This is a genomic window from Natrinema hispanicum (assembly GCF_004217335.1).
In the GTDB taxonomy this organism is placed as follows: domain Archaea; phylum Halobacteriota; class Halobacteria; order Halobacteriales; family Natrialbaceae; genus Natrinema; species Natrinema hispanicum.
The window spans coordinates 111875-167424 of sequence record NZ_SHMP01000004.1 but is presented as its reverse complement, the minus strand read 5'-3'; the positions used below and the strand labels follow the sequence as shown (position 1 = coordinate 167424).

The following is a 55550-nucleotide window of genomic DNA, read 5'->3' as shown; positions in this document are numbered from 1 at the left end:
CCTCCCAGTGCCGATCTGGCTTCTGACCGCCGGCTACGCCCTCTTTAGCGTGTTCTTCCTCTCGGTCGGCGATGGCGGGCCGATCGCTCACGGGGCCCACCTCATCGGCCTCGTGATCGGCCTCGCCTACGGCCAGTACGTCAAGCGAAATCGCAATCTCCGGGCTCCGAGTCGCCTCGAGTTCGGCGGTGGCGGTCCCGGCGGGCCGGGCGGCCCAGGTGGCCCCGGACGCGGCCGGTTCTGACCGGTCCTCATTTCTACGCTCGCACCGCGACAGCCCGCAACTGATTTTCGCACGGCCACTCTCACCGCAAACGAATGAGTCAGCCCCGGCCAGACCTCGCGCCCGATCCCAGCCTTTCGCGTGCGGAGATGGAAACTCTCCAGCGCGAGATCGCCGATATCGCCGTCTTCGAGGACGACTTCGCGTTCGATCCCGACGCGCTCTCGAGCCCGCTCGCGGCGGCTGCCAGTGGAGACGAACAGCCGACCGTCGTCGGCGTCGACCAGTCGTTTCTTACGAACGCCGACGGCGAGCAGGATCACGCCCTGAGCGCCGTCGTCGCCACCCGCGGCGGCGAGGTAATCGAGCGCGTCCACGCCGTCACCGGCCTTGATATCCCCTACATTCCCGGTTTGCTCTCGTTTCGCGAAGGGGGGCCGATCCTCGCGGCGCTCGAAGAGTTGTCCGTCGATCCCGATCTCATCCTCTTCGATGGCAGCGGTCGCATCCACTTCCGACAGGCTGGCATTGCGACCCACATGGGCGTCGTCAGGGACGTTCCGAGTATCGGCGTCGCCAAAAGCCTGCTCTGTGGCCGCCCGCGCGAGGACACCACCGATCTCCCGGCAGGCTCTCGAGTCGCCATCGAAGCGAACGACCGCGTCGACGCCCCCGATGGAACGCTCATCGGCTACGCTGTCCAGACTCGCCAGTACGACTCGCCGAATCAGCATATCAACCCGCTGTACGTCAGCTCTGGCCACCGAGTCGGCCCCGAGACGGCTGCCAACGTTGTCCTCGAGCTAGCCACGTCGTACAAACTCCCCGAGCCAGTGAGACTCGCGGACAAGTATGCTGACGAAGCCAAACGGGAATTCAACCAGTAGGCAGACCCGCGTTCCACCGACGACAGCTCCCTGACCAACCGCTGCGGCGGGTGGGACTGAAAGGGGCTGATCGGGAGCTTTCGGGGTAGTTGCTGTCGCCGAACAGGCAGTCGACCCATACTGACCGTATCCGAATCCGGAACTAACGACTAGCGCGACAAACCGTCGATACTTAGGTATCGTCTCTCGAACCGGTCACGTATGGCTACCGCTGAGGACGTCGAGGAGACAGCCGATGACGGGCCGGATGGTACCGTCGTCGAGGACGACCGCGAGCACGCGACGGGCGAGACCGACCGCTACACGCGCAAGAAATCGGTGCTGATCACCGGCTGCTCGTCCGGTATCGGCCGCGCGACCGCTCGAGCCTTCCTCGCCAAGGACTGGCAGGTCTTCGCGACGGCACGGGACGTCGACGATATCGAGGAGCTCGCGGAGGCTGGCTGTGAAACCATCGCGCTGGACGTTACCGACCCCGAGCAGGTCGCGACGGCCGTCGAGGAGACCGTCGACATCGCCGGCTCGATCGATTGCGTCGTCAACAACGCTGGCTACGCCCAGATGGGGCCGCTCGAGGACGTCGCCACGGTCGACCTCCACCGGCAGTTCGACGTCAACGTCTATGGCCCCCACCGGCTTACGCGGGCCGCCCTGCCGCATATGCGTGCCCAGGGCGAGGGTCGGATCATCAACGTCTCGAGTGTCATCGGGCGGATCTCGCTTCCCGGCGCGGGTGCCTACGCCGGCTCGAAACACGCCCTCGAGGCGATGAGCGACGCCTTACGCGGGGAAGCCGAAGAGTTCGGGATCGACGTCGTCGTGGTCGAACCCGGCCCGGTCGAGACGAACTTCTCCGACCGCGTCGACGACGAACTCCCCGAAGACGAGCGAACGCCGGCCTACGAATCGCTGTACGAACTCTACGACGAGGCACAGCTGATCGGCGGGGGAAGCGGCGGTCCATTCAGGGCAGCTCCCGACGACGTCGCCGCGGCGATCCTCAAGGCCGCGACCAGCCCCGAGCCGCCGGCCCGGTACCCAGTCGGCCCGATCGCCCAGTACGGGATCTACGCACGCTATCTGCCCGACCGGCTGCGCGATGCGGTCTACGGGCTCCTGCGGAAACTCGCATAAGCTCCGTTCTCACTGGAGTCGGCGACACGCTACTCGTCTCGATCGTATCGCTCTGCCGCCGACTCAAAGCCCAGTTCCGACTGCTCGCGGCTGCGGCGCTCCTCGAGAGTTGCGATCGCCTTGGGGTCGAGCGCGGCGTCGTCGGTGATCCGTGCCCACGAATCGTGGACCTTGGCGTGACACCACCGGCAGAGATACACCGTAATCTCGTGAGAGAGGGTGTCGCCATCGCGCGCGTACGACAGGTGGTGTTCCTCGAGCAGCGGCCGCTCGTCGTCGTGTGCCAGCCGTTTCTCTTCGAGGCCACAGCGGACGCATTCGCGGTCGCGATTGCGCGAGCGGAAATGCGGACAGTCGGCCCACGACCACTCGGATTCAGGGTCGACGACAGGACATGCGTACTCCGCCTCGGCGCGCTCGCGGGCGAATTCGGGGTCGTGCTCGTAGTGATCGAAGGCGTACCGGCAGTTACCGTCCCCGGTGAGGTAGTCACAGACGCCCGCAAACTCATAGGGATCGTCGACGCCGACCGAGGTTCCCTGCGGCGTTTTCTCCATCGTCGGCAGAGCTACGGCTCGAGGGGTGTTGAATCGCCCGGCACACGCGCTCGTGGCGTCGTTCCACACGGTGGGCGTTGTCGATGGGATTTTGCCAGCGGACTGCGTCGACATCGATCATGCTACCGATCGACGACACCGAGACGCTCCTGTCGGCCGACGACGTGATCGACGTCATCGACGCGATCGGGGATCGCGACCGACTCGAGGTCGCATACACGGTGTACGACCATCCGGCAGAGGGCGTCACCGTCCCCGAGCTTGCAGCCGAGCTCGGTGGGACGGAAGCCGAAATTCAAGACCGAATCGATGCACTCGTCGACGGCGGCGTCGTCGCCGAACGAATGGCGTGTCTGGTCGACTGTTCGATCGACGGCCCCCAGTACGAACTGACGCAGTTCGGTCGCCTGCTCTTCGAAGAGGGTGTCCTGTCGTTGTTCGATGCCGCCTCGGCCGTCAGCGAACTATAAGCACGCGTCGGGACTTTTTTCTCGTCGCCATGCAGACTCGAGGCCGTGCGACTCGTCCATGAATCAAGCGGCGACGGGCCGGCCGTTGACGATCCGTCAGCCAATGGGGCCGACCGAACCGTTCTGGCGACGGCGGTCGACGTCGCGGACTCGCTTGTCAGCCAGACCCGCGGACTGATGTTCCGTCGCTCCGTGCCCGCCGACTACGCGCTCGTCTTTCGGTTCGACTCGGCGAGGGTTCGTGACCTCCACATGCTGTTCGTCTTTTTCCCGATCGACGCCGTCTGGGTCGTCGACGGCGTCGTCCAGCGCGTCGAGCGGCTCCGGCCGTGGCTCGGATTCGCCCGCGATCGCGCGGATCTGATCGTCGAACTCCCGGCTGGGGCCGCAGCCGACATCGAACCCGGCGATCGGCTGACCCTCGAGGGCAACGACGAGCACTAACAGCCCACAGGTGCGGACGCGCCGGCGCTGCGCGACCGGCGGATTTAAGTCGGCAAGATCCGTTAGCCTGCAGTACAATGGCACGCCATACGCCATCTGACGAGGATAGAGGAAGTCGGGGCAACCCGGCTGGGCGTGAAATTCTCCGACGAACGTAATCGCAGTCCTTCAAACTCACCACTCTTGCCTGTAAGTCATTCACCCGAACAGACGATCGCATCGGACCGTACAGTACGCCTTCTCGACACGACGCTTCGCGACGGCGAGCAAGCGCCGGGCGTCTCGCTGTCGCCGGACGAAAAAGTCGACATCGCTCGAGCCCTCGAGCGAGCCGGCGTCTCGACCATCGAGGCCGGCAGCGCCTGTACCGGCGCGGGTGAACGACAGGCCATCTCGCGGGTAACCGACCTCGACCTCGACGCTCGGATCACCAGCTTCTGTCGCGGACTCAAAGGCGACATCGACCTCGCACTCGAATGTGGCGTCGACGGCGTCCACATCGTCGTTCCCGCAAGCGACCGCCACGTCGAGGACAAGGTCGGCACCTCCCGCGAAGACAACCTCGAGAAAACCGCCGAACTCGTCGATTACGCGAAAGACAACGATCTCTGGGTCGAGGTCATCGGCGAAGACGGCTCGCGGGCCGACCTCGACTACCTCGAGGACCTCGCGGAAGCGTCGCTCGACGCGGGCGCGGACCGGTTCTGTTTCGCCGACACCGTCGGCCACACCGGACCGGAACACACCTACGAAGCCGTTGCCCGACTCGCTGAACTGGGCCCGGTCAGTGCCCACACCCACGACGACCTCGGACTGGGCGTGGCCAACGCGCTCGCGGCGATCTCGGCGGGTGCCGATCTCGTCCACTGTACGGTCAACGGGCTCGGCGAACGCGCCGGCAACGTCGCCTTAGAGGAGGTCGCGATCGCCTTAGCGCACGTCTACGACGTCGAGACTGCCGACCTCGAGGAGCTATACGATCTCGCACAGGTCGTCTCGCGGGCGACCGGCGTCCAACTGCCGCCGAACAAGGCTGTCATCGGCGAGAACGCCTTTACCCACGAAAGCGGCATCCACACCGACGGCACGCTCAAAGACGACAAGATGTACGAGCCCTACCCGCCCGAAACGGTCGGGCGCGAACGCCGGCTCGCACTGGGCAAACACACTGGCCGCGCGGGCGTCAAAGCCACGCTCGAGGAACACGACGTCGATGCTGACGACGACGAAATCGCCGAAATCGCCACGCGCGTCACCGAACTCGGCGACCGCGGCCGCCGCGTGACCGACGCCGATCTGCTGGCGATCGCCGAGGACGTCACCGGCGAGGACCGCGACCGCGTCGTCGACCTCCTCGATCTCACCGCCACCAGCGGCGGTGCCGTCCCGACCGCCAGCATCCGACTCGAGGTCGACGGCGAGGAACGCGTCGCCAGCGGAACCGGTTCTGGCCCCGTCGACGCCGCCGTCTCGGCCGTCCGCGAGGCGCTGGGCTCGATGGCCGACGCCGAACTCGAGTCCTACCACGTCGACGCGGTCACGGGTGGCACCGATGCCGTCGTTACCGTCGAAGTGACGATGGTCCGTAACGACCGCTCGGTGACCGTCGCCCGCAGCGAGGCAGACATCACGCGCGCGAGCGTCACAGCGATGGTCGACGCGCTCGATCGGTTGCTCGCGGCCGATCAGCAACCGCTCGCACCGGCTGACGACTGACATCACCGGTCGCCGAGCGGAATACTTCGTGTGCTACGATTCGAGACGACGGCATACCTGGCGTCTGCTGAACAGCTCTGCGCTCATTCCTGTCGGAAGGGGTCACTGACGACGTTCCACGGATCGAGCAAGTACACGCTCGCGAGAAACAGCGCGAGTACGACGACGAACAGGCGAGCAGCCCCACTCACCGACGACGGAATCCCGAGGTCGAGCGTCGTGGCCATCACGACCGCAACCGCGATCCAGAGGCCCGCGACGATCAGTCGTTTTTGACTGTCCATAGTCGTTCGTTCGACTCGAGTCGCTTGAATACGTGTGGTTTCGAACATCGAACAGATCGGTCCCGGCACGTCGACTCGAGGGAGCGGACAGAGGCGGATCGAGATTCGAGACGGCTTTAGTTGAGAGATTTCTCGTGTGAGGCTGGGATCACGTCACCGTGGTATGGCAGAGCCTATCGCTTGCGTTCGCGAGAGTTGCAGATAGAAAACAGCTTGCCGACCGTTTACGGCCACGCAATTGTCAGTAGATCGATTATAACAAATCGGCAAATTCGTGACTGTTCGCTCGAGATGGAAGACGACCAACAACACGATCCATCGGCACGGACGACACGTCGCTCGTACGTCAAACTGCTCGGTGCGCTCGGGCTCGGCGGCGCGACGACTGGGACCGCTGCACTGAGTTCGCAGGCCGGCACCGCTGGGGCACAACCCAGAAGTGAAGCGGGCAGGATAACTGTCAGCGACTCGGGAACGACGATCGACGATGCCGTCTCCCAGTTGGACTTCGGAGACGCGCTCTCAGTAGTCGAGGCCGGCGACGACGCCGTCCGGGTTCAGGCTGATTCGAATCCGAGTATCGTCGACGTACGCGACGATCTCGGGGTCGAACCTGCGGAAGACGATCTGTGGGCGGCGATCGAAGATCACTACTTTTCGTTCGCACCGACGGAACGGAATCACTGCTACACGATCCCCGCCGGGACGTGGAACGTCGCGACGGACAACGTCCACTTCGACGCCCACGAATTCCTCGGTATCGTCGGTGACCCGTTCGCCGTCCTCAAAGTCACCGAACAGGACGTCGATCGCATGATGACCGTCGGTTCGCTGGATGCCTCGCTCCCACATGCCCAGCGGACCGTCATGCGTGACCTTCAGATCGACATTCGTGGCAACTACGATACCGGGATCGCCCGCTGGTACACCTACCGGTACGGCCATATGGAGAACATCTCGATGCGTGGCAGACGTGACAAGTTCAACAGCCAGTACGGCGGCGACCGCCACACGATTTTGGTCGACGGCGTTCGATCATCCACGACCAACGTTATCAACAGCTGTTATCTCAACAATGGCGATACGACGTCCGACCGATCAACGCACGTCGGCCACGCGATCCCGTTCAGTTCGGACATCTACAACCAGGGGACGAACTACTGGAAAGGATGTCAGGTGTCGGACTACATCGATAACGGGATTTACGTCTCGGGTGACGACGGCCGAAACACCATCACCGGCTGTCACGTCCGCAACTGTGCCGGCGCGGGCATTCGAATCGGCCCCAACGACTACGTGCAGGACTGTCAGATCACGATGACCGAACAGCCCGGCTATCCGTGGTCCGGCCTCTGGCTCGAGAACGGCGGCGGACAGCTGGTTTCCCAGTTGCTGATAAAAAACACCGTCGAGAAAACCACCGAAATCATCCGTCTGACACAAGATGGGCCAGCCCGGCTCACCGATATCCACATCACCGACGAGGGAACCGACGGCCGGGCGATTCGGGTCGACGACAACGACGACGCACCGACCATATTCGACGCGTGTACGATCACTGATCGCTCGAGTCCGTCGACGTCCGATTACGCCGTTTACGTCAGTTCGTCGAACGTCACGTTCAACGACTGCGAGTTCGATATCGAGACACAATCCGCCACGGACCGACACGGCGTCTTCGTCACGAACGGCGGCGATGGAATCGACCGGCTTACGCTCGATACGTGTACGATCGATCCTGACGGTGCGAGCCTCCGGTTCGCCGAGAGCGGGGCGGACCATACCGTCGAGTGCTCGTTCTTCGAGGGGCTCGTCATGAGCGACCCCGAAACGACACTCTCGAGGGTGCTCTGGGTCGGCAATCGCCACCGCGGTGAGACGATTTTCCGCGGCGAACGGTCGCAGTGGCAAGGTGACTTTAACTTCGGATTCGAGATCTAATCCAGTGTCAGTGGTGGCAACGAGTTGTCGAGACGGTTACGACGAGTCGATTACGCCGAGGCCGACAGTCTCGTCTTCGAGGACGTTCTGGCGCTTACTCACCATACCGACATCTTCGTAGGAGGTCGGGCCGGGGACCTGGTGGGCTTCGGGTCCTGGTTCCTGCCCGAGGTAGGTGACGTTCGGGTTCGTCCCGAAATCTTCGAGCAGTTCGAACTCGTTGCCCGAGGGCGGGATGTACTCCTCGAGTCGCTGCTGGGCGACGTCTTCCCGATTGTTCACCACTATGTCTGGGCTATCCTCGCCCGACCCCGCAGGCGGTCTCTGGAACTGGTCGACTGTGAGTCCGAGTTCGCGAAGGACTTCCTCACTCTGGAGGGCGAGTCCGTGGTCCTCGAGGATCGAGACGACCTCGAGGATCGTCGCTTCCTGATCCACGAGCGTATCGCCCGGCGGTGCCTCCTGATCGTACTCGACGTTCGTGAGCTGGACCGCCGTCGCAAGCATGATCGACTGCTCGTCGAGGTCATCAACGGCTCCGGTGACCGCATCCAGATCGGTGCCGACGCCCTCGAGCATCGACGGGAGGTCGTCGGGCGAGGGCAGCATCGTACTCAGGCGGATGAGGACTCGCGATCGGGCCGGGTTCTCTTGGTACCGCGACGGGTCGCTGTTCGGGTTGTTCTTATCACCGAACTGGATAACGCTCGGCGGGCAGGCCACTTCGCAGGCCGTCGTTCCGACGTTGCTTTCGCCGAAGTTGCCGTCCTGACGAGGTGGGTCGAAAACGCACTTCGACATGACGCCGCGGGGGGCCCGACTGCTGACACGCCGGTCGCGATAGTCATAGACCATGTCTGAACTGAGCTCCTCTTCATCGACGTTCGGCTCCTCCCACTGGAAGTAGTTGACGCCGTACGGACAGGCGACCTGACAGTACCGACAGCCGATACAGACGTCGTAATCGGTCAGCACCAGTCCGCCTCTGTCTCGAGTGTGTCGTGCTGTCGTCGGGCACACCTTCTCACAGGGTGCATCGGTACAGTGTTGACACGGGCGGACGAGGAAGTTGAACTCGCGGTGGCTCTCGAAGTTGTCGGGATCGGGCGACTCGACGTTGCCGTCCTCGAACGCGAGGACGTACATCCAGTTGGCACCCAGATCCCAGCTGTGCTCTGCGTTGCAGGCAGTCACACAGGAGAGACAGCCATCGCAGTACTCGAGGTCAATCGTCATCCCCCACTGCGTCGCGTCCTCATCGGGATGGACCTCGCCGGGGTCTTCGACTGCCTCCTGTTCGGGCTCTTGTTGATCGACCGCTCCCCAGCCGAGGCTGGCGAAGCCGACGCCAGCACCCGCCTTCTTGAGCATCTCACGACGGGACTCCGTGCCGGCACCGAGCTTCGAGAGCATCGCGCCAAACCCACCCTCATCGTCCTCGTCGTCCGGGCTGGCGATCGGCCGCTCGTCCTCGCCGAACTCCTCCATCACGTCGTCGTGATACCGCTCGTGGAACTCCTCTTCTGAGAGCTCCCCCTGCGTGACCCGCATCGCATCTTTCCCCATCTGCATCCCGAGTTCGGTGTCGTACTCGGTGTCGTCGAGGAGGTCCTCGAGTTCGTCCTGCCACGACTCGCCGAGCGGATGAAACGGCTCATCGGTCGTGTCGGACCCCTCACCCGCTGTCGGGTCGTCGGAACTCATCGTTTCCTCCCCGTCGAAGCTGGCGACTCGCGTGGCATTCCCGCTGGTCGCTGTCGGTTCCACCCTGCAGGTACTGACCGGGAAGATACTGGCGTCGGATACATGGATTCCTCGTGACAAGCAATCTACGTCAAGGACTAACATAGTGACCGGCCTTGCGAATGATGGGGGACCGCCCGGGTTCCTGCGATTGGCTATTGTCACTTCCCCATCAGTTCTCGCTCGAGACTGGTGTCCACTCGTCATAATGAAAAAGCAGGTGGCAGGCGGAGCGGTCGGCGCAAGCTGGCTCGCAGCACGGATCGGTCAGCTTGCGGTTCGCCATCTCGACCTCGGTGAGCGCGAGGGACGAAAAACTCGACGCTCGTTACGAGCGCGCCCGCGATCGCTGTTCTCACCGCGACGTCCGACGAGCTCGAGGACTCGACACCCATGCACCTGTTTCGCCTTGGATACGCCAAACCGGACACAATGCGAACGCCGCGGCGGTCGCTCGAGGACGTGATTACCTGACAGAGACACACGCCGCTACGTGTCGCTCGCCGTTTTGTGTCGCTGAGAAGCGCCGAGAGGGAGATTTGAACCACGGTCGTTCGCGTTGCTTCACTCCCTGATTCAAATCTCTGATTGTCGTTTCCAGCGACCGAACGACTCGCGACGCCACGCGTCGCTCGTCGGTTGTGGTCGCTGTAAAACGCCGAGAGGGAGATTTGAACTCCCGAGTCCGTGAGGACAGCAGATTTCGAATCTGCCGCCTTGGCCGGGCTAGGCTATCTCGGCTCACTCACTTCTACTCGAGAGACGTTTTTACCCGTTTCGATTTTCTCGCTCTCTGTGACTGCGTGCCGTTCGTCGGTCGGTGGCGACCCCGGTCGACCAGCCATCCGCAACGTAGACCGTGTGTCGGCCGGTCTGCGGCCCGATTACCCCGTGTTTTTCATGCCGGCCGCGATACCCTTGACCGTCAGCCGGAGCGTCCGTTCTTCGATGTCCGTCCGGTCGGTTCGGCCGAGCAAGTAGACCTGCAGCATGTTCAGCGGGTCGACGTACGGGTTTCGCCGCTCTAAGTTCTCGCCGAGCCAGTCGCGAGTGTGGAGTTGGTCACGCTGGCCGATCTCGGTGATCAGGTCGGCCGCCCGCTCGTACTCGTCGCTCACGCGTGGGAAGAACCGTTCGCGCAGGTCCGGCTCAGCCAGGTCGGCGTAGCGGTCGGCGATCTCGAGTTCAGTACGAGACAACGAGAGCGCAGCGTTGTCGAGCGTCGTCCGGAAGAACGGCCACTTCTCGTACATCGTCTGTAAGGTATTCATCGACCCGCCGTTCTCGAGATACGCCTCGACACCGGTCGCGAGGGCGTACCAGCCCGGCAGGATACACCGCGACTGGGTCCACGAGAACACCCACGGGATCGCTCGCAAGTCTTCGACGGTGCGCTCGCCCGACCGGGAGGCTGGCCGCGACCCGAGATCGAGGTCTTCGATAACGGTGATCGGCGTCGCCTGCTCGAAGTACTGGACGAAGCCGTCGCTCTCTAAGAGGTCGCGGTACTCCCGACGCGCGGCGTCGGCCATCGTCTCCATGGCCGCGACCCACTCCTCGTGGACCTCCTCTTCGGGCTGATCTAGCGCCTGCTTGCGCGCCCGGAGCTGGGCGTTGAGCATCTGCCCGATGTTTCGCTCGGCGATGCGCGGATTGGCGTATTTCTCGGCGATGGCTTCACCCTGTTCGGTGAACTTGACCTGCCCCGTGACCGTCGAGTTCGGCAGCGCCAGCAGCGCTTCGTTCATCGGCCCGCCGCCACGCGAGATCGAGCCACCGCGGCCGTGGAACAGCCGCATCGTCACGTCGTGGTCGTCACAGATTTCTCCGAGCCGGCGCTGGTTCTTGTACAGCGACCAGTTCGCCGCCAGAAAGCCGTTTTCCTTGTTCGAGTCGGAGTACCCCAGCATGATCTCTTGGGTCCGCCCGCGGGCCTCCAGCGCCTGGGCGTAGGCTTCGTTTTCGAACAGCGTGCCCATGATCCGCCGGGCCCCCGAGAGGGCGTACTCGGTCTCGAGCAGCGGAACGATGTCGATCCCTGCGTGTTCGGGCAGGGAAATAACGCCGGCCTGATCGGCCAAGAACAACACCTCGAGGACGTGGCTTGGCTCCTCGGTCATCGAGATACAGTAGGTGTCGATGGCGTGGACCCCGTACTCGGTCTGCCAGTCGGCGAGACTGTCGAAGAGTTCGAGGACGCGCGCCGAGTCGTCCGAGAGATCGGTGGTCTCGCTCAGATCGATCACCGGCTCGTCCTGTAAGACGGCGTCGGTCAGCAACTCGACGCGTTCGTCCTCCGAGAGAGTACGGTAGTCGATGCCCTCATGCTCGAGGGCCTCAGCGATGGCGTCGGTGTGTTTCTGCTGGTGGTCGCGTAAGTCGAGACTCGCAAGCGAGAAGCCAAAGGTGGCGACCTGCCGCCGGATCGGATCGACGTGTGCGTCGACGATACTGTCAGCGTCGTTGGCGCGCAGGCTCTCGGCGATAACGCTGAGATCGGCACCGAGTTCGTCGGCGTCGTCGTAGCCACCCGGCCGCACGTCGCCGACGCGGCGGAGCCGCTCGCGCATGAGTTTGAGTTTCTGCCGGTAGGGCTCGTCGGGGTAGCGCTGCTCGGCCGTGCGAGCGCTGCCGGGCAGGCGCTCACGGTCGCGCTCGAGTGAGGCCTGAAACGCGGAGCCAGCGTCGATCCGGCTGCCGTCCTGGCTCAAGACACCGGAGAGGCGCTTGAGTTGATCGCGGTAGCGATCGAGGATCACCGAGCGCTGGCGCTCGAGTGTGTTCGCTGTGACCTCTGGGGTGACGTAGGGGTTGCCGTCGCGGTCGCTGCCCGCCCACGAGCGGAACTCGAAGAGCTTCGGAATCTCGAGGTCGCCGGGCACTTCCGCGTCGATTGTCTCGTCGAGTTCGTCGTAGACGTTGCCCACGACGTCGAACAGCGTGTTCTCTAAGTACCACTGGACGTTGCGCGCCTCGTCTTCGGGCTCGGGCTGGCGGTTGCGCACCTGTGGCGTCTGCCAGAGACTCGTCACCTCGGCGTCGATATCTTGCCAGAGTTGGCGTTCCTCCTTGTCGGTCAACAGTCGCTCGTCGAGTGTCTCGAGCGACGTCGAAATCTCCCGCAGTTTCGACTTGACGGTCTTTCGTCGAGCCTCGGTCGGATGAGCGGTGAAGGTTGGCTCGATCAAAACGTCGTTGAGAATCTGTCGGACGGTCTCGACGTCTTCTTCGCCGAGTTCTTTGGCTGCAGCCTCGAGGCTGTCCTCGAGTGTGCCCTCCTGGGAGTCCGTGCGGATGGTCCGGACCCGCTCGCGTTCTTCGGCGAGGTTGATCAACTCGAAGTAGGTCGCGAACGCACGGGCGACGGTCCGCTGTCGGTGTGGCGACAGTCCCTCGAGTTCCGTGACGAGCGGTTCACGTGACTCGAGGTCACCGGAACGGTAATCGATTGCGGCCCGCCGACACGACTCGACCGTCTCGAAGGCCCCCCGAGAGGTCTGGCCCTCGAGGACATCGCCGAGTAATGCACCGAGTTCGCGGACGTCCTGTCTGACGCCCCTGTTATGGAGTTGCATACCGTGTGGATGTGCGTGCCACATTAAAAAGCCCTCGCAGCGACACCGCGCTCACGTACATCGTTTTTCCTGATAGTTACTGGCGGTGCAACGACCCGACCTGGCGGTGGTGACGATGTGCCCAGTCCTCGAGCGATTCGGTATCCGGACCACAACCTACAAAGGTTTATTTACAACAGGTGTAAATCGTTCTGAGGGGCGGTGTGGGGCATCCCTCCCTGCAGCATTCAATTTCAAACAGGTGACAGGAACAGACTTGGATTATATCAGTCGTAAATCGCTCGCACGGAAGTCGACGGCATTCGAACCACGACGCTACTGATCCGTATACTGCGCACAGACCCGCCGAATCCCCTCCTCGAAGTCGATCTGGGGCTCCCAGCCAGTTTCCTCACGGATTTTCGAGGCGTCGGCGCAGGTATCGTGGACGTACACCGACTCGGGAATCGGGTTCTCGACGTATTCCGGCTCGATATCGGTGCCAAGCTCGTCGTTTAGCATCTCGACGACAGTGTTGAAGTCGTAGGCCTCGCCGGTTCCCAGGTTATAGATGCCATCGAGCTCGTTCGTTGCGGCCAACTCGAGGCCGCGGACGATGTCGGAGACGTGCGTGAAATCGCGCGTCTGGGTGCCGTCGCCGTACAACACCGGCGGCTCCCCGTTGGCGATGTCGTCGGCGAACTGCGCGATCACGTTGGCGTACTCGCCTTTGTGTTCTTCAGCACCGCCGTAGCCCTGATACACCGAGAAAAAGCGCATCCCAGCTATCGACATGTCGTAGTGGTTCGAAAAGTACTCGCCGTAGCGCTCCCGGGCGAGTTTCGACGCCTCGTAGCCGGTGTTGACGCTGACGGCCATGTCCTCCGGCGACGGCTCGGTTCGACTGCCGTAGATCGACGATGTCGAGGCGTAGACGACGGTCTCACACCCATCCTGTCGGGCCTGCTCGACCACGTTGACGAAGCCTTCGACGTTGACTCTGGCACCTGTCGTCGGGTCATCCTCATGCATCGCGTACGACGACAGCGCCGCGAGATGGAACACGACGTCGACATCGGTTGGCAAGTCGTCCTCGAGAACGCTCGCGTCGACGAACTCGACATCGTCGTCGAGGTTTTCGGGCGTCCCCAGATAGCAGTCGTCGACGACGGTGACGTCGTTGTCCTCGGCGAGGTGGTTCGCCAGATTCGATCCGATAAAGCCCGCCCCACCGGTAACGAGGACGGCGTGTCCCTCGAGTGTCATACCGAAACGACCACGCCGGCATCGCATAGATGTTTGGAAGTCCGGCAGCGACAGGCGGGCTCGGCCCACAGGTTCTTGGCGATACGTCCCGGATGACGCGCCAATGCGCTACTACGAGGACATCGAGATCGGCGAGACCGAAACGTTCGGCGAGTATCACGTGACGAAAGACGAGATTCTCGCGTTCGCCGAGCAATACGATCCTCAACCGTTTCACACCGACGAGGCGGCCGCCGAGGACTCGGCGTTCGGCCAGCTGGTCGCGTCGGGCTGGCACACCGCGTCGATCTGTATGCGGCTCCTCGTCGACGGTCCGATGCAGGATCGAGCCGGCATGGGTGCCCGTGGCGTCGACGAACTCCGGTGGCACCAGCCCGTGACGCCGGGCGATACGCTCTCGATTCGAACCGAAGTCCTCGAGAAATGCGTCTCCGAGAGCGACCCCACTCGTGGGTACGTCGATACCAAACTCGAGGGGATCAACCAAAACGGCGAGGTCGTCATCTCCTGGATCGGCCTCGAGATGGTCGCGCGCCGAAATTCGGGAGCCGAGTAGAGAAGTCGGTCGCAGAGCAGTGAGTGAACGTCAGCGTGCCGCTGCTTGCAACAGAGCTGCCGCCGGTAATGCGGTCTGCTGTTACTGTGACCCGGCGCACCCGCATGGCAGGTCGTGGGTGCGCCGGCGCTGACTGACAGGGGTTCGTATGACTACTGTTCCGGAGCCATCGCCGGCGCGCTCTGTTCGTGCTCGAGCGTCTCAAGGTAGTCCTCGACGTCGAGGGCCGCCATGCTGCCGGTTCCGGCAGCGGTGATCGCCTGGCGGTAGCGTGAGTCGGCCACGTCGCCGGCGGCGAAGACGCCGTCGACTGCCGTGTGGGTCGTCGCGCGACCCTCGTCGTCCGATTCGGTCTGGATGTATCCATCCGAATCGCGTTCGACGCCGGAGCCCTCGAGGAACCCGGTGTTCGGCGTGTGGCCGATCCCGTAGAAGACGCCGCCGACGTCGACGGTTTCTCGGTCGACGTCGACCCCGTTGTCGGCTTTTTCTTTGGGGTGGCCGTCGGGATGCGAGATCAGCGTCGCGCCAGTGAGGCCCTCCTCTTTGGAGCCGTGGAGGGCCTCGAGTTCCGTGTTCCAGCGGAACTCGATATCCTCGTGCTCGCGGGCGCGGTCGGCCATGATCTCGGACGCGCGGAGTTCGTCGCGCCGGTGGACGATCGTCACGCTCTCGGCGAACTTCGCGAGGAAGAGCGCCTCTTCCATCGCGCTGTCGCCGCCGCCGATCACGAGGACGTCGTCGCCGCGGTGGAACGCGCCGTCACAGGTGGCACACGTCGAAAGGCCATAGCCCATGAGTTCGTCCTCGTTTTCCGCGCCGACCCAGCGGGCGCTCGCACCGCTGGCGACGATCAGCGCGCGCGTGCGGAGGACGTCACCGTTCGAGAGTTCGAGTTCGAACGGGCGCTCCTCGAGCGTCGCGCGCTCGACGGTGCCGTGGGTAAACTCAGCACCGAAGCGTTTGGCCTGCTCTTTGCCGTTCTGGATCAGCTCCATGCCGCCGATCCCGTCGGGGAAGCCCAGGTAGTTCTCGACGTCGGTCGTCAGCGTCAGCTGGCCGCCCGGCTCGGGGCCTTCGAGGACCAGCGGCTCGAGGTCGGCTCGCGCGGCGTAGACGGCCGCCGAAAGGCCGGACACGCCGGAGCCGACGACGATCACGTCGTGGACGGTGTCAGTCATGGCCTCGCTCATTCGGTATAGCCTTCGATCATGCTACGGAGTCGCTCGGCCGGCAAGACGCCGGTTTGCTGTTCGACCTGCTCGCCGTCCGAAAAGAGGACGAGTGTCGGGACACCGCGGACGCCGAACGAGCCGGCGAGTTGCTGGTGTTGGTCGACGTCGACCTTCGCGATTACGGCGTCTGTCTCGCTGGCCAGTCCTTCGAGGACGGGCTCGAGCATCTTACAGGGCCCACACCAGTCGGCGTAGAAATCGACGAGCACGACGTCGTAGCCGGTAGTGACCTCCTCGAAGTGGTCTTCGCTTTCGACGTGGAGTGGTTCGTCGAGTGACTGTCCGGAGCCGCTAGGTGCATCAGTTGCCATCACGACTTTCTATGACCCGGTTACGTTTAAAGGTTTTGTATGTATTGCGCAATACCACCATATCGAGGGTGCGTTAATACGGTGCTACTGTATCATAGTGGCCGGAGACGGCCGATACAGCTGCTACTGAGCGATTTCAGATGACGAGACCCAGGTCAATTGTGTATGGGATGGCAACAAGCGAGCGGAGCGGTGGTCGGATCGAAACCGGGTCAGTTACCGTTCGTTGATGGCGGAACAGACATCCGTGCGAAGTAGCTCCCTCGCGTTCCAACGTCGATTTCGAATCGGAACCCCTGTTGCTCGGCACGTTCCCGAAGCGTCTCACGCGTGACGAAGTGGGGATCAGGAAGCGACTCCCCGACGACGAGCCGGCCGCCGGGTTTCAACACCCGCTCGAGTTCGGCGAGTGCCCGCTCCTTGTCGGGAATTTCGCCGAGGACGAGAACCAGATAAGCGGCGTCGAAGCTGTCGTCCGGATACGGCAGTGCCCGACCGTCGCCGTGGACCGGCGCAACGTTGTCGTCGCCGCGCTCGCGCAGTCGCGCCCGGAGGTCCGCGACCATCGGCCGCTGGACGTCGACGGCGTGGACCATTCCAGCCGGTCTGACCGCCGCGGCGACCGTGCCCGTGTAGTAGCCGGTCCCCGCCCCGAACTCGAGGATTCGCTCGCCGGGCCGTGGCTCGAGGACCTCGCACAGCCTCGAGCGAGAGATGATCGGCCGGGGGAGATCGATCCAGACGCGCTGGGAGTACGGACACGGCGACGGGTTTCGCCGCCAACGGAGCGCGTACGCGACGCCAGCGAGGGCGGCGAGGACGCCAGCGAGGGCGGCGAGGACGCCCGCGAGGGCGAGCGATCGGATCGTTCGACGTGTGACCATCGCGCGGCCGTTTGTCACGCCCGGACAAAGGCTTGGTGTCATACGGTCTGCTGTAGCAATGTACCGGTGCAACCGCAGTGCGGGTCGCGGTTACACCAGAAATGATTTACAGTAGTCTGTATCAGGGGGCCGTTCCCAGTGCCGACAGTATTGATCAAAGACCGAAATATAATGGGGCTGTTCAGATTCGACGTCGTGAGTGCGATGCGCGTATCGGTATCGACAGTTACGCCGTATCGCGCGTTGCGCTGTGCCGTGTCCCACCCTCGCTCGTCGGTGATGCGATCGACCGCCAGAGCGAGACCACGAACAGCGCCCAGGCGACGGCGATCAGCGCGAACCCCGCGAGCGTCGCGCTCGCTGTGAGTCCGCCGCGGAACGGAATTGGCGTCAGCCAGAGTACGAGCATGCCGAGGTTCACGCTCCCCACCTGAATCCAGGACGGGTGGGGGTGCTCGGCAGCGACCGTCGTCACCGCTTGGATGATGTCGTGATCCGCAACGGGTCGTGCGAACGCCGCCGCCACGACAGGGAGAAATGCCATCGCGAGCTGGAGCATCCAGCCGAAGATCAGGCCGTTGATGGCCGCAGTTTCGATCGCACTGGCGGGGACGAGATCGGGAACAAGCAAGACGAACGGTGCCCATGGAACAGGGAAGGCGAGCCATAGATACGCTCCGAGAACGAGCGCGATGCGCCGGGAGTGGCTGCGGTCACTGCTGCGGTACGTGCCGACGACGTTCGCCAGCAGCGCGCCCGTCCCGACGACGTAGCTGCCGAGTCCGAGGACCGTCACCTCGTGGCGTGCGAGCCACGGGCCAGCGACGAGGCCGACGACGCCGATCGTCAGCCCCCAGAACGTGACCGAGACGAGTCGGGGATACCGAAGCTCCGCCTCGAGCAGTGCCGGCAGGAGCGTCAACAGGGCCCCGGCGACGATCAGCGCCAGAAAACCCCAGACATTCGCGTGAACGTGGGCCTCGAGCGAGCCGAAATAGCCGCCGGGCCCGTGGATTCCGAGTAGCATCCCGAACGCCGCGAGAATCCCAACGACGAGAAACCACGGTGCGAGTCGGTAGTAGCGGCTGAGTCCGCGGTTCATCGCCCATCCACTCGTCCGAACGACGGTCGAGAGCAGGAGTCCGAGCGCACCGAGGACGATCGTCCCACCGGTGACTGCGACGACCGTCGCACCGGTCGCCATCCCGAGGAGGAGCAACGGATAGCCGGCGTTCAACGCGAGCCACTGCAGCCACCGGCGGCTGGTGGCCGGTCGTCGCGCCGACGCGTCGGTCGCGGTCACCAGCGACGGCAACACGCCGAAGACGGCCTGGGTCAGTCCGCCGATCGTCGCGAGATGGATCAGCACCCATCGAAGGCGTGGCAGCGATTCGACGAGCCCGGACTCGGCGGCGAGGGTCCCCACAATGGCGGCCAAGCCGACCGTCAGGTACAGTCCGGCCATGATGATAAACGGATTCGTGCGCGTTTGCATCTGTTTCTCTCCGTGATCGTAGCTACGCGATACAGGAATCTGTTGAGCCGAACACACGAAGAGTACCCGAACGAATCTGGCAAGACCGAACATATTAGGGGTCAATGGAACGGTACTGTCCCACGGATTCACGCACGTGCCTCGAGCAAAGTTCGCCATCTCGATCCCCGACGCGACATGGATCAACGACGTGTCCCAGTCCCATCCGGAGACGACGTTCGAGGTCGTCTCGGCACTAGCCGGTGAACGGACGGGAATCGCGCTCATCGAGTTACAGACGGCGGATCCGCTCCCGGTGATCACGGACATGGCCGATCGGGCGGATATCGTCGACTTCGATCTCCTCTGGAAAGGTGAGTCGGACGCGTTGCTCCACGTCGAAACGACTAGTCCTTCGATCCTCCAGCCGGTCTTGAAGTCCGGCATCCCCATCGAGATGCCGTTTACCGTCCGAAACGGCGAGGCAACGTGGACGGTAACCGCAGCGTCGTCCCGGTTTTCCGAGTTCGGTCAATTGCTCGACGAGCTCGGCATCGAGTACACCCTCGAGTACGTTCACGAGATCGGCCACACCCGCGCCGACGACGTCTTGACCGACCGACAACGCGAAGTCCTACTGGCGGCGCTCGAGCGCGGCTACTACGCGACGCCGCGTGAAGCGACGCTTACCGACGTCGCGAACGATCTCGACATCTCGAAAGCGGCGTGTAGCGAACTCCTCCACCGTGCGGAGGGGAGCGTTATCAGGTGGTTTGCTGACGAACACACCGGCGACGCTCGAGCGCGACTGGCGTCGGACGCTAACAGGCGGTGAGCGGGGAGACACGGCTCACTCGCTTTGGATCCGCTCGATCGCCTCGTCGAACCGGGCTTTCGGTTGGGCACCGACGAGGGTTTCGAGCGAGTCGGCGTCGCGATCGACGATGGCGAACGTTGGCGTCGCCGAAACCCCGAGCGAGCGCGCGTGCTCGGCGTCGGCATCGACCTGCGTTTCGAACGTCGATCGCCGCTCGTCGAGACACGTCTCGAGCGCGTCGGCGTCGACACCATCGACCGAGCGCGTGTACTCGAGGAGGTTCTCGGTCGCGGCCCATCCCGAGTTCTTCTCGCCTTGTTCCTCGAAGACCGCCGTGTGCCAGTTCCAGTACGCCGACGGCTCGGCGTCGCGGACCTGGTCCCACACGCACTTGCCGGCGACCGCGGCGGTCATCGAGTCGTCGCCGAAGTACGGCAGCGAGATGAACACGATGCGAACCGTGCCGGGATCGACGTACTCGCGAACGAGGTCGGGAAGCGTCTCTCGTTCGAACTTCCCGCAGAACGGACACTGGAAGTCCGTCCAGTAGTACATCTGGATGGGGGCCTCGGGCGAGCCCATGATCGGCTTGCCAGCGAGGTCGACGCCGAGCGCCGACGTCTCGTCGCTCGAGTGAAACGACGAGACCTGCTCTTGCGTCGCGGTGTCACCGGACCGAGTGAGAAAGTAAGCGCCGCCACCGAGGACGCCAACGAGACCGGTCACGAGAGCGCGACGGGACGGCTGATCGAGCGACATGGTTTGTACTCGCGTCGATTCTCATCGTCGAACCGTAATGGAACCGGCGATTTGCTGAGCCAGCAAATCAGGCGTCGTCCGCGGCTACGATCGGAGCCGTGGCTACGACGGCCGGGAGATGGTGGCCGATTCGGTCCGCCGGAGGCCGTCGACCAGCAGTTTGCTCGGCCCACCATCGAGCCCGTCCGCGACGATGTTGATCCCGGTGACGTTCGAAAGGTCCGGCTCTTCATCGGATTGTACTGGTAGCGACAGTCCATCCGAAGTCTCGATGGCGAGCCAGCTCGTGGGGCCGGTAGCCGTCGGCGAGACGTGCCGTCGTCCGAATCGCGTTCGAACTCCATTACCGACAGTGTCTCGTCAGTCCCGTCCGTATTGTGTGGCGGAACGAGGACAGAATTTGCTGAGTCAGCAAATCGGAGTGGGACATTTCAATCACCCCTGCATCGGTTTATTTAGATGTTCACGCGCGACTCGATCAGGGGATACCTGACGAACCTCTCCGAAGCGGTCTCGTACCCATTCGAGACGTGGCGGGGGACGATCGGGCTGGTGTTCGTGACACTCGCAACTTACGTGCTACTGATCCTGAGTACGATGCCCGAGTTCTCGCTCCAGATGCTCGGTGACGGCCTCCACTGGTTCGAGTACGTCGTCGTCTCGCTTACGGAGACGGTGTACCGGACCGACGGCTGGACCGGGCTCGGGGTCATCGTCCTCTATGCCCTGCTCTCGGGCGTCGCAATCGTCAACGCCGTCGCGCAACTGCGGCTCGTCGGCCTCTCGAGTCTCACCGACCTCACCGGCGTGTTGCCGGGACTCCTCGCGTCGGGCTGTGCGAGTTGCGGCGCTGGCCTGCTCGGCTTTCTCGGGTTCGCCGGCGGATTGGCAGCGCTCCCGTACGACGGCGCATTGCTCCGCGTCGGCGGGCTCGCGCTGTTGCTGTTCTTCCTGGGCCGGGCGGGCCATCCCAAACGCTGTGCGTTCACGACGGAGGCGACGCAATGACGGGACGCCGATTCGGCCGCTCGATCCGCTCGGATCGGCGAGCGATCGGCTGGGGAATCGCAGCCGGGATCGGCGTCTTCGCGCTGTTCGGACTCGTCACCGGCCTCATCCCGAACCCGCTGTACGTCCGGATGGTCCCGCGGACGCCGGTCGATTACCTGTTCCTGACGCTGACCGCGCTACTGGCGGGTGTCTACACCGCACAGCGGGTGGCGACCGACGTTCCCCAGGCCGGACTCGAGGGCGAAGACGGGGACACGAGCAGCGAGGATCGGTGGGCGATGGGCGGGCTGGTCGGTGGCTTTCTGGCCGTCGGCTGTCCGATCTGTAACGTCTTCTTGCTCGCGCTGTTCAGTTCGTCCACACTCATGACCTATTTCGATCCGCTTCGGCCGTTGCTCGGCGTCATCTCCGTGGCGCTGCTGGCGGGACTGATCTACACCCGCTACAAACGCACGTGTCCGACCTGCGCCACGTGATCGAGGCGTTCAGACGGGCTACTGTCCCGATTTCCGGCGCACCCACGGGACGAGTCGCGGGTGCGCCGGAACTGACTCACCGGAGTCCGTCTCACTCGGATTCCGTCCAGTCGCCAGCCTCGGTCTCGCGAAACTCCTCTTTTGTCTTGCGGGAGAGGTCACCGCGAGAGGCGTGGCCGAGAACCGTGTTCAACTCGAGTGGTTTCATACTACTGGACAGCAGTCACGGCGACGCCGGTCGCAGACGTGCGGCCACACCGTGAGGACGGTCGCGAATTCGTGACCGGCTTGACGTCGTTGTGTCCGGCAGTCCCAAGACAGCCGTGGCGATTTGCTGAACCAGCAAATCGTGGCCTATTTGGCACAGAACGTCGGGGTATATCGTGTGCAGCACGGCGGCTCCCCGAACTCGTCGGAGATATTCCGGATCCTCGCGGACGAATACGCGCGGAAGATACTCGTCGCGGCCGACCAGGGTCCCATGACTGCGAAGGCTCTGAGCGAGGAGTGTGATGCTTCTCTTACGACGGTCTATCGACGCGTCTCGACGCTTCAAGACCTCGAGCTCCTCGAAGAACGAAACACAGTCGACTCGAATGGAGCCCACCGAAGCGAGTTCGAAACGGCACTCGAGGGGCTTCACGTCGATCTCACCGATGGCGAACTGTCGCTGACGCTCGAGACGCGCGACGACCTCGCTGACAATTTTACGTCGCTCTGGGACGATCTTCGGGGTGACGACTGATGGAAGCCTCGTTCGTCGTCGCCAAACTGATCACGCTCGTGTTGAGCCTCGTCGTCGCGTATCTGGCGTATCACGGCTACCGGCGAAACGGCCAAACGCCGATGCTATACGTCTCCGCAGGCTTCGTATTTATCGGTGCCGGGGCGATCTGTGAGGGGCTGATCTACCTCGTGTTTCGGACGACGATCGTGTCTGCCGCCCTCGTACAGGCGGCCATCGTCTCGAGCGGAATGTTGCTCATTCTCGCGTCGCTGACGAAGTAGGGGGATCGAGACTAGAAGAACAGCGCCGGCACGGTGTTTCGGAAGATATTGAGCGCGATGACGAACAGGAGCCCGACGACGAACCAGTTGAACCGCTGCTCGTCGATCTCGAGCCGTCGGAGATACGTCCCAGCCAGCAGGCCAACGATGGTGACGACCGCGATCACCGAGCCGAGCCAGAGGCGATAGGTCGTCAGGAGGTCGGTAAACAGGGCCATCTGGACGATCCGGACGGTGAATATCGTTCCAAGCACCATCGAGAGGCCGCCGATATATCGTTCGGTGTCTCGCTCGAAGGTATGGAAGTACGCCGGCAGCAGCGGGCCGAGATTCGCGATCGCAAGCAGAAAGCCCTCGAGGAAACCAGCACTGCCGAGCGCGATCGGGTGGTGGGCCTCCTCGACGGTGACGAAGTTCTGGACGACCTGGAAGACGACGTAGCCGAGGATGACGAGGCCGATGACGAAGGGAACGATCGGCCCGGCGCTGAACGCTGCAAGCGCTGCGACCCCGATGACGCTCCCGACGACGGCAAGCGTCAGTAGCGGCCACTCCTCGCGGACGAACGCTCGTCCCGTATCGGTTTCACCGATCTGGAACATGTTGAGCATCCACGGCGGAATCGCGAGGACGACGACGGCGAACGTCGGGTCGATCACCGATGCGAAGATCGGCGTCGTGATCAGCGAGTAGCCAAAGCCGATCATGCCCTTGACGACGCCGGCAACGATCGCAACCGCGACGAACAGGGCAAGCAATTCGACCGAGAGATCGGACTGAACGCCTTTTCCAATGTGCTCGAGGCCCGGGAAGAAGACGATCGACGCGACGATGACGGCGAGCGTCGCGGCGACCATCATCACCTCGCGATACCGAAACTCGGAGACGTTCGTGAGGAACTGTTCGACGTCGCTGGTAGGTTCTGGTGTGCTCATAGCGAGGATGGCGAAGACGATGCAGTCGCCTTGCAACTCGATACACGCGGCACCCGTATCCCCCTAACCGAGTCGGCGAGATCTACGGCGTTCCGAGTCGGCGAAGGCACACCGAAATAGCCGCTCACAGCCGATCAAACGCAGTTACGCGCGGTTCAGCGGAAACAGGCCGTCACAGCTCGAGGATATATTTTCCGCTAGTGGTCGAAACAGATAGAAAAGACGAGAAGACGGTTCGAGAAAGACCTGCAAGTGGCCCCACGCCAGCACCGCAGTATCGAACCCGGATACGAGTCTCGGTGCGACGCTTCGTCGCCGCCGAATGCGGTACTCGATCGGACCCCTGACCGCAAGACTAGCTTTCGATCGGGGTCGCGTCGGCTTGTGCCTGCTCGTATTTATCCTCGAACTCCTGGATGAGCTGGCCCATCTTGGCGTACCAATCGTTTAACATCCGCTGCATGCTGTCGGCGAGCTTCGACGGATCGGTCGGGAAGTACACGTGGTAGTACCCGCCCTGATCGTAGTTGACCTGGTCTTTCTGGATGAATCCCGTCTGCAGCAGCCGCTGGACGGCCCGGTAGGCGGTCGAGCGCTCGCGGTCGACGGCGTCGGCGATTTCATCGACGGTCATCGGCTCATCGGCAGCGACGAGCGCCCGGAAGCACTCCTTATCGAGTTGCTTGAGGCCGTGGAAGCACTCGAGGAGCCCTTCACACTGCATGTCTTGCTGAAGTTGTTCGGACATCGAATCCGGCATTGGAATCACTTCTATATAGAGACCGAGCGGTTAAAAGACTTGTGTAGAAATCGTACAATCCTGTGTTCGCCTAGTCAGCAGTCGGCGGCGACGCGCTCGCGTTCTCGCGGAGCATGGTGACGCCGCTGTAGACGACGGCACCACTGACGAGCAGCGCGGCCCCGAGGATGATCACCAGGCTCACCACGTCGAACACCGGCATCTCGAGGACGCCGCCGATCTCTCGCACTGCGACTGCGATCGCGCCGAGCAACAGCATGACCCCGAAGTAGACCTTGATATCGTCTTCGTTGACGAGGTTGGTCGCGGCTGCGCCGACGCGGGCACCGAGTGCGCTGCCAGCCAGCAGGGGAACGACGATGCCGAGTTCGACGGCACCGGACTGGGCGTAGAGGAAGCTCCCGATCCCGCCCGAGAAGACGATCTCGAACAGGTCGGTCCCGACTGCGACCGGAACGGGCACGCCGATCAGGTAGAACAGCGCGGGCATACGGATGAAGCCGCCACCGACGCCGAGGAAGCCCGACAGCACCCCCGTCGCGAACGCCACAGCCAGCACCATCCACAGCGACACTTTGAACCCACCGCGGATCGAGATCATCGGTGGCACGTTGTAGGACTGAATCTTCTGGGCGATCTCGGGAATTTCCTCATCCTCGAGATCGGCGTCCTCGTCGACGTCGTGGTCGATGCCGCCACCGCTGCCTTTCATCGCTTCGTAGGTGACGAAGACACCGATCCCACCCAGCAACAGCACGTACGCGACGCTGACCACGGAGCCGGCCAGCCCGATGTGCTGGAGGTACTCGAGGCCGATCTTCCCGACCTCGATGCCGGCGGTCGTCCCGGCGATCATCAAGATACCGAGTTTGTAGTCGACCTGCCCGAGATCACGGTGTTTCAGCGTCGCGATCACGGAGGTCCCGAAGACGAACGCAAGACCGGACCCGACCGCGACGTTCGCGTCGTAGCCCATCACCAGCAGTGCGGGCGTCACGAGGAACGATCCGCCCATCCCGAAGAATCCGAACAGGATCCCGATGAGCAGACCGAACCCGACGAACAGTACGATCAGTGCCAGGCTCATTCCAAGTATCTCCATTGTTAGTTATTCTTAATGCGATTGACGACTGGTTCTCCGAATAGCTGTTCTGCTGCGCCGTAGCCGATATACAGGATGATGGCCTCGAGGAGCACAGCCCCGATGAGCATACCAGCGTCTACCGACGCGGTTAGGCTTCCCCCACCGATCATCGCGTCTCACCACCCATCGTGTGCAGTTGTGTGCGGGTCATGGCTTGCTCTACAATAGACCCTAATCGGATGGCGGTATTAACAGTTTTGGATATGCTGTACAATATTACTGCAACGGATCACACGACTATCCAACCGAAATATATGCGTAAGTTATATCGATATAGCTGTTCAAAGCTCATCGCTGAACGACCGCGATTAAACGCCTCAATCGATCGCGCGCGGATTTTATCGCGCTAGAGAAATACAGTTCCCGGGGACAATCAGTGGAGATCACCCGCTGGTATCGAACCGAATCGTGCCGACTGATGTTCATTGGTTCTGAACTATACAAACAATATTATACAGCGATCGCATCCGTTCGAGACATGCGAGCACTCTACACGACTGATCTCTCGGCAGCCAGTGAAGCGGCGATCGAGAACGAAACCTGCCTCGAGTGTCTCGAGCGAATCGGCATCGAGACGATCCATCTCGTGACTGTCGTCCCCTCGAACGTCCATGCAGGGATGCCAGGTATGGACCTCGAAGGCCGTCGCCAGCGCGCACTCAATCGGTATCAGTCGGTGATGGAAAACGCCGGGTTCGATGTCGAAACTCACGTCGTCCGTGGGACGCCCCATCGTCGCATCAACGGGATCGCCGGCGCTGTCGGAGCCGATCTGACGATCGCCGGCTCGCGTGGCAAGAGCCCGCTCGAGAACCGCGTCATTGGATCGACAACGCGGAACCTCGCGCGGACGACCGTGGTGCCACTACTCATTACACGTATCGAGCGCGAGACTGACGAGCCCGAACTCCGTCGTGAACACCTCTTTCGGCGTATGCTCTATGCGACTGATTTCTCCAAAAACGCCGAACGAGCGTTCGAGGCGTTCTCATCGCTGCGGTATGCGGCCGAGTCGGCGACACTGGTCCACGTCGAATCACCGAAAGATACCGGCGTGACAGCGGACGAAGCCGACGAGCCAGCTGCACGACTGGACGAGCTTGCAGCTCAACTCGAGGAGTGGGACATCGAGACGGAGATCAACGTTCGGCAGGGTGATCCAGCCGACGAGATCATCGCGGCCGAAGACGAGTTCGACGCGACGACGATCCTGCTCGGCTCGCGTGGCCGGAGCCGGCTTCGGCGGCTGTTACTCGGGAGCGTCTCCGAGTCAGTCATCGCGCGTGCTGCAGGGAACGTTTACCTCGTGCCGCCGCCTCGATCGGCGTAACAGGAGCTATATTGGCAACTGAACGATTGACGTACCGACAGAGGGTGTGCGGTTCTCGCTCGCGGTGCGCTTCGAAACGCATCCGTCGTGCGATCTGGTGTGGAGTGACTGTTAGTGGTTTCTAGAGTTGGACGAATCCGTGACTCGGAGTTGACCGCGAAAGCCGCGATACGGACAGGCCAAACACGGATTAGTTCGTTTTAGATAGATAATATCTATAAACACAAGTTACAACATACCAACAAATGGATCGGCGCACATTTATTTCGACAATCAGTGTCGCCTCGGTCTCACTTGCAGGGTGTCTGACGAGCAAGGAACAGCCAGTCGGGACACTGCTTGTCTCCAACGATCACTCATTTCCGCATCTGGTGAGACTCGACATTGCAGTATATATCGATGGCCAGGAACGCGAACATGAAATCGTTAGTCGCGTTCCAATCGATCCAGGGTCGGAAACGGTCTACGAAGGCGTGTTCGACCCTCAGAAGGGGTATCTTGTAACTGTGAAACTCCCCGGATCAGAGACAGCAGAGGTACCCTATGGACGCGACGGTATCGCTATCGAAGAGAATAATTTTTTCGTCAGAATCGGAGAAGCAGGCCATCTCAATGCCGGAGTCTCGTCGCGGTAAGTTCGCAGTGACACGCCCGAATCGGGTTTTGTATTCGACGAATAGACAACAGGCAGTGCGCCCGGCTACGCCATCGGGACCACGAGGACCACACCGTAGCCGAGCACGAACGCAAGCGCAAACGAGGCGATCCACGCACCGATCGTCATCGAGATCTTCCGCGGGCTGATCGCATCTCTGCCGCCGACCGCCGCGCCGCTGCCGATGATCGCACTGACGACGATCTCGTTGAACGAGACTGGGACGCCAAGCAGGATCGCGACCTGCGCGATGAGAAACGACGGGACGAGCGCCGCGATCGAGCGACGCGGCCCCAGCGACGAGTAGTCCTGTGCGAGCGACTTGATCATGCGCGGCGCACCAGTCCACGAGCCGACGAGGATGCCAGCACCGCCACCGACGAGGATGGCCATCGTCGAGACCCCCTCGAGGTCATCGAGCAAGGGCAACAACGGCCCGACTGCGAGCCCGACCTGGCTGCCGCCGGCCGAGAACGCGACGAGCGAGCCGAGTGTCAACAGCACCCGCCTGAGCCCGCCGGTCATGTCCCGCCGGACGTCCCAGTAGACGAGCCCTGCAACCGCGAGCGCTACCGCAAGCGAGACGCCGATCGCGGCACTGACGCTCTCGAGTCCAACGAACTCCTGGACGGTGCTGGAAACGGTGCCGGTCGAGCCAGCGGGGCCGAGAAACGAAAATTCGACGTTCGCGAGGACGCCACCGACGAGGCCCGCGAGCACGGCGATGCTGAACCGTTCAGGCACGTCGGATCGCGGGAGCACGCTCGCGATCCCGTACGCAATGGAGCCGCCGACGAATGGCGTCAGCACCCAGACGGCACCGATCTGTTGATATTTCGCCCAGACCGGCGTCCCACCGAGTGCGAGCCCGACGCCGATCACGGAGCCAGTCACGGTAAATGCCGTCGCGATCGGATAGCCAGTTCGAATACCGATCGCCATGAGGCCAGCACCGATCAGTAAGACGGCGATGACCCCGGCGGCTGGGAGACTCACACCGCCGATGAGTCCGCGACCGATCGCCTCCGAGACGTTTGCACCTTGTGTGACAGCGCCGGCGAAGCCGAAGATTCCGACGACGAACGCGGCCCGCATCGTCGAAATCGTGTTGGCACCGACGGCGGGTGCAAACGGCGTCGCGCCGCTCGAGCCAGCGCCGATGACCCACGCCATAAACAGACTCGCGAACCCGGCAGTGACGAACAGCAAAACGAGAGTGGGGTCCATTAGCGGATCGAAAAGGGCGGCTTAGTCCGCACCTGCAGTCACGGAATCGGCACTGGCGGTCTGGCTTCGCCACCGACCCTGCAGGTACGCGCCGAGGAACATCCCGGCGAGCGCCCAGAGGATGGTGACGTTGCCGATGCCGAGGCTGGCGTAGGCGGCACCCGGACAGATGCCCGAGAGCCCCCAGCCGACGCCGAAGATCGACCCGCCGATCAGGACGTTGCGATCGAACGATTTCAGCCGGCGTTCGAACTGGTCGCCGGTCAGCGGTGCCCGACCGAGCAGTCGCGGAGCGAGGAAGAACGTCACCCCGGTAACGATCGCAGCACCGAACATCACGAACACCAGCCCGAAGTCATCGAACTGGAGGAAGTTCAGCACCACTTCGGGACGGGCCATGTGGCTGAAGCCGAGTCCGAAGCCAAAGATCAGGCCGCCGACCAGCACGAGCGGCATGAAGAGGGGATGGCGGTCCGCCATTACGGACTCACCCCCAGTGCGGCGACGAGCTGTGCAGTCAGGATTGCGACGATCATGAACGTGATTACACCTGTAATTGACGTTTTCGATGCGGAACCGACGCCACAGACACCGTGTCCGGACGTACAGCCCTTCCCGATACGTGTCCCAATACCGACGAAGATGCCGCCGACGAGCAGCCGCCACGGCTGGACGTCAGTCGACCAGAGCGTCAGACCGCCAACCTCGTACAGTTGGCCGGTCGTCCCGGGTTGATAGAGCGAGGTCGTAATCATCCCGGACTGGACGGTCGCCGAGAACACCAGCGCACCCATAATGATGCCGAACGTGAACACGAGCCGCCAGTCACGGGACGAGACGTACCGCTGGAAGCGGGACTGTCCGGAGACGTACGACAGCGTCGACTCGAGGAACGTACTCGCACCGGCGGGGATGCCGGTCCCGAGATAAATCACGACCGTGCCGAGACCGACGAGGAGTCCGCCGATGGCGTACCGACTGATCCCGTTCGGGAACAGTTCGGCGGCCAACTGGAGAGGGACTGGATCAGCTACCATATGAATTATTAGTCACCCGCAAGCGATTCCTGGCTGGCAGCACAGTTGTTCGGGCCGAGCTCGAGTTCGAATGCTTCGTCGTCGTCGGCCTCCTGCTGGCCGAGGTTGGTGGGAATGATGTCCTCGTAGTTGGCCGGTCGCGGTGGCATATCCGAGAGGATGAGCTCGACGAACTCATCTTTGTCCATCGTGAGCGCGTCCATCTCCGCTGTGAGCTGGCCGATCGGAGCGGTGTAGGTGCCGTCGGCAGCGGGTTCGGCGGCGTCGCTGAAGTGTGCGCCACCGATGAGGGTGTCGTCAGGCAGCGAGAGGACACGCTCCTGCAGGCTCTCGTAGAGTTGGGCTGCGGCCTCGGGTGCGCCGTCGTCGCCCTCTTCTAAGTCGGGACGGGCGACGCTCTCGATGAAGAGGCCGTCGCCAGTCGCCAGCAGCGAGTCGTCGACGAGGTACGAGGTCATCCCGGAGGTGTGGCCGGGCGTGTACACCGTCTCGATCGTCGCGTCGCCGACCTCGAACTCGTCGCCGTCCTCGGCGAGGGTCATCTCGTCGGCGTAGGTAACGCCACGGTCGACCGAGGCCTCGGGGATGACACCCTCGACGCCGACAGCATCGAGTGCGCGCACACCCGAGATGTGGTCGGCGTGGATGTGCGTATCGATCGCGTACTGCAGGTCGACGCCGAGCTCGTCGGCGTCGGTGAGATAGCGATCCGTAAAGGCTCGCAGTGGGTCGATGACCGCGGCCTCGTCATCGTCGACGACGAGATAGCCCAGACAGCCCGAGGAGGGACGCTGGTACTGATAAAGGGTACCTGCGCCGTCGTAGTCGGACACTTCGACGCGCTCGTAGATGCGTGCCCAGCCGTTCATCCCATCCTCGAGCTGGTTTGCGTCGTAGCCACGATCTTTGAGCATGCCCGCGACGAACTCGCTCGAGCCACCCTTTGCACAGAGGACCGTCACTTCGCGGTCGTCGGGGATCTTGGCGAGTACGTCCTCGTCGATCTCGTTCTCGAGGAACTCAAAGTAGGGGATGTTGATCGACTCGACGCTGTCCCCGTCGATGTGCCACTCCTCGTACTCCGAGTGGGCGCGCACGTCGAGGAGCGTCACCTCCTCGCCTGCGTCGATACGACTTTTCAATGTCTCCGGAGTCACCGCCGCAACATCGGCATCCGGAGTCGGGAAATCGTCGGCGTTCATATCGTGTACTCACAGGTATCGGTCGATAGCATATAAGAGTTTGCATAGTAGTTCCCCGTTCGCACAATATTGGATGGTTTTCGACTGGAGGCTGCTGGCAGACGCCGGTTAGAGGGGCACTACAGGAGATATTTGTGTCATTTCAGGCCAGCAGTTGTTTGCAAGGGGTGCAAGAACCGGCAATCTTTTAACCCTCGACCCAATATTGCAGAGTAACTCCAATACAAATCACGGAGTACCCCACCATGAGTGAAGCATTCGATATCACGGAGACGCTCGACGTCAAAGGTGAATCGTGTCCAATGCCGGTCGTCAAAACGAAGTCCGCCATCGACGACCTCGCCGAGGGCGAGGTCCTCGAGGTAGTCGCCACGGACTCGGGCAGTATGAGCGACCTCAAAGGCTGGGCAGCCGGGACGGACGGCGTCGAACTCTTAGAGCAGGTCGAGGACGGCGACGTCTACAAACACTACGTCGAGAAGACGGCATAGCATGAGTACGGATACACCCTCGGCGGGAGCTGACAGCGAGCCGATGAGCGAGGAAGCCCTTCAGGAGCGGATCGAAGAACTCGAGGAGCAAGTCGCGTCCCTCGAGACCGAGGTCGGCGACGGCCAGAAGAAGATGACGATCGTCGCAACCCAGGGGACGTTCGACATGGCGTACCCGCCGCTGATCCTCGCGAGCACTGCGGCCGCATTCGGCTGGGACGTGGTCGTCTTCCACACGTTCTGGGGACTCGACATCCTCCACAAGGAGAAGTCCTCGGACCTCAAGCTCAGTGCGGTCGGCAACCCCAACATGCCGATGCCAAACGCCCTCGCTGCCCTCCCCGGCATGGATCGGATGGCAACGCGGATGATGGAAAAGCGGATCGACGAGAACGGCACTGCAACCATCGAGGAACTGATCGAACTGTCCCTCGATCAAGGCGTCGACCTGCAGGCTTGTCAGATGACCATCGAGCTGATGGAGTACGACGAGGACGACTTCTACGACGGCGTCACCACCGGCGTCGGCGCAGCGACCGCCCTCCAGCACATGGCCGAATCGGACATCCAGCTGTTGGTCTAGCCCCAAAACGACTCCCGACCACTGTGTTTACTCGCTCTCAATGACCCTCCACACGACTCAACGTTCGTCGCCGGTCGTACCGCGCATCATCGAACGGATCGCCGAAGCGGACGGTGTCGACCCAACCTCGATGACACCACCGTTGGCCGATGTCGTCGATCCCGACGCGTTGAACGAACTGATCGACCACGGCTCGGACGACGCCGACCGGACGTTCGAAGTGCGCTTTCACTACTGCGGTCACGAAGTCGTCGTCACCGACGACGGTGACGTCGCCCTCGAGTGATCACCAGTCTTCGTCCAACGCCTCGAGCAGCCGATCGACTTCTGTTGTCGTGTTAACCGCGTGAACGGACGCCCGGATCGCGTCCGGAGACGGCAGTTCCCGAACGATGATGCCCTCCGCAGCCAGCCGTTCGACTGTCGCTGTCGGATCCGCAACGTCGATCGTCACCAGCCCTGACTCCGGCGTCGACGGGCTATAGAGCCGATCGTCGGGAACGCCGTCGGCGAGCCGACTCGCGAGGCGACGCACCCGGGCTTCAATGGTGTCGATCCCGACCTCGGAGATCACGCCGATCGCCTCTTTGAGCGCGACGTGAGGTGCCGGGTTCGCCGACCCGACCTCGAGCCGTCGCGCACCGGCCGCGTACTCGTAGGGATCGGCGTTTGCATCTTCGACGCTTCGATAGCCGACAGCACGGGGCTCGAGGTCCGTGGCGACGGCGCGGTCGACGTAGAGAAAGCCCCCACCCCAGAGTCCGAGCAGCCATTTGTGGCCGGCAGCGGCGACGGCGTCGGCCCCCCATTCGCCGACGTCCATCGGCAGCTGTCCGGGGACCTGGACCGCGTCGACGAGCGCGAGCGCGCCGGCGTCGTGGGCGATGTCGACCAGCTCTGTGACAGGGAGTTGCGTCCCGTGGGTCCACGTAAGCGCGCTGAAACAGGCGAGTCTGGCGTCCGCGACGGCCTCGGCGAACTGCTCGAGGTCGATCCGCCCGGCCTCGGTTTCGACGACGCGAACCTCGACGCCCTCCCGCTCGAGGCGCTGCCACGGGAGGATGCCCGCGGGATGCTCGAGGTCGGTGCGGACGACGACGTCGCCGGGCTGCCAGTTGATCGCGTTGGCGAACGCGTTGATCCCGCCGGTCGTGCTCTCCGTGAGCGCGATCTCGTCGGGCTCGGCACCGGTAAACGACGCGACCGTCTCTCGCGTGCGGTCGAACGCCTCGAAGGCGGTCTCGTACGGATCGTCCGCGATCGGTGCGTCGTATTCGTGTGTCCGGACGAACTCGTCGGCAGCGTTGACGACGTATTTCGGGCTTGGGCCGTGTGCGCCGTAGTTGAGGTAGATGCCGTCCTGCAGGGCAGGGACGTCGGTCCGGAGTTCGGTCGGGGTCATCATTACGTTCTCAGACATGGGTCGTCCTCCGTCGTAACTGCAAGCCCGTCGGACAACGGGACACTGCACTGCTCGACGGTGATCCGTTCGATTCCATTGCGAACACCTACGCAATCAGCGGACAATAATCTTGGGCTATTTGTGAAATACTGGGGACGACAGCTGACGGCTTGCATCGACCCGATCGGCCCCGGGCCGACGCCGGTTACGGTGCCTTACACGTATCGACGCCCAGCAGCTGGTAGAGCAGACAGAATCTGGTCACCCCGGTCCCAAAGAAGACGAGTCCGACCAGCGTCGCGATCACGCCTACGATCGTTCCGGCATGGAGGATATGCACAATCGACGCAATGCCGATGGCAATGAGAACCGCACCACCGACGAGCCGTACGAGACGGTCCACCGAGCCGACATTGTTTTCCATAGTCACTGCTATGAACAGCCTGAATTTAAACGTTTCTCGGATTCCGATCCCCTCAGAACGCTGCCGACAACGGCTGTCGGTCCGCGACGGCGCTATGCGGTCGGCCGTCGTTACTCGAGCTTGCCGGAGAGCACTTTCGCCGCGGTCAGAACCGGATCCCAGACGGGACTGAACGGCGGTGCATACGCCAGGTCCGCGTTCTGGAGTTCGGTGACGGTCATCCCGGCGTGAAGCGCCGTCGCGACCGTATCGATCCGTTTTGCGCCCTCGCGGCCGACGACGCTGCCACCGAGTAGCCTGCCGCTCTCGCGGTCGGCAAGCAGCGTGACGGAGAGTTCCTCACCCTCCGGGTAGTAGTGGGCGCGTGTTGCCGCTGAAATCGTGACCGAGACCGGATCGAAGCCGGCCTCTTCGGCTCGCTCCTCGTCAGTCAGCCCCGCCCGGGCGGCCCCGAGTTCGAACGCTTTGACGATGGCCGTGCCCGCGATCTCACCGGTCGGCGTGGGATCGCCGGTGATCGTCTGGCCGATCGCTCGACCCGCACGGTTTGCGGTCAGGGCAAGCGGGACGTGGTCCGGCTCGCCGGTCACGACGTGGCGTGCCTCGGCACAGTCTCCCGCCGCGAAGACGTTCTCGTAGTTCGTGCGACCGTACTCGTCGGTCGCGACCGCGCCGGTCGGTCCGAGTTCGATGCCGGCTGCCTCGGCGAGGTCGACGTTCGGTGCGACGCCGACACCGACGATCACGACGTCGGCGGGGACGGTCTCCTCCTCGAGTGCGACGCTTTCGACACGCTCGTCACCGTCAAAGCCCGACACCGCCGTCTCGAGGTGGAGGTTGACACCCTGCTCGCGCAGATGGTCTTCGACGATTTCGGCGACGGGTTCGCCGAACGGCTGAAGGACGTGGGGCAGCATCTCGTAGAGATCGACGTCGAGGCCGTGTTCCGACAGCGCCTCGGCCATCTCGATCCCGATGTAGCCGCCGCCGACGATCGCGGCCGTCTCGAGGTCGCGCTCGGTGACGTAGTCCTCGATGGCGTCGGCTTCGTCCATGTTGTGGATGGTGAAGACGCCCTCGAGGTCGAGCCCCTCGAAGGGCGGTTTGATCGCGTTCGCGCCGGTCGCGACGAGAAGGTCATCGTAGGGCTGGTCGTAGGTCTCCGCGCCGCTGTCGACCGTTACCGTCTGGGCGTCGGGATCGATGTCGACGACCTCGTGGCCGGTTCGCAGGTCGACGTCCCGTTCGTCGCGGAACTCGTCGGCCGTGATCGTGACGAGGTCGTCTAGGTCGTCGACGTCTCCTTTGACGTAGTAGGGCATCCCGCAGGCGGCATACGAGACCCAGTCGCCTTTCTCGAAGACGATTACCTCCAGCTCCGGGTTCTCGCGTTTCGCCTTGCTCGCAGCGCTCATTCCTGCTGCGTCACCGCCGATGACGACGAACGTATCTGCCATGGGTAAGCGTGGGCTGGCAGCGCCTAAACCATTTCTGGACATTCCCAATAGTGTACACTGCAACGTGACCGCCGCCGACGATTTAGAAGCCCATCCAGTTACCGTCCAGCGGTCTCACACGCCACATACCCGCAGCTATCGACACATGGTCGAACAAAGTGAGCGTCAACTAGGTCCCCGAATCGTCTTCTCCGACCCCACGGCTGTCGAGACCGAGCGGTCTCGAGTCGGGGCACCCCCCCCCCCTCGTTAGCTCGAGACCGGGTGCTCGGCCGACTCCATGAGTTCCTCGACGTTTGCCGACTCGGCAGTGAGCAGCTTCGGATAGGTACCGAGTAAGACGAGCAGGTCTCCCTCGTGGTCGAACGACGTCAGCTTGAGCTCGATCTCGATCATCTCGCCCTCGAGGTCGGTTGTCCCGACGAACAGGTCGACGGTGCGGCCGTCGCCGAGGATCTCGAGGCCGAACGATTCCTCGTGTGTGACACCGGAGAGCTCGCCGTGATCGCTGGGGAGCTGCCCCAGGAATCGCTCGAGGAGTTCCGTGTTCGATAACTCGCCAAGCGGATTGAGCGATTGCCCCGCGACTTGCATGCCAGGGATCGAGACGCCGACGAAGGCGGCCCCCTCACGCGTCTGGCCAGCGTAGTCGACGGCTTTCGTATAGGTCGACTGCCAGATCGTTGCCCGGGCCTCACGTTCGACGCCGCCAGGGAGTTCGACCGTCCGCTCGATCGTCTCGTCGCTGACGTCGCTCTCCTGGTAGCCGGCCGTCGCCACCGCGTCGTCGGTTGGGGCAACACGGCCGGCATCGAACTCGAGTGGTCCGTTACCGAGTACGACGTCGAGACAGCCAGCCGTCAGTGCAAGCGTCCCCGTCGCGCCTGCAGCGAGTACCGCTCGTCGAGAGAAGGTCATTATCCGTGTGATTCGCTACGACTGGCATATCCCTTGTGGTGTGTTCTATCATATAGATGGACAGTTAAAACTCGTCTCCAACCGAGAGCCATCGGCGGAAAATGTCATCATGACAATAATATTTCGAGTCCCACGCCAGCGAGCGCTGATCGACCCAACGTTGACGAGACATCAAGAGTTATCGGGGTCGAACACCCCCGTTTAGCCATGACTGACTTCGCAGCTCGAGTCGAGCAGGTGTCAATCAGTGGCATCCGGAAGGTGTTCGAGGCCGCTGGCGAGGACGCGATCAACCTCGGTCTCGGCCAGCCGGACTTCCCGACACCACCCCACGCTCGCCGCGGGGCGATCGAGGCCATCGAATCCGGGCGGGCAGACGCCTACACCTCCAACAAGGGCACACAGCAGCTTCGGGAGGCGATCGCGGCGAAGTACGACCGCGACTACGGCCTCGAGATCGACCCTGACGACGTGATCGCGACCGCGGGCGGCAGCGAAGCGCTCCATATCACGCTGCAGGCCCACGTCGATCCCGGCGAGGAAGTCATCTTTCCCGATCCCGGCTTCGTCTCGTATGACGCCTTGACCCGGATCGCAGACGGCACGCCGAAGCCGGTCGGGTTGCGTGAGGACCTGACGCTCGATCCTGCGACGGTCGAAGAAGCGATTACCGACGAGACGGCAGCCTTCGTCATCAACAGCCCCGCGAACCCAACGGGGGCCGTCCAGAGCGAAGCGGACATGCGCGAGTTCGCCCGCATCGCCGACGAACACGACGTACTCTGTATCTCCGACGAGGTCTACGAACACATCGTCTTCAATGGCGAGCACCACTCGCCGCTGCAGTTCGCCGAGACGGACAACGTCGTTGCCCTCAGCGCCTGCTCGAAGACCTACTCGATGACCGGCTGGCGGCTCGGCTGGGTCGTCGCTTCGAACCGGCGCATCGAACGGATGCTCCGCGTCCACCAGTACGGTCAGGCCTGTGCCTCCGCGCCGGCCCAGTACGCCGCCGAAGCCGCCCTGACGGGGCCCCAAGAGCCAGTCGAGGAGATGGTCGAGACCTTCGAACAGCGCCGCGACCTCGTCCTGGACGGCCTCACCGACGCCGGCCTCGAGGTTCCCACCCCCGAGGGGGCCTTCTACGCGATGCCGAAGGTACCCGAGGGCTGGTGTGAGGAAGTGCTCGATCGGGGCGTCGTCGTCGTCCCCGGCGATGCTTTCGGCGAGAACGGCGCAGGCTATGCGCGACTCTCCTATGCGACCGGGACCGAGGAACTGAAAGCGGCCCTCGAGATTATCAACGACGCGACTCGAGCAGTTCGATAGCTCGGACTGCCGTCTCGTGTACCATTATACGCACCCGTGACGTCAGCCGAGATATGCGCGCTGTCCGTCTTCACGAACACGGCGATGCGGATGTACTGCAGGTAGATGAGATCGATCGGCCCGAGCCGGCCGCGGACGAACTCGTCGTCGAGGTCGCCGCCGCGGGCGTCAATCCCGTCGACACCTACTTCCGGGACGGGTCGTACGAGCCGGTCGACGTCCCCTTCACACCCGGTGTCGACGTCTCTGGCGTCGTCACCGCAGTCGGGGACGCTGTCGACGACTTCGCCGAAGGCGACCGTGTCTACGGGACCGGTATCGGAAACGGCGGGTATCAGGGGTCCTACGCCGAGTACGCGGCGATCCCGACCGATCGCGTCGTCCACCTCCCCGACGGCGCAGACCTGACTGAAGCCGGCGGGGCGGGCGTCGTCGCCGTCACCGCCTGGCGCGCGCTGATCGACCACGCCGGCCTCGAGCCTGCCGAGTACTGTCTGATCCACGGGGGCTCAGGCGGTGTCGGCCACGCGGCCGTCCAAATCGGGGCCGCCGTGAGCGCGCGCGTGATCACGACGGCCGCCGAAGAGTACCATGACGCGCTCGCCGACCACGGAGCCGAAACGGTCATAGACTACAGCCGCGACGATCTGGCCGATGCCGTCCTCGCGGCCTCCGACGGCGGCGTCGACGCCGTGCTCGACCATCGGCTCGACGACTATCTGCAGTTCGACGCGGACGTGGCCGCGACGGGTGCCCGCGTCGTCGGTATCGGCGAGAACAGTCCGGATCCCGGCTTTACGAACGACGGGGCCGCCCGCTCGAAGGACGTTTCCTACCAGTTCATGAGTATGTTCAACACGCCGGACCTGCGTGTCCCGCTACGCGGCGTTGCTCACCTCATGGAGACGGGCGCGCTCTCGATCGACGTGGCACGGACCTACGACCTCGAGGAGGCCGCCGATGCACAACACGCTGTCATGGACGAGAGTTTCCTCGGTAAACTGGTGATCGAACCGTAAGCCGTCGTTACCGCGACACGGACCCGGCTACTCGACGTTACCCAGTCCGCGGATGGCGTCGTCCCGCTCGAGCAGCGTCCGACCGCGCTCGCGGAGCGTGACCGTCTCGGTTTCGGACTCGTAGTCGATCACGTCCGCGGCAGCCAACTTCGGAATGTGGATGTGGTGCAAGGAGATGCGGGCGGTCCGTCGCTCCCGTGCGGAGACATCACCGTGATCCGAAATCGCGTTCGGCTCCGTCGCCGCGTCCTGGGTCGCGATTTCGACGGCGAGTTCCGTGAGCGTGGCCGAACCGTCTTTGTCCTCGAGATATTGCAACACCGTGCGCCGGTAGCGATGTGCTAACAGCTTCATCGCCGTGTCGACGCCGTCGGACGCCGACTCGCCGAACGCAGTGAGGGTCTCGGGAGAACGGAGGAGTGGAATCATACCACCGGTAGGTATTGGACAGTACTTATACTGCCGGGCAAAGCACTTCGGGCATCGATCGCACTTGCGTCAGCGTCGATGGCGACAAATCGAGGCACGGAGCCATGTCCTCACGGACCGCAATTCGACGGTCAGTACGACAGTTTGATACGGTCTACTGTCAGTCAGTGCCGGTGCAACCGCGACCGCAGGGTGCGCCGAAACACAGTGACAGTCGACCGGCAGATCGGCTACGCGAGGTCGGCGACGGCTTCCATCGTCGTCCGCTTGTCCTCCTCGGACAGCCCGTCGACGAACCCGACGCGGACGGCGTCGACGCCGTCGATCTCGGCGTAGTCCGCGACCCATTCGCGGACCTCTTCGGGAGTGCCCGCGGGAGCCAGTTCGTCGAGGACGTCGTCGGGGAGTGCGGCGGCCATCGCATCGGTATCCCGCTCGTCCCACGCAGCCCGGATCTCCTCGACGACATCCGGATAGCCCTGCTCGGCGACGGAGTTCCCGTAGTAGGGACCGTAGGCTCCGAGCATGAACGCGATCGTGCTGCGAGCCTTTTCGCGTGCTTTCTCGCGGTCTTCGGACGCCATCCCGCGGACGATGGGGGCGACTCGCAGGTCTGAAAGTTCCTTGTCCGCTAAGTCGGCACCGCGTTCGAGATCCGCGAGTCGATCGCGAAGCCCGTCTTTCGTGAACATTTGCGGTGCCCAGCCGTCGCCGAAGCGGCCGGCCATCTCGGTGGCTTTTGGGCCGAGCGTGCCGAGGTCGATCGGTGGCGGGTTCTCGTGGGGGCCGCGCTCGTAATTCAGGCCTGGAATCTCGAAGACATCGCCCTCGTAGGCAGGCGTGCCCTCGTCGTAGACCCCGCGCATGATCTCGATCACTTCGCGGGTCCGACGCAGCGGCCGGTCGAACTCCTTGCCGTGCCAGCGCTCGGTGATCGCCGGCGAACTCGGACCGATCCCGAACCGGAACCGGCCGTCGGCGGCGTCTTGCATCGTCAGCGCGGTCTGGGCAAGCATCGCCGGCGACCGCCCGTACGGCGAGATCACGTCGTTCGAGATGCCCAGTTCGTCGGTACGGTCGGCCGCCAGCGTCAGCGGCGGGATGATGTTCCAGCCGGTCGTCTCGCCAACCGTGATCCGATCGAATCCCAGCGCTTCGGCCTGAACGGCTCGCTCGGCGACTCCCTGTGGCTGGTCGTAGTCGCCGAGTTGCACCAGTAGATCGAGGGCGGCGTTCACGGCACTCCCCTCCACGGCAGCGCTCGAGTCACAGCTCGCAGTCTCATCACCCCACACCCCGTAACGAACTCACATAAAACGGTCGCGTTTCCGTCTCGAGCGACCTGAAGCCGACCCCCGAAACTCGAACACGATATGGGAGTCGATCCCGGCAGATCGGTGGCAGGGGTCGAACGCAGTATTTATTGCGAGACCGCGACTCTATCGCAGATACGACGATCGGTTACTGGTGAGTGATTCGCGGTGCGATAAGAGAGCTAATATATGGCACGAAGGCTTTACGTCGACGTTCGATCCAGTTGCAGCCTCGTCGGAACGGTGTTGAAGTACCTCTCGCTGACGCTGCTGTTTCCGACTGTCGTCGCGCTGTACTACCGGGAGTCCCCGCTTCCCTTCCTCGTCGCGCTGGTCGTCGCCATCGCCGTCGGCGCTGGCCTCGAGCGCCTCGAGCCCGATCCGACTCTCGAGCACCGCGAGGCCTTTTTGTTGGTCGCGCTGACGTGGTTCGTCGTTCCGCTGGTCGGGATGATCCCGTATCTCGTCGCTGGCACGGGAACGATCGCAGATCCCGTCAATGCGCTGTTCGAGAGTATGAGCGGCTTTACGACGACGGGCGCGACGGCCATGGGGAGTATCTCCGTCGAAACCCACTCGCGGTCGATCATGATGTGGCGACAGCTCACGCAGTGGCTCGGCGGAATGGGTATTCTCGTGCTCATGGTTGCGATCCTCTCGGAGCTTTCCGTCGGTGGGACCCAGATCATCCGCGAGGAAGCGCCGGGGATCGAAGTCGAGAAACTGACGCCGCGGATCAGAGAAACCGCGCGGGCGCTGTGGTTGATTTACGCCTGGTTTACGCTCGCTGCCGTGGTCGTCTACTACGGGCTGCACCTCGTGGGAGTGGCCCCGAACATGACCTTCTACAACGCTGTCGCACACGCGCTTACGTCGCTGCCGACCGGCGGCTTCTCGCCGGAGGGACGCAGCGCCGAGGCGTTCGCACCGAGCGTTCAGTGGGCGATCATGGTCTTCATGGTCGTCGCCGGGACGAACTTCGCGCTCTACTGGTACGCCTGGCGTGGCCGCCTCGAGCGACTGACCGGCAACGCCGAGTTCCGATCCTACCTGCTGTCGATGGGGATCGTCGGCGGCCTCCTCTCGGCGCTGCTCTTTCTCGGCGCTGGTCTCGCGACGGTTCCCGAAGGCGTCGCCACGATTCCGGGGAGCCTCGAGCGGTCGCTGCGCCACGGCCTCTTCCAGACGCTCGCGATCGTGACGACGACCGGCTACGCCAGCATGGACTTCAACACCTGGAGCGAGTCGACACAGTTGATCCTCATCTTCGCGATGTTTCTGGGCGGCTCGGCGGGGTCGGCTGCCGGCTCAATCAAAATCGTTCGCTGGTACGTCGTCCAAAAATCCATGCGGCGCGAACTCTTCCGTGTCGTCCACCCGAAGGCGGTGCAGCCGGTGCGAATGGGCGGTACCGGCGATATCATCGACGAGGAGACGATCCACAGCATCTTCGTCTTCATGGCACTGTTCCTGACGCTGTTCGTCGTTTCGAGCGTCCTGTTGTTCCTCGATTCCTATCGCACGCCCGACCTCTCGCTGTCGGCACTCGAGGCGACGAGCGCCGTGATCGCGACGCTGGGGAACGTCGGACCGGGCGTCGGCGTTGTCGGGCCGATGAACAGCTACGAGCCCTTCTCCAACGCCGCGAAACTCTACATGGTCTTCCTGATGTGGATCGGCCGGCTCGAGATCCTCTCCGTGCTGGTCATCCTGACGCCGGCATACTGGCGCTCGTAGTCAGACGAACCCCTGTCAGTCAGTGCCGGTGGAACCGCGACCCGTCCCACGGGTGCACCGGGAAATCGGTACCGCAGACTGGGAGAGTGTCATAGAATAGTTCGTACACTCTCCCTGAGACTACCCAACAACGGTAAGTACAGTGAACATACATACCGAAAAGAGTAGTTATCCATCCAGTTTTTGGTAGGAATGATATGCGAGATATAAGGATGAGGTCAGCACGGTACCAGACTTCGTGTGCAGAAAATATTTGAAAATTAACTGGAAACAGAAACTATGGTCTCCGAAAACTACTCGCCTGGGCCGGTTCTCCAAACTCTCGAATCCATCGCTGCTCGCACTGACAAATGGTGGTATTTACCGACACTGTCTGGCGTCAGTGCTTTGTTTTTGTCAGGTGCCACTTTTTTTACTAATACTCCAGAATGGGCGTTGGAGACATTTGTCGTCTTGTTTGTTTTGCCTACAACTGTTCTCGCTGTTCCTGCTGTCGTTTTCGACATACTCAATAAATACAAAGACGTTCCACCACCGGGATTATTCCTTTATCCGCCTGCTTTCATGATCGCTCTCTTCATTGGTACCTCCCCACTCATTACTATCGTCGTAGTTTATTTCTTTATCTGGGTATGGCCTAATCGAAACAACACTTCATAAACCTCGCAACTGACAAATAAAGAACTAGTTTCCGACTTCTAACTTGTGGTGAATCCGAACCCTGTATTTAGTACAAGTATTGAAAATCCTCTTACAACTGGCAGACTATTCGGCGGTCAGTCTGCAGGTGTAGTGAATGGATAGTTCACCCCGATTGGGTCGAAATAAATACCGCGATAGTCGTTCTATGACACACTCCAGACTGCATCAATCGTGGACCAACACGTCGAGTACGTCCGGCCCGTCGTGGGCTAACGCGTTCTCGAGTGCACCCTCGATCTCGTCAGGCGTCTCGACGCGGTCGGCGCGTGCGCCGTGGCTCTCGGCGTTTGCCACGAGGTCAACCGCTGGTTCGAAGTCCATGCCGACGAACTCGTAGTCGTCCTCGGTGCCACCCATGAGCTTGAGCGTGTTGTCCTTGAGGATGCGGTAGTTGCGGTTATCCGAGATGACGACCGTCAGATCGAGGTCGTAGCGGGCGGCGCTGTAGATCGAGTGGGGATAATACTGGTAGGAGCCGTCGCCGATAAAGCCGACCACGTTACGGGGATCGTCCCGTTGTGCTTCCGCGACGGCAGCGCCGACCGTCGCCGGGAGCCCGTAGCCGAGCCCACCGCCTTTGTTCGAGATGTACTGTTCGGGCTCGAGGTCCCACCGGTTGAGCATAACGTACTTCGAGGTGACGCCCTCGTCGACGACGGCGGCGTCGCCCGCGACGCGTTCCAGAGCGTCGACTAGTTGTGCCTTCGAAGCGCGCGGGTCGTCGCCGTCACCCTCGCCGAAGCCAGCCATCTTGGCCTCGGCCAGCTCCGTGACATCGGCGACCATCTCGAGTCGCTCGGCCACGACAGCATCCGAGAGTCGTCCCTCGACACGCTCGGCGAGGTCCTGCAGGACGAGTCCGGGGTCGCCGACCACGGCCGCATCGGCGGGCTGGTTCTTGCCGACCTGCCAGGCGTCGTCGCTAACGTGGATGCAGGTCGTGTCGGGGTCGACCAGCACCTTTTCGTGGCGCGTGAGCGTCGTGTTCGTCGAGACGCCGGCAAAGCAGATCGTATCGGTGTCGAGCAATGTCGCGGTGTGGTCCTCGCTGGTCGGCAGATACGAGACCCACTGCTCGTGGGCAGTCGGGAAGTCGGCCTCACACGAGAGGATCTCGCCGTGGACGCGCGCTCCCGTCGCCTCAGCGAGATCGACCGCCGCGGCGACGGCGTCGGCACCCGACCGGGCAACGCCATCGCCGACGACCAGCACCGGCTCGTCAGCGTCAGTGAGCAGGTCGGCGGCGCGCTCGAGCTGTACCGGATCGCCCCGACCGGCGTTCGGAATCGGGCCGAGTCGTTCGGGCTCGGCGTCGGTGTCGGCCATCGTCACGTCCAGTGGCAATGCGAGGAAGACCGGCCCTGTCGGCGGCGTCATCGCCACCCGGAACGCCCGCCGGAGCATCGTCGGGAGCGCCGCGACGTCGAGGACTTCGTCTGACCACTTGCAGAACTGCCGAGCCATGTCGGCCAATCGGCCCGAGAGGATCGGCTCCTCGTGGCGGAAGTCGGTGCTGTGGTTGCCCGCGGTTACCACCAGCGGCGCACCGGCGACCTTGGCCGCATAGAGGTTGCCCAGCCCGTGGGCCAGCCCAGGCGCGATGTGGAGGTTCGCCACGCCGACGGGCGTGACCGACTCGTCGTGATGGGCGTGGTATCGCCGCCGCTGGGCATAGCCGCCGGCCATCCCCACCGCGATGTCCTCGTGAAGGCCAAGCCGGTACTCGAGGTCGCTCTCGGCGATCGCGTTCACGATCGGGAGTTCAGTCGTTCCCGGGTTGCCGAAGACGTAGTCGACGCCGTAGGACTCGAGGGCATCGGTGACGAGGTCTGCGCCCGTGTAGCCGTCCGTCATGCCGTTCCGTGGCACGGCAGTTCACATCAAGCTATGCGTTTCGGCTGATCGGTTCCAGTACGTGCGGGCCCGGCCTGGGTATTATACGACAGTTCGTTGTCGCTCGAGTATGGCCATCGCGAGGGACGGGACGGGGATGGGCACGACGGCTCGAGCGCTCTGGTCGCAGGTACATCCCGTCTTCATGACGCCGCCGCTGGCCGCGTCACTATTTGGAGCGATCCTCGCCGGCACCGTCGCGCCGCTTCTCGCAGCGGTCCACGTCGTCGCGATGTTTGCAGCGGTCTACACGGCCCACGTCAAGGACGGCTACGTCGACTTCTACGTTCGAGGCGAGGACGACGAGCATCCGTTGACCGAACGGGGCTGTCAGCTCGCACTCGGACTGTCGACGGCGACGGTCGCGCTGTGTTGTATCGCCCTCGCCGTGCTCGTCGACGCCGTCGCGGTCGCGCTCGTCGCTCCGACGTGGGTGATCGCCTACCACCACGCGCCACAACTGGATACGAACCCCGTGACGGCGACGACCGGCTACCCGCTCGGGATCGCCCTCTCGCTGCTCGGCGGGTACTACGTGCAGGCGACGACGATTTCGCCTGTCGCGCTCGCGTTCGCCGTCGTCTTCCTCGTCCTTCTTTCGGGCATCAAGGTGATCGACGACGCGCAGGACTATGCCTACGATCGTTCGATCCAGAAACGAACCGTCGCGGTCGCGGTCGGCCCCGATCGTGCCTACGACGTCGCCTACGGGCTGATGGCCGTGGCTCTGGTGGCCGTCATCGGGCTCGCCATCGGACGGCTCTTTCCCGTTACAGCGTTGCTCGCGGCGCTTGCGTTCGCAGCCGTTGCGGTCATCGCGCGACAGGCCGGCCCCGAACTCGCGACCATGCTACTCATTCGGGGATCGTACGTCTTTCTCGCCGTGCTCGTCGCGGCGGTCCAGTTCGAGCCCCTCGCTGGGTTCGTTTGAGACGGCCGGGTAGACCGCCGTCCCAGCACTGTCGTCTCTCGCTCGAGGCGCGTCTCACGATCGCGGCTCACGCCTCGCAGTTCGAACAGTCGGCGCGCCAGCGAACGACCACCCCGATGAGGCCGAGGGTAACGATCGAGACTGCCAGCTGGACGATCCCGCTACTCAGACCACCGACGGCGGCCCCACCAGCAACGGCGGTCCCGCCGGCGACAGCGACGGTTCCGGAACCGACACAGCAGAAACTCGCCAGCGTCGCAAGCCCCCAGAGTGACCCTCGAGAGGCGGCGTCCGAGTCCATGGTCGGCGTTCTGTCGAGTGAAAAGAAATGTGTTGTGGTGATTTGCTGACGCAGCGACTACGGAGGGCAGGGTCGGGGATCGGCGGACAGCCCCGCTCGATCAGGTATACTTCCCAACGAGGCTGCGAAGCTGGGCTTCCTGTTGCATGCCGACGAGCTGTTCGGCAGGCTGGCCGTCCGAAAACAGCACGAGCGTCGGGACACCACGGACGCCGTACTCCGCGGCGAGTTGCTGGTTGGCGTCGATATCGACCTTCGCGACGGCTGCATCGGTCTCGGCGGCGATCGTCTCGACGACCGGCTCGAGCATCTGACACGGACCACACCAGTCGGCATAGAAGTCGACGAGGACGACGTCGTGTTCCGCGACAGTGTCGTCGAGCTCGGCCGCGCCGTGGATCGAAATCGGCTCCGTCGGACTCCCCTGTGTCGAGTCCGCGGGCTCCTCGCCTGCCGCGCGGTCGCGAAGCTCCTCGAGTTTTCGTTGCCGAATCTCCTCGAGCGTCTGATCGTCGGTCATATCCGCCGGTACGGGATACATCGTCTTAGTTGTTTTGTATGATAGGCCCAATACAGCGCACGTTGCTGCTCGCCGTCGACAAGCGGCAGCCATCATCGATCCGAAGCGGGCCGGCGATGACCGAGAGTGTGATCGATTTACTCGTCGCGTTGGACCGGCGCGCGCCCATCGTCAGGGGCCGAATCGAAGGTATCCTCGAACTCCTGGATCAGAATGCCCATGCGGGCGTACCAGTCGTTGAGGAGTCGTTGCATGTCGGCTGCGAGCGCGTCCGACTCCCGCACCTGATAGACGTAGTAGTAGCCGCCGCTCTCGTAGTTCCGCTGTTCTTTGGTTACGAAACCAGTGTCGAGCAGCCGAGAAATTGACCGATAGGCGGTCGACCGATCACGACCGATGCCGTCAGCGACGTCGTCGACCGTCAGCGGCTCGTCCGCAGTTACCAGCAGCCTGAACACTGTTCGATCGAGCTCTTTGAGCCCGTGAGCACACTCGAGGAGGTCGATGCACTGCAGTTCGCTGTCTAAGTATTCGCTCACCGAATCGGTCATCGTAGTCGACAGTACGACCTAGTCACCAATAAGGTTGTTCATAGAGGCCACAATACTGCACTCATCTTATCGACATGAGACGCCAGTGGCAGTGACACCCACCTGAGCGAGACTATCAGTAGAAGATAGTCTGTCGGCGTTCGATTCCGTTGCAACCGTGTGCTCTCGTTTCGAAGCGAGCGAGCGTCGGTGTCGAAAAGATTTTTCTTGGACACCCCAATATCTCACACGAATGGGACATCATACGTTTGACTCCTCGCGAGCCGACAAGCTAGAGCAGGCCGACCGGCGGTATCGATTCCTCTCGGCCGAAGAGCTGCTGTGGGCGCTCGAGCCTGCCGCGACCGACACCGTCGCCGACCTCGGCAGCGGTACCGGATTCTACACCGACGTTGTCGCCCCACACGCGGGCGACGTGTACGCGGTCGACCTCCAAGAAGAGATGCACGACTACTATCGGGATAAAGGCACTCCCGAGAACGTCGATCTCGTCACGACCGGCGTGGGCGAGTTGCCCTTCGAGACTGACTCCATCGACGCCGCGTTCTCGACGATGACCTACCACGAGTTCGCAAGTGACGACTCCCTCGAGGAGATCCGCCGCGTCCTCACGCCGGGCGGCCGCCTCGTCATCCTCGACTGGGCTGGGACCGGCACCGGCGAGCACGGGCCGCCAGTCGACGAACGCTACACTGCCGACGACGCTACAACGGCACTTCGCGAACACGGCTTTGCCATCGAGCACGAGGCCGTCCGACCGGAAACGTTCCTGTTGGTCGCGACCCTCGAGTAAGCCCGGACATCAACCGATCGCCAGTCCGGCTACGCGATCGAACGTTCTTCATCTGCCGCAGCCGTCAGGTAGTCCGTCCCCCAGTCGGCCATCGCTTCGATTACGTATCGAGACCACTCTCGAGAACCGGTGACGCTACTGCTACGTGCTGTTTGCTGTGTGTGCCACTGACAACGGTATCGTGGATTCGTCTCGTGGGATTGACTACAACTATTGCACAGTGAATTGGCCGATAAGTAGACATATGAATCAACTGTGGGCACTTCTATCAGCTATTGGTGCTGTCGGCAAAACGATGCTCAATACAGGGCGTACAGTCACCACACCAAAATCGCGGGGCAGAATGGAAGGGTAGTGATCAGGATACCACAAGAGTGAGTGAAACCGATCACGTCTTGTGGCACAGAGTCGCTCTCTACTGTCAGAGAATTAGTTATGGAAATACGACCCTTCACTGCGAGTGATGCTGCTGCCGTCTCTGAAGTGCATCGACGTGCATTCGACGGACGGCTCGACGAGTCACGCATTGTGCAGCGATTACACGATGCTGACAAGGCTGTGGTCTCGCTTGTAGCAGTCGCAGACAACCAAATTGTGGGCCACATCCTGTTTTCTCCGACGACCGTAGCCGATCAGGGAGAGAACGTCGAACTGGTTGGGCTCGCACCGGTCGGTGTCCGACCGGAAAATCAAAACGAGGGCGTCGGCTCATCACTGATTCAGCACGGGGTAGAGAAGTGTCGTGAGGCCGGTGCCGATGCGGTGGTCGTGTTAGGCGATCCCGAGTACTATTCTCGCTTTGGCTTTGAACGGGCAAGCGAGTATGGACTCGGTAATGAGTATGGTGCTGACGAAGGGTTCATGGTCAAACCGTTACACGAAGGAGCGGTAGCCAACGTGGATGGAATCGTCACATATCAACCAGAATTTCAACAGGAAGAGCAGTAGCCTACAGTTTGGTGTGAGAACTGGTTTCTGATACCAGCCGCCACAGGCGGTTACCAGCCGGTAACCCGGTGACGAACGCGTTGGCTTGTGTTTATAATCACCCACTGGTAACGGGGTGACAGAAGGTAATCCGATGTCTACTGATCCATCCACATCCCACGACTACGAGGTTGCGGTCGTCGGCGGCGGCCCGGCCGGCCTGACGAGCGCGCTGTATACGACGCGACTCGGACATGAAACTGCCGTCTTCGACCGCGGTGGCGGCCGTGCCGCGATGATGCAAGAGACCCACAACGTCATCGGCGTCCCCGAATCGGTATCGGGCAACGAGTTCCTCCAGACCGCCGTCGAGCAGATCGAATCCTACGGCGCGGACTACCGGACGGAGTTCGTTACCGAAATCGACCGCCGCGATGACGGCACGTTCGAACTCGAGACGGGCGACGAAACCGTCACCGCTGAGGCCGTCGTGCTTGCGACCGGCTTTTCGGACGGCCGGCCCGACCCGCCGTTGCCCCGGACCGGTCGCGGCCTCCACTACTGTCTGCACTGCGATGCGTACATGTTCGTCGACGAGCCGGTGTACGTGATGGGCCACGACGACAGCGCTGCCATCGTCGCGATGATCATGCTCAACTACACCGACGATGTCGACATCCTGTTGCGCGGCGACGAGCCCACCTGGAGCGAGGAGCGGGCCACCCAACTCGAGGGCCATCCCATCGATATCATCGAGGCGGAGATCACTGGGATCCAAAACGGCGACGATGGCTGGCTCGAGGCGATCGAGTTCGAGGACGGCTCCGTTCGCGAGTACAAAGGCGGCTTCGCGATGTACGGCTCGGAGTACCACAACGAGCTGGCGACGTCGCTGGGCGCAGAGTTGAACGACGACGGCACGGTCGCCGTCGACGATCATGGCCGGACGTCGATCGATGGCCTGTATGCCGTCGGCGATCTGACGCCGGGGCACAACCAGGTCCCCGTCGCGATGGGACAGGGGGCACAGGCTGGCATCGCGATCCACATGAGCCTGCGTGAGTTCCCGAAATCGATCGCAGAACTCGAGGCCGAGGGCGCAGTCGAGCCCCAAGACGTTCCCGGAATCGCGCCCGAACTGCGCCAGCAGGCCAACGAACACTCGTCGGCCGAAGGCGACTGAGACGGGCTGTTATTGCGCTCGCGAACTGCGATCCGCTCAGCCGGTGCGCCGGTAGCCGCTAGCCGTTTTTCAGGTTCCGAGTGCGCTTCCGAGTAGCGTTGCCTGTCGGATTCGCGACGCCAACGCGAGGAACCACGTCTCTTTAGGAAGTTGACGCGTAACGGTGATCCAGTGGTGCATGAGAGTATGAGACACGGGACACATGACCGGAGCGAAGAGGCCACGTTGGACCACTACATCACCGCAGAGGAACATCTGCCCGACGAGGAGTGTACGGAGACGACGCTGCAGATCACCGATGCCGAAACCAAGCGAATCTTCGAGGCACGCGTCCGAATCGCTCGCGAGCCCGACGAGCTGACCGATCCACAGCGGCTGACGGTCGTTACTGGGCCACACGAGACTGTCAGCAAGGAGTGGTACGTCGAACTCATAGACGAGATCGATGCAGCAGGGATCAACGAGGACCTCCTGCGGCGACTCGCACGCGAGCAGGAAACGACCTCGAACATCGTCAATACCCGCTCCGACGACCTCAAGGTGGTGCTTACCTACCTCGTCGAAGCGGGCCAGTACGAGTCGACTGCCGAGGCGCTTCGCGAACTCGCCTTCGAGCGCCTCGCGGAGGACCGCCCCGCGCTGCTGGAGGCATACGACGCCGTCCGCACCGAGTTCGAGGCCGACCCACTCCGACGTGCGCTGATGGACCAGGAATAGTCATGGCAGCCGATTCGTTTCGCGACTATCTCCAGTTACTCGCCGACGACGACGCGCTCGTCTCGTTCGACGAGCCGGTATCGTGGGATCTCGAGGCGAGCGCGATCACGATGCTCGCCAACCGGACCGACGGCGAGGTACCGCTGTTCGGGTCGGTTGGGGCGACCGACGTCGACGCAGCGCTCGTCGGCGATCCATACCGCGGCCCACGGAGTCGACCGTGGGATCACCTCGCGCAGGCGTTCGGGCTGTCGGCCGGCCTGTCCGGGGCCGCATATTACGACGCAATTATCGACCGTCTTCGCTCGCCCTGCGAGCCCCGACTCCTCGAGCCCGAGCGCGCACCCTGCAAAGACGTCGTTCACACCGGCGCTGACGTCGACCTCCTGTCGTTTCCCTGGCCGTACGTGCATCGAAGCGACGGCGGGCGGTACTCGAATCTCCACACCATCGTCGCGCCGGACCCGGAGACGGAGTGGGGACGATGGTCGAGTCACCGGATGATGATCCACGACGATGCGCTCGCCAGCCTGCTGTTTCTGGCGGGCGAGCAAGTTCCGAATCGCTATTACTACGAGTACGAACCGCGCGGTGAGCCGATGCCGGTAGCGGCTGTCGTCGGAGCAGAGCCGGCCGTCCAGTGCAGTACCGAAATGTGGATTCCGACGGGCCGGAGCGAAGCCGCCTTCGCCGGCGGGCTGAAAGCCAGCCCTGTCGACCTCGTCCCGTGTGAGACGAACGACCTGTCCGTCCCGGCGACGGCGGAACTGGTTATCGAGGGCCACGTCCTCCCGAACGAACGCCTCGACGAGGGTCCCTTCGGCGACTATTTCGGCTACATGAACGGCCCGCGGCGGTCGATGCCCGTCTTCGCCGTCGACGCGATCACCCACCGAGCCAAGCCCCGAGTGCCGTTTTGTGTCGAAGGGACCGGCGTCGGCTACGGCCAGAACTCGAGCAGCACGCTCCAGACCGCCGCTGCCGGTCCCGATGCGACGCTTGGCCTGCAGGCAGCTGGCTTCGACGTCGACGCCGCTGTCCCGTGGCGGTTTACCTCCCGGACCGTCTGGGTGATCGCGACGGAACGGTCGTACCCCGGCATCCTCCACGAACTGGCGAACTTCGTCTTTACCACCTGGGGGATGCTGCATATCGATTTCTTCGTGTTCGTCGATTCGACGGTCGACGCACACGACCCACGGGCCGTCCTGACGGCGATCGCGCTGAACGCCGATCCGGACACGGACTTTCACCAGTTCGGCGTCGAGCGCATGCCGAAAGTCCCGCTTAACATCTACCAGACCCCCGACGAGAAAGGCAGCGCCGACGTCGGCACCTCGAGAGCCAAGACCGCGAAAGCCTACATCGACGCGACAAGTGATCGACCGCCGGAAGACGACGCCGAAACGGAGTCACTGCGCGCACGCGCACAGCAACTGCTCGTCGACGCGGGCGTCTCGCCGGAGCCGTTCGATCTCCTCGAGCAGCGCCAGTATGGAGGTGGTGACTGACTATGATCCCGTTCGCGCAGTACCTCCGTGGTCTGGACGGCGACGACGACCTGCTGACGCTCGCGGCCGACGAACTTGCCGACGTTCCACCCGACGTCGTCGCGGCCGAGGCGCTCCGTGCGAGCGGGCCGGCAATCCGATACAACCGGGTCGACGGCGTCGACCTCGCGAGTGGTTCGTTCAGCGGTCCCGACCGGATGCAGCGGCGGGATGCACAGCCGTGGTCGCGGCTGGCGCTTGGGCTTGGCTTGGAGTCCGACGGGTCGTTCGTCTCCGTGCTCGAGACGATCACGGGCCTCGGACCGGCCGGCGAGACGGACGGCCCGACGTACGACACGCAAGCGGCGTCGCGCACCGTCGACAGCGTGCAGGCGCTGGGCCTCCCACAGGGTGCTGACGACGTCTGGCCCGTGCTGACGCTGGGTATGGCGTCGATAGCGACGGCCGATGGCACGTACTGGGCACCGATCCACGGCTCCATCGTTGGCGACGAAACGCTCAGAGTGCGGACACCTGCCGCGCTGGCTGCCCTGCTCGACGGTAACGAGACGATCTCGATCGCCCTCGGCGTGCCACCTGCTGCTATTATGACCGCTTATCTCCTCGCCGTGACCGACCACGTCGCGGTACCGATCCAGGCTTGCGGTGTCGCCGACGACGTGCCGCTCGTCCCCACGAACGGCGGTCTCGTGCCGAGTGCGACTGAGGTCGTGATCGAGACGACGGTCGCCGACCACCAGCCCGACTTCCAGTCGGACCGGCGTGAAGCGTGGGAGTACTGTCTCGAGAGCACGCCGCTTGCACTGTCCGTCGAGCGGGTGATCGCGACCGACGAGCCGGTCGTGCCGTTTTCGCCCGTCGGCCGACCGCTGGCAGACGATCTGCAGTTGACGGGCGTGACGACGGCGGCGACGCTGTACCACCGCGTCAACAACTATTGGGGGATCTCGCCCGTCGAGTGGGTTCTCTTACCGGCCGAAGCCGAACTCGGGTTCTGTGTCGTCGCCACCGACGTCCTCTATGCCGGCTTCGAGTGGCAACTCGCGAACATCCTCTTTACGTTCTCGTCGCTGTTCGATACGGTCATTATCGTCGACGAAGACGTCGCACCGACGGATCTCGGCCGCGTCCTCGGTGACATCTGGGTGAAAGCCCATCCCTCGCGGGACTGGATCTTCAGCGACGCATCCGCGCCAGCGGCCCAACGGCCCCGGTACCGACAGGACGGACAGACCGGCTCCCGGTTGTACGTCAATGCGGCCTGGGATCCGCGCTGGGAGGACTCCTATATCGCGCCACGGGTTACGTTCGAAACGTCGTTTCCGCCGGCCGTTCGTGAGGCCGCACGGACAGCGTGGCGGACACGCTATGATGGCGACGCTGCTGGAGGCGACCATGACGAGCAGTGACTGACAGCACCACCCACACAAAACGAGTTAAACATGTCTGCTATTCAATAGTACGTAAACAGTAGTGTTTACGCAGGACAGTAGTCTGATGAAGCGAATCTATTCTGCGAACACATACAGTATTCGTCTGTTTTTGCTGCAGAATTTACCGGTGGCATTATATAGGGGAACGATATCCGGGTTGGTGTATGGTGTCCAGCCACAACCTCTCGGACTACGAGACTGAACGGGAGCAGTTCTCGTGGGACGATATCTATGCGGAGGCAGATTGGGATGCACCGGCGGAACTGAACATCGGGCACGAGGTCGCTGACCGGCATGCGACCGAGCGTGAGTCGGTCGCACTCTATCAGGTCGATACCGACGGCGAGCTGACGAAGCTAACGTTCTGGGAGTTAGCCGACCGCTCGAGTCAGTTTGCGAACGTCCTCGAGCAGTTGGGCGTCGAGCAGGGCGACCGCGTATTCTCGTATATGCCACGGATTCCGGAACACTATGTGGCGCTGGTCGGGACGCTCAAACGGGGTGCTGTCTGGGGAAGCGTTAACGAACGCTTCGGGCCGGACGGCATCTCTTACCGTCTCGACGACTGCGACGCGAAGGTTCTCGTGACGACAAGCGACAACCGCGAGACGGTTGCGAAGGCACTCGAGGACGCACCGACGGTCGAACACGTCATCACCGTCGATCGCGGCGGCGGCGCACCCGCCGACGACGTCGTGTTTAATACGGCACTCGACGGGGCGAGCACCGAGTACGACGCTGCCGCCACCGGCGGCGAAGACGACGCGTTGCTCTACTACACGTCGGGGACGACCGGGCTGGCGAAAGGCGTCCTCCACAAACAGCGCTGGGTCGCCGGCGTCGCGGCGACCCAGAAGTACGCCGTCGACCTCCAGCCCGGCGACCTTTACTGGAGTACGGGCGACCTGGGCTGGCTGACGGGCGCGATCAACACCCTCGGGGCCTGGTTCTGGGGGGCCTCGCTGTTCACCTACGAAGGCGAGTTCGACCCGGAGACGTGGGCCGAGTTGCTCGACGACTACCCGATCACCGTGTTGTTCTCGGTGCCGACAGCCTACCGGATGCTCCGCGAGAACGAGGACGTGCTCGCGGACGTCGACCTCGATCTGCGTCACGCGCTCTCGATCGGCGAGCCGCTGTCGGCAGGTGTCGTCGAGTGGGGCGAGGACGAACTCGGCGTCACCATCCTCGACACGTACGGCCAGACGGAGACGGGCAACATGATCATCAACAACTACCCGACGATGGAACTCCGACCCGGCTCGATGGGCAAGCCACTGCCGGGCATCGAGGCCGACATCGTCGACCCCGAGACGGGCGAAGTGCTCGAGCCCGGCGAGACCGGCGAGATCGCCGAACGCGGGGACTATCCCTGCTTCTTCGCCGAGTACTGGAACAAACCCGAAAAGACCGCCTCGTGTTTCATCGATGGCCCCGACGGCGAGTGGTACCTCTCGGGTGACCTCGCACACAAAGACGAGGACGGCTACTTCTGGTTCGAAGGGCGGGCCGACGACGTCATCCTCTCGTCGGGCTACCGCATCGGCCCCTTCGAGGTCGAGAGTTCGCTGGGTGAACACGACGCCGTCGCCGAGGCCGCCGTCGTGCCCAAACCACACACGGAGCGGGGCAACATCGTGAAAGCCTACATCGTGCCAAGCGAGAGCACGACGCCCTCCGAGGACCTCAAGGAGAACATCAAGACCCACGTCAAAGAGGAGCTATCGGCCCACGAGTACCCCCGCGAACTCGAGTTCCGCGACGACCTGCCGAAGACAGTCACCGGAAAGATCCGCCGAACTGAGCTGCAAGACGAGGCGGAAGACGAAGCCGAGGCGGCGACGTAACCTGCCGCTTCGGAGGACGAATTATTAGAGACGACCCCACATACGACATACTATAGCATGAATTTCGAGTCTACCCAAGAACGGTCGATGATCCGATCG

At 62.9% G+C, this 55550-nt stretch carries 59 protein-coding genes and 1 tRNA gene (2 of these 60 running past the window's edge); 31 read left to right on the top strand and 29 right to left on the bottom strand.

Translation table 11 applies throughout. The features are described from left to right. The 3 genes from BDK88_RS07870 to BDK88_RS07860 form a co-directional block, all read left to right on the top strand. A protein-coding gene (locus tag BDK88_RS07870; RefSeq protein WP_130499965.1) for a rhomboid family intramembrane serine protease crosses the window boundary here: on the top strand, window positions 1–244 show its 3' end. The gene continues 683 nt to the left of window position 1, outside the view; the window shows 244 of its 927 coding nt (coding positions 684–927); its start codon lies off the left edge, out of view; the stop codon is at window positions 242–244. A gap of 74 nt (window positions 245–318) precedes the next feature. Further along, the gene (locus tag BDK88_RS07865) at window positions 319–1110 is read left to right on the top strand and encodes an endonuclease V (RefSeq protein ID WP_130499964.1); all 792 of its coding nucleotides are present in this window, start codon (window positions 319–321) and stop codon (window positions 1108–1110) included. A 201-nt stretch (window positions 1111–1311) separates the two neighbouring features. Further along, a complete protein-coding gene (locus BDK88_RS07860) occupies window positions 1312–2244 on the top strand; it encodes an SDR family oxidoreductase (RefSeq protein ID WP_130499963.1) in 933 nt (310 codons plus the stop codon). A 29-nt stretch (window positions 2245–2273) separates the two neighbouring features. On the opposite strand, the gene BDK88_RS07855 is transcribed toward BDK88_RS07860, so the two are convergent. Then, complete coding sequence (locus tag BDK88_RS07855) at window positions 2274–2801, bottom strand: DUF7097 family protein (RefSeq protein ID WP_130499962.1); 528 nt, start codon at window positions 2799–2801, stop codon at window positions 2274–2276. A 119-nt stretch (window positions 2802–2920) separates the two neighbouring features. Here BDK88_RS07855 and BDK88_RS07850 point away from each other — a divergent pair, with 119 nt between their 5' ends. From BDK88_RS07850 to BDK88_RS07840, 3 genes are all read left to right on the top strand, one after another. Then, the gene (locus BDK88_RS07850) at window positions 2921–3271 is read left to right on the top strand and encodes a helix-turn-helix domain-containing protein (protein ID WP_130499961.1); all 351 of its coding nucleotides are present in this window, start codon (window positions 2921–2923) and stop codon (window positions 3269–3271) included. Window positions 3272–3316: 45 nt separating this feature from the next. Continuing rightward, on the top strand, window positions 3317–3715 hold the full coding sequence (locus BDK88_RS07845; RefSeq protein WP_130499960.1) for a DUF192 domain-containing protein: 399 nt from the start codon (window positions 3317–3319) through the stop codon (window positions 3713–3715). A 183-nt stretch (window positions 3716–3898) separates the two neighbouring features. Then, window positions 3899–5431, top strand: a complete 1533-nt coding sequence (locus BDK88_RS07840; RefSeq protein WP_130499959.1) for a (R)-citramalate synthase — start codon at window positions 3899–3901, stop codon at window positions 5429–5431. 83 nt (window positions 5432–5514) lie between these two features. Here BDK88_RS07840 and BDK88_RS07835 read toward each other — a convergent pair whose 3' ends face one another. Further along, a complete protein-coding gene (locus BDK88_RS07835; RefSeq protein WP_049911732.1) occupies window positions 5515–5715 on the bottom strand; it encodes a hypothetical protein in 201 nt (66 codons plus the stop codon). A 291-nt stretch (window positions 5716–6006) separates the two neighbouring features. Between BDK88_RS07835 and BDK88_RS07830 the strand changes: the two genes are divergently transcribed. Continuing rightward, complete coding sequence (locus BDK88_RS07830) at window positions 6007–7656, top strand: right-handed parallel beta-helix repeat-containing protein (RefSeq protein WP_130499958.1); 1650 nt, start codon at window positions 6007–6009, stop codon at window positions 7654–7656. Between the two features lie 36 nt (window positions 7657–7692). Here the strand turns inward: BDK88_RS07830 and BDK88_RS07825 are convergent, their stop codons facing one another. From BDK88_RS07825 to BDK88_RS07810, 4 genes are all read right to left on the bottom strand, one after another. Then, window positions 7693–9360: a 4Fe-4S ferredoxin N-terminal domain-containing protein gene (locus BDK88_RS07825; RefSeq protein WP_130499957.1), complete on the bottom strand. Its 1668-nt coding sequence runs from the start codon at window positions 9358–9360 to the stop codon at window positions 7693–7695. 695 nt (window positions 9361–10055) lie between these two features. Beyond that, window positions 10056–10140 (bottom strand) — tRNA-Ser (locus tag BDK88_RS07820). A 143-nt stretch (window positions 10141–10283) separates the two neighbouring features. Next, window positions 10284–12974 carry a phosphoenolpyruvate carboxylase gene (ppc, locus tag BDK88_RS07815; RefSeq protein WP_130499956.1) on the bottom strand — a complete coding sequence of 897 codons (2691 nt, stop codon included), beginning with the start codon at window positions 12972–12974 and terminating at the stop codon, window positions 10284–10286. A gap of 315 nt (window positions 12975–13289) precedes the next feature. Beyond that, on the bottom strand, window positions 13290–14219 hold the full coding sequence (locus tag BDK88_RS07810; protein WP_130499955.1) for an NAD-dependent epimerase/dehydratase family protein: 930 nt from the start codon (window positions 14217–14219) through the stop codon (window positions 13290–13292). A gap of 103 nt (window positions 14220–14322) precedes the next feature. Here BDK88_RS07810 and BDK88_RS07805 point away from each other — a divergent pair, with 103 nt between their 5' ends. Further along, window positions 14323–14775 (top strand): MaoC family dehydratase, encoded by a 453-nt coding sequence (locus BDK88_RS07805; protein WP_130499954.1) that lies wholly within the window; start codon window positions 14323–14325, stop codon window positions 14773–14775. 152 nt (window positions 14776–14927) lie between these two features. On the opposite strand, the gene BDK88_RS07800 is transcribed toward BDK88_RS07805, so the two are convergent. The 4 genes from BDK88_RS07800 to BDK88_RS07785 all read right to left on the bottom strand — a co-directional run bounded on the left by BDK88_RS07800 (window position 14928) and on the right by BDK88_RS07785 (window position 18700). Beyond that, window positions 14928–15956 (bottom strand): NAD(P)/FAD-dependent oxidoreductase, encoded by a 1029-nt coding sequence (locus BDK88_RS07800; RefSeq protein WP_394342662.1) that lies wholly within the window; start codon window positions 15954–15956, stop codon window positions 14928–14930. A gap of 8 nt (window positions 15957–15964) precedes the next feature. After that, window positions 15965–16321 (bottom strand): thioredoxin, encoded by a 357-nt coding sequence (gene trxA, locus BDK88_RS07795; RefSeq protein WP_130499952.1) that lies wholly within the window; start codon window positions 16319–16321, stop codon window positions 15965–15967. 212 nt (window positions 16322–16533) lie between these two features. After that, window positions 16534–17205 carry a class I SAM-dependent methyltransferase gene (locus BDK88_RS07790; RefSeq protein WP_130500599.1) on the bottom strand — a complete coding sequence of 224 codons (672 nt, stop codon included), beginning with the start codon at window positions 17203–17205 and terminating at the stop codon, window positions 16534–16536. Window positions 17206–17431: 226 nt separating this feature from the next. Next, entirely contained in the window at window positions 17432–18700 is a 1269-nt protein-coding gene (locus BDK88_RS07785) for a hypothetical protein (protein WP_130499951.1), read from the bottom strand. 136 nt (window positions 18701–18836) lie between these two features. On the opposite strand from BDK88_RS07785, the gene BDK88_RS07780 reads away from it, so the two are divergent. Continuing rightward, the gene (locus BDK88_RS07780) at window positions 18837–19514 is read left to right on the top strand and encodes a helix-turn-helix domain-containing protein (RefSeq protein ID WP_130499950.1); all 678 of its coding nucleotides are present in this window, start codon (window positions 18837–18839) and stop codon (window positions 19512–19514) included. Between the two features lie 15 nt (window positions 19515–19529). On the opposite strand, the gene BDK88_RS07775 is transcribed toward BDK88_RS07780, so the two are convergent. Beyond that, a complete protein-coding gene (locus tag BDK88_RS07775; RefSeq protein ID WP_130499949.1) occupies window positions 19530–20255 on the bottom strand; it encodes a DsbA family protein in 726 nt (241 codons plus the stop codon). A 459-nt stretch (window positions 20256–20714) separates the two neighbouring features. On the opposite strand from BDK88_RS07775, the gene BDK88_RS07770 reads away from it, so the two are divergent. From BDK88_RS07770 to BDK88_RS07755, 4 genes are all read left to right on the top strand, one after another. After that, complete coding sequence (locus BDK88_RS07770) at window positions 20715–21263, top strand: hypothetical protein (protein WP_130499948.1); 549 nt, start codon at window positions 20715–20717, stop codon at window positions 21261–21263. Beyond that, window positions 21260–21742 carry a hypothetical protein gene (locus tag BDK88_RS07765; protein WP_130499947.1) on the top strand — a complete coding sequence of 161 codons (483 nt, stop codon included), beginning with the start codon at window positions 21260–21262 and terminating at the stop codon, window positions 21740–21742. The genes BDK88_RS07770 and BDK88_RS07765 overlap by 4 nt, the downstream gene beginning before the upstream one ends. Before the next feature lie 385 nt (window positions 21743–22127). Then, on the top strand, window positions 22128–22487 hold the full coding sequence (locus BDK88_RS07760) for a winged helix-turn-helix domain-containing protein (protein ID WP_130499946.1): 360 nt from the start codon (window positions 22128–22130) through the stop codon (window positions 22485–22487). After that, window positions 22487–22750, top strand: a complete 264-nt coding sequence (locus BDK88_RS07755; protein WP_130499945.1) for a DUF7521 family protein — start codon at window positions 22487–22489, stop codon at window positions 22748–22750. Before BDK88_RS07760 ends, BDK88_RS07755 begins: the two co-directional genes overlap by 1 nt. Window positions 22751–22761: 11 nt before the next feature. Here BDK88_RS07755 and BDK88_RS07750 read toward each other — a convergent pair whose 3' ends face one another. The 4 genes from BDK88_RS07750 to BDK88_RS22515 form a co-directional block, all read right to left on the bottom strand. Continuing rightward, entirely contained in the window at window positions 22762–23685 is a 924-nt protein-coding gene (locus BDK88_RS07750; RefSeq protein ID WP_130499944.1) for a sulfite exporter TauE/SafE family protein, read from the bottom strand. 355 nt (window positions 23686–24040) lie between these two features. Continuing rightward, window positions 24041–24445, bottom strand: a complete 405-nt coding sequence (locus BDK88_RS07745; protein WP_008012552.1) for a helix-turn-helix domain-containing protein — start codon at window positions 24443–24445, stop codon at window positions 24041–24043. A gap of 70 nt (window positions 24446–24515) precedes the next feature. After that, complete coding sequence (locus BDK88_RS07740) at window positions 24516–25547, bottom strand: sulfite exporter TauE/SafE family protein (protein ID WP_130499943.1); 1032 nt, start codon at window positions 25545–25547, stop codon at window positions 24516–24518. 2 nt (window positions 25548–25549) lie between these two features. Next, window positions 25550–25699: a DUF7512 family protein gene (locus BDK88_RS22515; RefSeq protein WP_175542145.1), complete on the bottom strand. Its 150-nt coding sequence runs from the start codon at window positions 25697–25699 to the stop codon at window positions 25550–25552. Between the two features lie 368 nt (window positions 25700–26067). Between BDK88_RS22515 and BDK88_RS07735 the strand changes: the two genes are divergently transcribed. Further along, complete coding sequence (locus BDK88_RS07735; RefSeq protein ID WP_130499942.1) at window positions 26068–26919, top strand: universal stress protein; 852 nt, start codon at window positions 26068–26070, stop codon at window positions 26917–26919. Window positions 26920–27164: 245 nt separating this feature from the next. After that, window positions 27165–27554 (top strand): hypothetical protein, encoded by a 390-nt coding sequence (locus BDK88_RS07730; protein ID WP_130499941.1) that lies wholly within the window; start codon window positions 27165–27167, stop codon window positions 27552–27554. 65 nt (window positions 27555–27619) lie between these two features. Here BDK88_RS07730 and BDK88_RS07725 read toward each other — a convergent pair whose 3' ends face one another. From BDK88_RS07725 to BDK88_RS07710, 4 genes are read right to left on the bottom strand one after another with little or no spacing between them, the layout of a single operon-like run. Next, on the bottom strand, window positions 27620–28801 hold the full coding sequence (locus BDK88_RS07725) for an inorganic phosphate transporter (protein WP_130499940.1): 1182 nt from the start codon (window positions 28799–28801) through the stop codon (window positions 27620–27622). Window positions 28802–28822: 21 nt separating this feature from the next. Beyond that, a complete protein-coding gene (locus BDK88_RS07720) occupies window positions 28823–29281 on the bottom strand; it encodes a YeeE/YedE family protein (RefSeq protein WP_130499939.1) in 459 nt (152 codons plus the stop codon). Further along, a complete protein-coding gene (locus tag BDK88_RS07715) occupies window positions 29281–29838 on the bottom strand; it encodes a YeeE/YedE family protein (protein ID WP_130499938.1) in 558 nt (185 codons plus the stop codon). Before BDK88_RS07715 ends, BDK88_RS07720 begins: the two co-directional genes overlap by 1 nt. Before the next feature lie 8 nt (window positions 29839–29846). Beyond that, complete coding sequence (locus BDK88_RS07710) at window positions 29847–31040, bottom strand: MBL fold metallo-hydrolase (RefSeq protein WP_130499937.1); 1194 nt, start codon at window positions 31038–31040, stop codon at window positions 29847–29849. A 245-nt stretch (window positions 31041–31285) separates the two neighbouring features. Here BDK88_RS07710 and BDK88_RS07705 point away from each other — a divergent pair, with 245 nt between their 5' ends. The 3 genes from BDK88_RS07705 to BDK88_RS07695 are packed head-to-tail and all read left to right on the top strand — an operon-like array spanning window position 31286 to window position 32400. Continuing rightward, window positions 31286–31531: a sulfurtransferase TusA family protein gene (locus BDK88_RS07705; RefSeq protein ID WP_130499936.1), complete on the top strand. Its 246-nt coding sequence runs from the start codon at window positions 31286–31288 to the stop codon at window positions 31529–31531. A gap of 1 nt (window position 31532) precedes the next feature. Continuing rightward, entirely contained in the window at window positions 31533–32114 is a 582-nt protein-coding gene (locus tag BDK88_RS07700; RefSeq protein WP_008012570.1) for a DsrE/DsrF/DrsH-like family protein, read from the top strand. Between the two features lie 40 nt (window positions 32115–32154). Further along, on the top strand, window positions 32155–32400 hold the full coding sequence (locus BDK88_RS07695) for a HalOD1 output domain-containing protein (RefSeq protein WP_130499935.1): 246 nt from the start codon (window positions 32155–32157) through the stop codon (window positions 32398–32400). On the opposite strand, the gene BDK88_RS07690 is transcribed toward BDK88_RS07695, so the two are convergent. From BDK88_RS07690 to BDK88_RS07675, 4 genes are all read right to left on the bottom strand, one after another. Next, window positions 32401–33534, bottom strand: coding sequence for an aminotransferase class V-fold PLP-dependent enzyme (locus tag BDK88_RS07690; protein ID WP_242611624.1), 1134 nt, complete (start codon window positions 33532–33534; stop codon window positions 32401–32403). Window positions 33535–33721: 187 nt separating this feature from the next. Further along, on the bottom strand, window positions 33722–33940 hold the full coding sequence (locus BDK88_RS07685) for a YgaP family membrane protein (protein WP_130499934.1): 219 nt from the start codon (window positions 33938–33940) through the stop codon (window positions 33722–33724). A gap of 110 nt (window positions 33941–34050) precedes the next feature. Then, complete coding sequence (locus BDK88_RS07680; RefSeq protein WP_130499933.1) at window positions 34051–35397, bottom strand: FAD-dependent oxidoreductase; 1347 nt, start codon at window positions 35395–35397, stop codon at window positions 34051–34053. Window positions 35398–35646: 249 nt separating this feature from the next. Further along, entirely contained in the window at window positions 35647–36315 is a 669-nt protein-coding gene (locus tag BDK88_RS07675; protein WP_130499932.1) for a DUF6517 family protein, read from the bottom strand. Between the two features lie 207 nt (window positions 36316–36522). Between BDK88_RS07675 and BDK88_RS07670 the strand changes: the two genes are divergently transcribed. Both BDK88_RS07670 and BDK88_RS07665 read left to right on the top strand, forming a co-directional pair. Beyond that, entirely contained in the window at window positions 36523–37644 is a 1122-nt protein-coding gene (locus BDK88_RS07670) for a pyridoxal phosphate-dependent aminotransferase (protein ID WP_130499931.1), read from the top strand. A 53-nt stretch (window positions 37645–37697) separates the two neighbouring features. Beyond that, window positions 37698–38663 (top strand): NADPH:quinone reductase, encoded by a 966-nt coding sequence (locus BDK88_RS07665; RefSeq protein ID WP_130499930.1) that lies wholly within the window; start codon window positions 37698–37700, stop codon window positions 38661–38663. A 27-nt stretch (window positions 38664–38690) separates the two neighbouring features. On the opposite strand, the gene BDK88_RS07660 is transcribed toward BDK88_RS07665, so the two are convergent. Then, window positions 38691–39092, bottom strand: coding sequence for a DUF7344 domain-containing protein (locus BDK88_RS07660; protein ID WP_130499929.1), 402 nt, complete (start codon window positions 39090–39092; stop codon window positions 38691–38693). A 230-nt stretch (window positions 39093–39322) separates the two neighbouring features. Then, window positions 39323–40330 (bottom strand): TIGR04024 family LLM class F420-dependent oxidoreductase, encoded by a 1008-nt coding sequence (locus BDK88_RS07655; RefSeq protein ID WP_130499928.1) that lies wholly within the window; start codon window positions 40328–40330, stop codon window positions 39323–39325. 264 nt (window positions 40331–40594) lie between these two features. Between BDK88_RS07655 and BDK88_RS07650 the strand changes: the two genes are divergently transcribed. Both BDK88_RS07650 and BDK88_RS07645 read left to right on the top strand, forming a co-directional pair. Continuing rightward, the gene (locus BDK88_RS07650) at window positions 40595–42142 is read left to right on the top strand and encodes a TrkH family potassium uptake protein (RefSeq protein WP_130499927.1); all 1548 of its coding nucleotides are present in this window, start codon (window positions 40595–40597) and stop codon (window positions 42140–42142) included. Between the two features lie 279 nt (window positions 42143–42421). Further along, window positions 42422–42802, top strand: a complete 381-nt coding sequence (locus BDK88_RS07645; protein ID WP_130499926.1) for a hypothetical protein — start codon at window positions 42422–42424, stop codon at window positions 42800–42802. Window positions 42803–43009: 207 nt separating this feature from the next. Here BDK88_RS07645 and BDK88_RS07640 read toward each other — a convergent pair whose 3' ends face one another. Continuing rightward, window positions 43010–44698 carry a thiamine pyrophosphate-binding protein gene (locus tag BDK88_RS07640; RefSeq protein WP_130499925.1) on the bottom strand — a complete coding sequence of 563 codons (1689 nt, stop codon included), beginning with the start codon at window positions 44696–44698 and terminating at the stop codon, window positions 43010–43012. 109 nt (window positions 44699–44807) lie between these two features. Between BDK88_RS07640 and BDK88_RS07635 the strand changes: the two genes are divergently transcribed. Then, window positions 44808–45668, top strand: a complete 861-nt coding sequence (locus BDK88_RS07635; RefSeq protein ID WP_130499924.1) for a UbiA family prenyltransferase — start codon at window positions 44808–44810, stop codon at window positions 45666–45668. Between the two features lie 67 nt (window positions 45669–45735). Here BDK88_RS07635 and BDK88_RS07630 read toward each other — a convergent pair whose 3' ends face one another. The 3 genes from BDK88_RS07630 to BDK88_RS07620 form a co-directional block, all read right to left on the bottom strand. Then, window positions 45736–45969, bottom strand: coding sequence for a hypothetical protein (locus tag BDK88_RS07630; protein WP_130499923.1), 234 nt, complete (start codon window positions 45967–45969; stop codon window positions 45736–45738). A 100-nt stretch (window positions 45970–46069) separates the two neighbouring features. Then, window positions 46070–46489 carry a thioredoxin gene (trxA, locus tag BDK88_RS07625; protein ID WP_008012594.1) on the bottom strand — a complete coding sequence of 140 codons (420 nt, stop codon included), beginning with the start codon at window positions 46487–46489 and terminating at the stop codon, window positions 46070–46072. A 137-nt stretch (window positions 46490–46626) separates the two neighbouring features. Next, window positions 46627–47040, bottom strand: a complete 414-nt coding sequence (locus tag BDK88_RS07620; RefSeq protein ID WP_130499922.1) for a helix-turn-helix domain-containing protein — start codon at window positions 47038–47040, stop codon at window positions 46627–46629. A gap of 232 nt (window positions 47041–47272) precedes the next feature. Between BDK88_RS07620 and BDK88_RS07615 the strand changes: the two genes are divergently transcribed. The 8 genes from BDK88_RS07615 to BDK88_RS07580 form a co-directional block, all read left to right on the top strand. After that, window positions 47273–47833, top strand: a complete 561-nt coding sequence (locus BDK88_RS07615) for a class I SAM-dependent methyltransferase (protein ID WP_130499921.1) — start codon at window positions 47273–47275, stop codon at window positions 47831–47833. 435 nt (window positions 47834–48268) lie between these two features. Then, window positions 48269–48781 carry a GNAT family N-acetyltransferase gene (locus tag BDK88_RS07610; RefSeq protein WP_130500597.1) on the top strand — a complete coding sequence of 171 codons (513 nt, stop codon included), beginning with the start codon at window positions 48269–48271 and terminating at the stop codon, window positions 48779–48781. Window positions 48782–48914: 133 nt separating this feature from the next. Next, a complete protein-coding gene (locus BDK88_RS07605) occupies window positions 48915–49943 on the top strand; it encodes an NAD(P)/FAD-dependent oxidoreductase (protein WP_130499920.1) in 1029 nt (342 codons plus the stop codon). Between the two features lie 186 nt (window positions 49944–50129). Next, window positions 50130–50660: a ubiD operon protein gene (locus tag BDK88_RS07600; RefSeq protein ID WP_130499919.1), complete on the top strand. Its 531-nt coding sequence runs from the start codon at window positions 50130–50132 to the stop codon at window positions 50658–50660. Between the two features lie 2 nt (window positions 50661–50662). After that, window positions 50663–52171, top strand: a complete 1509-nt coding sequence (locus BDK88_RS07595; protein ID WP_130499918.1) for a UbiD family decarboxylase — start codon at window positions 50663–50665, stop codon at window positions 52169–52171. A 2-nt stretch (window positions 52172–52173) separates the two neighbouring features. Next, window positions 52174–53580 carry a UbiD family decarboxylase gene (locus BDK88_RS07590; protein WP_130499917.1) on the top strand — a complete coding sequence of 469 codons (1407 nt, stop codon included), beginning with the start codon at window positions 52174–52176 and terminating at the stop codon, window positions 53578–53580. 188 nt (window positions 53581–53768) lie between these two features. Further along, the gene (locus tag BDK88_RS07585; protein WP_130499916.1) at window positions 53769–55451 is read left to right on the top strand and encodes an acyl-CoA synthetase; all 1683 of its coding nucleotides are present in this window, start codon (window positions 53769–53771) and stop codon (window positions 55449–55451) included. Window positions 55452–55508: 57 nt separating this feature from the next. Beyond that, a protein-coding gene (locus BDK88_RS07580) for an acyl-CoA dehydrogenase family protein (protein ID WP_130499915.1) crosses the window boundary here: on the top strand, window positions 55509–55550 show its start. 1125 nt of this gene lie beyond the right edge of the window; the window shows 42 of its 1167 coding nt (coding positions 1–42); it begins with the start codon at window positions 55509–55511; its stop codon lies off the right edge, out of view.

Coding starts and splice junctions, on each gene's coding strand:
- trxA (WP_130499952.1), bottom strand. CDS start 16,321: ATGGCAACTGATGCACCTAGCGGCTCCGGACAGTCACTCGACGAACCA.
- BDK88_RS07680 (WP_130499933.1), bottom strand. CDS start 35,397: ATGGCAGATACGTTCGTCGTCATCGGCGGTGACGCAGCAGGAATGAGC.
- BDK88_RS07755 (WP_130499945.1), top strand. CDS start 22,487: ATGGAAGCCTCGTTCGTCGTCGCCAAACTGATCACGCTCGTGTTGAGC.
- BDK88_RS07825 (WP_130499957.1), bottom strand. CDS start 9,360: ATGAGTTCCGACGACCCGACAGCGGGTGAGGGGTCCGACACGACCGAT.
- BDK88_RS07765 (WP_130499947.1), top strand. CDS start 21,260: ATGACGGGACGCCGATTCGGCCGCTCGATCCGCTCGGATCGGCGAGCG.
- BDK88_RS07595 (WP_130499918.1), top strand. CDS start 50,663: ATGGCAGCCGATTCGTTTCGCGACTATCTCCAGTTACTCGCCGACGAC.
- BDK88_RS07850 (WP_130499961.1), top strand. CDS start 2,921: ATGCTACCGATCGACGACACCGAGACGCTCCTGTCGGCCGACGACGTG.
- BDK88_RS07790 (WP_130500599.1), bottom strand. CDS start 17,205: ATGGTCACACGTCGAACGATCCGATCGCTCGCCCTCGCGGGCGTCCTC.
- BDK88_RS07640 (WP_130499925.1), bottom strand. CDS start 44,698: ATGACGGACGGCTACACGGGCGCAGACCTCGTCACCGATGCCCTCGAG.
- BDK88_RS07615 (WP_130499921.1), top strand. CDS start 47,273: ATGGGACATCATACGTTTGACTCCTCGCGAGCCGACAAGCTAGAGCAG.
- BDK88_RS07685 (WP_130499934.1), bottom strand. CDS start 33,940: ATGGAAAACAATGTCGGCTCGGTGGACCGTCTCGTACGGCTCGTCGGT.
- BDK88_RS07745 (WP_008012552.1), bottom strand. CDS start 24,445: ATGCCGGATTCGATGTCCGAACAACTTCAGCAAGACATGCAGTGTGAA.
- BDK88_RS07775 (WP_130499949.1), bottom strand. CDS start 20,255: ATGTCGCTCGATCAGCCGTCCCGTCGCGCTCTCGTGACCGGTCTCGTT.
- BDK88_RS07730 (WP_130499941.1), top strand. CDS start 27,165: ATGGATCGGCGCACATTTATTTCGACAATCAGTGTCGCCTCGGTCTCA.
- BDK88_RS07800 (WP_394342662.1), bottom strand. CDS start 15,956: ATGACTGACACCGTCCACGACGTGATCGTCGTCGGCTCCGGCGTGTCC.
- BDK88_RS07740 (WP_130499943.1), bottom strand. CDS start 25,547: ATGGAGATACTTGGAATGAGCCTGGCACTGATCGTACTGTTCGTCGGG.
- BDK88_RS07605 (WP_130499920.1), top strand. CDS start 48,915: ATGTCTACTGATCCATCCACATCCCACGACTACGAGGTTGCGGTCGTC.
- BDK88_RS07750 (WP_130499944.1), bottom strand. CDS start 23,685: ATGAGCACACCAGAACCTACCAGCGACGTCGAACAGTTCCTCACGAAC.
- BDK88_RS07650 (WP_130499927.1), top strand. CDS start 40,595: ATGGCACGAAGGCTTTACGTCGACGTTCGATCCAGTTGCAGCCTCGTC.
- BDK88_RS07710 (WP_130499937.1), bottom strand. CDS start 31,040: ATGAACGCCGACGATTTCCCGACTCCGGATGCCGATGTTGCGGCGGTG.
- trxA (WP_008012594.1), bottom strand. CDS start 46,489: ATGACCGACGATCAGACGCTCGAGGAGATTCGGCAACGAAAACTCGAG.
- BDK88_RS07695 (WP_130499935.1), top strand. CDS start 32,155: ATGACCCTCCACACGACTCAACGTTCGTCGCCGGTCGTACCGCGCATC.
- BDK88_RS07855 (WP_130499962.1), bottom strand. CDS start 2,801: ATGGAGAAAACGCCGCAGGGAACCTCGGTCGGCGTCGACGATCCCTAT.
- BDK88_RS07720 (WP_130499939.1), bottom strand. CDS start 29,281: ATGGCGGACCGCCATCCCCTCTTCATGCCGCTCGTGCTGGTCGGCGGC.
- BDK88_RS07805 (WP_130499954.1), top strand. CDS start 14,323: ATGCGCTACTACGAGGACATCGAGATCGGCGAGACCGAAACGTTCGGC.
- BDK88_RS07860 (WP_130499963.1), top strand. CDS start 1,312: ATGGCTACCGCTGAGGACGTCGAGGAGACAGCCGATGACGGGCCGGAT.
- BDK88_RS07645 (WP_130499926.1), top strand. CDS start 42,422: ATGGTCTCCGAAAACTACTCGCCTGGGCCGGTTCTCCAAACTCTCGAA.
- BDK88_RS07665 (WP_130499930.1), top strand. CDS start 37,698: ATGCGCGCTGTCCGTCTTCACGAACACGGCGATGCGGATGTACTGCAG.
- BDK88_RS07735 (WP_130499942.1), top strand. CDS start 26,068: ATGCGAGCACTCTACACGACTGATCTCTCGGCAGCCAGTGAAGCGGCG.
- BDK88_RS07705 (WP_130499936.1), top strand. CDS start 31,286: ATGAGTGAAGCATTCGATATCACGGAGACGCTCGACGTCAAAGGTGAA.
- BDK88_RS07635 (WP_130499924.1), top strand. CDS start 44,808: ATGGCCATCGCGAGGGACGGGACGGGGATGGGCACGACGGCTCGAGCG.
- BDK88_RS07590 (WP_130499917.1), top strand. CDS start 52,174: ATGATCCCGTTCGCGCAGTACCTCCGTGGTCTGGACGGCGACGACGAC.
- BDK88_RS07620 (WP_130499922.1), bottom strand. CDS start 47,040: ATGACCGATTCGGTGAGCGAATACTTAGACAGCGAACTGCAGTGCATC.
- BDK88_RS07630 (WP_130499923.1), bottom strand. CDS start 45,969: ATGGACTCGGACGCCGCCTCTCGAGGGTCACTCTGGGGGCTTGCGACG.
- BDK88_RS07725 (WP_130499940.1), bottom strand. CDS start 28,801: ATGGACCCCACTCTCGTTTTGCTGTTCGTCACTGCCGGGTTCGCGAGT.
- BDK88_RS07830 (WP_130499958.1), top strand. CDS start 6,007: ATGGAAGACGACCAACAACACGATCCATCGGCACGGACGACACGTCGC.
- BDK88_RS07770 (WP_130499948.1), top strand. CDS start 20,715: ATGTTCACGCGCGACTCGATCAGGGGATACCTGACGAACCTCTCCGAA.
- BDK88_RS07835 (WP_049911732.1), bottom strand. CDS start 5,715: ATGGACAGTCAAAAACGACTGATCGTCGCGGGCCTCTGGATCGCGGTT.
- BDK88_RS07585 (WP_130499916.1), top strand. CDS start 53,769: ATGGTGTCCAGCCACAACCTCTCGGACTACGAGACTGAACGGGAGCAG.
- BDK88_RS07660 (WP_130499929.1), bottom strand. CDS start 39,092: ATGATTCCACTCCTCCGTTCTCCCGAGACCCTCACTGCGTTCGGCGAG.
- BDK88_RS22515 (WP_175542145.1), bottom strand. CDS start 25,699: ATGATCGGTGGGGGAAGCCTAACCGCGTCGGTAGACGCTGGTATGCTC.
- BDK88_RS07675 (WP_130499932.1), bottom strand. CDS start 36,315: ATGACCTTCTCTCGACGAGCGGTACTCGCTGCAGGCGCGACGGGGACG.
- BDK88_RS07610 (WP_130500597.1), top strand. CDS start 48,269: ATGGAAATACGACCCTTCACTGCGAGTGATGCTGCTGCCGTCTCTGAA.
- BDK88_RS07700 (WP_008012570.1), top strand. CDS start 31,533: ATGAGTACGGATACACCCTCGGCGGGAGCTGACAGCGAGCCGATGAGC.
- BDK88_RS07690 (WP_242611624.1), bottom strand. CDS start 33,534: ATGTCTGAGAACGTAATGATGACCCCGACCGAACTCCGGACCGACGTC.
- BDK88_RS07670 (WP_130499931.1), top strand. CDS start 36,523: ATGACTGACTTCGCAGCTCGAGTCGAGCAGGTGTCAATCAGTGGCATC.
- BDK88_RS07865 (WP_130499964.1), top strand. CDS start 319: ATGAGTCAGCCCCGGCCAGACCTCGCGCCCGATCCCAGCCTTTCGCGT.
- BDK88_RS07785 (WP_130499951.1), bottom strand. CDS start 18,700: ATGCAAACGCGCACGAATCCGTTTATCATCATGGCCGGACTGTACCTG.
- BDK88_RS07600 (WP_130499919.1), top strand. CDS start 50,130: ATGAGACACGGGACACATGACCGGAGCGAAGAGGCCACGTTGGACCAC.
- BDK88_RS07715 (WP_130499938.1), bottom strand. CDS start 29,838: ATGGTAGCTGATCCAGTCCCTCTCCAGTTGGCCGCCGAACTGTTCCCG.
- ppc (WP_130499956.1), bottom strand. CDS start 12,974: ATGCAACTCCATAACAGGGGCGTCAGACAGGACGTCCGCGAACTCGGT.
- BDK88_RS07810 (WP_130499955.1), bottom strand. CDS start 14,219: ATGACACTCGAGGGACACGCCGTCCTCGTTACCGGTGGGGCGGGCTTT.